This is a genomic window from Capnocytophaga sputigena (assembly GCF_002302495.1).
Lineage (GTDB): Bacteria > Bacteroidota > Bacteroidia > Flavobacteriales > Flavobacteriaceae > Capnocytophaga > Capnocytophaga sputigena.
Genome location: NZ_CP022379.1, coordinates 692,057 through 749,379, shown reverse-complemented (window position 1 = coordinate 749,379; position 57,323 = coordinate 692,057). Strand labels below are relative to the sequence as shown.

Below are 57,323 nucleotides of genomic sequence, written 5' to 3'. Positions count from 1 at the left end.
TATCCACAGCCAAAACAGTTTCTGAACTAAAGGTTTGTTGTTGTTCTTCCGACATAATGTCGATTACAAAGTCGATATAATCTTTGCCTTGTTTAGCCAAATAGTTTTTGAAAAAACGACTGCTGAGTTCTACCCCACCTATTCTCTCCATTTTTAAGAGTGAATCATAGAAAGGAGCTACATAATTGGTAATAGCTGATTTTGGCACAGATTTACGTCTACCAATATAGTGTGTAATCTTACCTGTTTCGTCGCGACGCATTTCAAAATCAGTTACTACCCAGTAGTATTCACCTGTTTTTGCTAAGTTCTTGATAACCCCTACAAAGTTGTTACCTGCTTTCAAGTTATCCCAAAGGAGTTTAAAAATCAATTTAGGCATATCGGGGTGACGAATAAGGTTATGAGGTTGCCCAATGAGTTCGCTGGCAGAATAGTGTGCTACCGAGCAGAACACATCGTTTACATTGGTAATAGTTCCTGCAGCATCAGTTTCACTGATGAGCACTTTACTTTTATCCCATTCTACTTCACGATCTACAGGGGTAGGACGCTCGATAGTAGGTACTAGATTTTGAAAATCTGACATATTATTTATTGTTAATTTAATAAGTTCTTCAGTAATAATTTTCTCCTAACTAAATAGGTGACTGAAGAAACTTTTACGTTTTTCGTTCTGAGCTTCGTTCATTGTTACAATATCATCAGATACTACAGTGCTAGTATCTACTGATGATACAGGAATTTCCTCAAAGGCTACGTTTTCACGGTTTTCATTCATTACATCAATGATAAAATCAATATAGTCTTTACCTTGTTTAGCCAAATAGTTTTTGAAGAAACGAGTGCTGAGTTCCATACCACCTACTTTTTCAAGTTTCAATAAGGTTTCGTAAAGAGGTGCTACATAGTTTTCAATCACAGCTTTAGGTACTGACTTACGGCGAGCGATATAGTGAGTGATATTACCCATTGCGTCGCAGCGCATTTCAAAATCGGTAATTACCCAATAGTATTCACCGCTCTTAGCCAAGTTTTTGATAACCCCAATAAAGTTATTACCAGCTTTAAGGTTATCTCAAAGCAATTTGAAAATTAGTTTAGGCATATCAGGGTGGCGAATAATGCTGTGAGGTTGTCCTATCATCTCATCTGGTGAATAGCCACAAACATTGCAAAACACATCATTCACATTAGTAATACGACCATAAACATCAGTTTCACTAATCACCACTTGTGATTTGTTCCAACCTACTTCTCTGTCTATTGGAGTAGGGCGTTCCACAGTAAGTTCAATTTTTCTATAATCATTAATCATTCCAAAATTTTATTTTTGGTTATTATCGCGCAAAGGTACAAAGTTTCTTAAAGATGAAATGTTTTTTTCTCTTAAACTTTTCATAAAATTTCGGAACGTCTAAAACTTACTTTTTTACGTTTTTGAATATCAAATTGTTGCGTTATTGTCCGTAGTGTTATCGTTTTCAGATTTATCTGTTTCTTCAATCTTGTTAGTGTATTTGTTATAAAAAAATGATGCTACAAGCACTAAGAAACCGAGAATTACAAATACAATAGTTTTCCGCAAGGCGTCTAAGTGGGTAGTGTCGTACAAGAATAATTTTAGGATACTGAAACCGATGAGTACAATACCCGAAATACGCAGATGTTTCTTACGTTTGAAAATACCTAAAACTACCAAAAGAAGTGCGTAAGAGCCCCATAAGATGGTAAGTCCTAATTTGTAGTTAGAAGCCGAACGGTAAAGCTCTGTCCAGTGCAAGAGCTCGCTGCTGGCAACCCATAAAATAACGAGGTGTAGAAGGAATTCTAAGTTCTTTTTAACTTCTTCTTTTAAATTGAGAAAACGACTCAATAAGTAGGATGTATAACAGAATATAGCAAAAACTACAATCCCTACATATCTCACATTCAAGAACCAAAGTGATAACTGAGGATTATCGAGGTAACTTTCTCTCAATTCACTGAAAGTGTATAGCCCTAAGGTCATAAAAATAAATGCGAGCAAAATGCTGATGCCAAACTGTATTTCACCCAATAATTTAGATTTGAACAATTTTATATTCAATAAGGTGTAAACAACAACAAAAAGCAAACTATAAACTATTTTCCATACGTTTTTAAAATTATCTAACGCTTCCCAAGCACCATAATTATCTGTAAGATTAGGTGTTTGCTGGAGAGCTCTTACATCGCACAAAATATCTATTTCTCTAAAGAATATAAAATAGAGAGACCCTACACACAAAATATTTAGTATGATGGTAAGGAGCTTGTAGATTTCTTTGTTAGCGAGTTGAGTTAAATGGTGTGTATATGCCATAAAACCAAAGGCAGCACTATATAACAATGCATTGATGAACATCGCATTGCCAAACGGAACGATATTATTAAACTCATTCAAATTTGTATAGTATAAACTGTAGTCTGCTTTTGTCCAATCGATTAATAAACTGATGCTCGCCAATACCATTACAGCGTATGAAATTCGCTCGTATACCAGCAAGTTTTTGCGGCGACCAAACCAGAAGAGCAAAGCAGCTTCAGCACTCCAAAATACTGTAATCCAAGAGCCTTTGAATTGGATAGGTATCACTAAAGTAGCATAGGATAGCGCCAATACTAATATCAAGTATTTTAGAGCTTGTGAAGGGAATTTTTTAACATGGAAATAATAGGCTACCCCAAAGTGCAATAGGGCATTTCCTAAAGTGAATGCCGCTATAGCAGTGCGATTACCTATAGAATAGTCGTGAATATACCACACTCCCATACTAAAGAAAAGCAAACTATTAAATAGGAATAGTACTACATCTAAACCTTTTAACTCTTTTTCTTGATGTATTTTCTGGAAGATAAAAGCTATATAAAAAGTGAGAAAAGTAACTAAATTGAAAGTGAAATAAGGTGCAAAATCATCGTACTCGTAATTGTTAGCCCACAATGAAAGCAACATTAACCAAGTGAAAACAAAAGCTGATAAATAAAGAGAACGCCATTGTTTGTAGAACGAAATGATGAGTACCCCAATGTTGATAATAGCTGTATAAGCAAACAAAATAGATACGCGTCCTGAGTTATCGCTCAGTAAGAATGGAACGGCATAACTACCTACTAAGCCTATGAGAGCAATCACTACCTTGTTGTAGTTTAGCGATGCGGCTACCGTAAAGGCAGTGAAGAGGAACATCAGTATAAAGGTAAGCGACTGCGGGAAAAACTCAAATACCGAATAGCCTATAAAAGTAACAAAGTAGAAAATCGTCATCGCTCCACTCACAAGCACTGCGCTGAAGCTCTCGTATTTCTTTTTGAGCATTGCTCCTGCCACAAAAAGTCCTGCTCCCACTAAGTAGCCCAATACCAATCGCATTGCAGGGCTGATTAAGTTGTGTTCTATAGAGTATTTTACTCCTATAAACACCCCAATAATGATAATGCCTATCCCTATTTTGCTGAATAAGTTTTCACCAATAAAACGTTCCCAGTTAATAGATTTTTTAGGTTTAAACCAATTGTCTACTTGTTTTTCAAAATCAGGTTTTCTGCTATGGTAAGGTTGGTTTGCTTCTATGGGTTGAGGTGCAATAGTAGTTTCTTCGGCTGTTACTTCTTCTACTATTTGAGGATTAATAATAGGGTCTTCAGCAACTCTTTCTACAGTTTCTTCAGCAGTTTTTTCTATAACTTCTTCCATTGCAGCAGGAGCAAGTTTTTCTTCCACTACTGTAGGATCAAGTTTTTCTTCTTCTACCACTGTGGGTACAATAGGCTGTTCTGCAATTGTCTCTATAACTGGAGGCGCAATAGTTGCTCTCTCAGTACTTTCCTGCATTGTAGCTTTCAGCTCCCAAAGGTAGTTTTTAATACCTTTCATCTCTTTGATGAAATCATATTGTTTATCTACAGCCCCATCAACTTTGTTCATTAGGGCTTCTAATTCTTTATTAGTGATCATATTCTTTTGAAAAACTTCGTTTGAAAGCACAAAGATATAAAACTGTTAATAATTAACAAACAAAAGATAAATAAAAAAATAGTCTTACCTCTTGTTACTTACTGTTTTCACAAATAAAATTTTTGCTAATTTGCTAATTGTTTCCTACTTTTGCGGTCTTAAAACTCTTATAGTAAATTAAATGGAACGAATAAGTGTATTCGATATGCTTAAAATAGGGGTAGGACCTTCCAGCTCTCACACTTTAGGTCCTTGGCGTGCTGCCGAGGCTTTCCTCAAAGAATTGAGAGAGAAGCGCCTATTGTCCAAAACAACGAAAGTACACGTAGATTTGTATGGTTCTCTTTCCCTCACTGGCAAAGGACACGCTACTGATTTAGCAGTAATGCTTGGTCTCAGTGGTGCCGACCCTGAGTATGTGCCTATTGAGAGCTTAGACGTAATCATTACAGCTATTACTAACAATCAAAAACTCTGTTTGGGTAACGAACAGATTATCAACTTCAACCCTAAAGAAAATATCGTTTTTAACAGGAATTTCTTGCCTTTTCACGCTAATGGGCTTACTTTTACTGCTGAAGGTGAAGACTTTAGCTATGCTTCTACTTTCTACTCAGTAGGGGGTGGTTTTATAGTAAAAGAAGGGGAACAAACAATAACTAAAGATGATAACCGACGCAATTTTCCTTTTCCTATCGATAAAGCTGAAGAACTGATAAACTATTGTCGGCAAGAGGGTAAGAAAATATCCGAAATAGTTTATGAAAACGAAAAATCCTTGCGCACAGAGGAGCAAATTCACAGCGAGTTGATGCGTATATGGCATACAATGCTGGAATGCACTTATATAGGTTGCCATACCGAGGGGGTACTCCCTGGCGGCTTGCACGTGCGCCGTCGCGCTTATGATATCCATAAGAACCTCATCGGGGTAGTTACTTATGATAGTCCTGAAAATTGGCTGAACTCTATCAAGAAAACGAATATCAAGTTCCGCGAAATCCTCAAATGGGTGAGTTGTTTTTCACTGGCAGTCAATGAAGTGAATGCTTCGTTAGGGCGTGTGGTTACCGCACCTACTAACGGAAGTGCAGGAGTAATTCCAGCAGTGTTGCTCTACTATGTAACTATTGAAAACCAACAGGCTACTGAGGAGCATATTCAGCAATTTCTCTTGGTGGCAGGCGAGATAGGCAGTCTCTTCAAAAAAGGGGCAACCATCTCGGCGGCTATGGGTGGTTGTCAAGCCGAAATAGGGGTGTCGTCAGCAATGGCGGCAGGCGCGCTCTGTGAACTCTTAGGCGGTTCTCCTGAGCAGGTGCTTATCGCTGCCGAAATAGCAATGGAACACCACTTGGGGCTTACTTGCGACCCTATCGGCGGATTGGTGCAAATCCCTTGTATAGAGCGCAATGCAATGGGGGCAATCAAAGCAATTAACGCTGCCGAATTGGCTATCGAAACCGACCCTAAGAATGTCAAAGTTCCTTTGGATAAGGTGATAAATACAATGTGGCAAACTGCCAAAGATATGAATTCTAAATATAAAGAAACCTCCGAAGGTGGTTTAGCCGTCGCCGTAAATATGGCAGACTGCTAACCCCCCTGAACCCTGAAACCTAACACCTGACACCTGACACCTAATATTTATGACCATCAATTGTAAAGGAGAATTGCTCTCTATGGATACCCCAAAAGTGATGGGAATCCTCAATCATACCCCCGACTCTTTTTACGAAGGGAGTCGTGTAACCGAAAAAACACTCTTGCAACGCGCTGAAACAATGCTTGCTCAAGGTGCTGATTTTATTGATGTAGGGGGCTATAGTACTCGCCCGAATGCACCTGAAGTCTCACAAAATGAAGAACTTAATAGGGTTCTGCCCGTAGTGCGCTCTTTGGTGCAACATTTCCCCGAGATACGTATCTCAGTAGATACTTTCCGCAGTGAGGTAGCGCGCCAATCACTCTTAGAAGGAGCTTGTATAATCAACGATATTTCTGCGGGACTCTTAGATGAGCAGATGTTGCCCGTAGTGGCACAATTTCAGGTGCCTTATATTGCGATGCATCTTGTAGGTACCCCCCAAACAATGCAACAACATACTGATTATAATGATATTATCAGCGATATGCGCTACTATTTTTCGGAGCGCAAAGCTAAAGCCTTAGAAGCAGGAATTAATGATTTTATAGTAGATGTAGGCTTTGGATTCTCTAAAACTTTAGACCAAAATTACGAAGTCTTGAAGCGCTTAGAACTATTTCAGTGTTTTGGTTGTCCGCTATTGGTAGGTTTTTCCCGCAAGTCGATGTTGTACAAACTGTTAGAAACCGACCCCGCCAATGCACTGAATGCTACGACAGTAGTCAATACTATTGCCTTGATGAAAGGGGCACACATCTTGCGGGTACACGATGTAAAAGAAGCTAAAGAATGTGTAACACTCTTTGAAAAAATACAATGAAACTATTCGATATTTTAGACTTTACCGTTGTCGATGCGATTGATATACTGCTATTTGCATCTCTTTTGTACTACCTCTACCGATTGATTCGGGGTACGGTAGCTATCAATATTTTTATGGGGATTGTGATTATCTACCTGATATGGAAAATTACAGAAGCCCTGCAAATGCAGTTGCTCAGCAGTATGTTAGGTCAGTTTATTGGGGTAGGAGTCTTTGCATTAATAGTTGTGTTCCAGCAGGAAATACGTCGCTTTTTGCTCACATTGGGTTCTACTAATATCACAGCGCGCAACAAATTACAACGCGTATTTCATTTTTTCAAAGAAAAAGAAATTCTACTCAATATCGAAAGTTTGGTAAATGTATGTTTGAAATTAGGAACTACCAATACAGGAGCGCTTATTGTTTTGGAACACAATATGCCCCTTGATTTTGTAACTGAAACGGGTGACAAGGTGAATATAGAATTTTCTGAGCCTATTATTGAAAGTATCTTTTATAAAAACAGCCCGCTACACGATGGAGCTATTGTGATAAAGGGCGATCATATTGTAGCTACAAGGGTGATATTGCCTGTGGCAAGTGAAATCAATTTGCCTAAACGCTACGGTTTGCGCCACCGCGCCGCTATTTCCATTACCGAGAAAACCGATGCTACAGCTTTAGTAGTTTCTGAAGAAACAGGGCATATCTCTTACTTCAAGAATGGAGCTTTTGTAAAATTCAAAGACCCCGATGAACTCATCAAAACTATACAAGCTGATTTTTAAAATTGCTTTTATATCACACACATTGTCAAAGTCCTTAATTGCCCGTGCGACTCGCACCTTTGATAAAGTCTAAAACTTCTAATGATAATATGATATGAAGTTCCTATTTTTAATACTTTTTTCAGCTTACACAACCACTGTTTTAGCTAACTTTCCACTGCAATACAATGAGAAAAACTTTATAGGGGCTCTATAGACAGTGCGGTGGTAGTGAGTAGCAGAGGCTATACTAAAGACACCTCTCCTTATCTAATTTTCAAGCTAAAACTCTTCTCTTCTCCTAAAAATCCCTCTAATAAATCACCTGCTACTGCCTTCCTTGCACCTTGGGGCGCTCCTGTAAAGATAAGGTCGCCTTTGCGAAGGGTAAAGTACTGTGATACTTCAGCAATGATAGTATCAAATCCTCTGAGCATTTGTGTTGTCTTTCCCTCTTGTATAGTAGAGCCGTTTTTATCTAAGTGAAACTCAATAGGGGAGGAGTTGCTAAACATTTCTTTAGATACAAATTTTCCTACGATAGCCGAGCTGTCAAAAGCCTTTGCTTGCTCCCAAGACAGCCCTTTTTGGCTCAATTCAGCTTGTAGATCGCAAGCTGTAAAATCAATGCCCACAGCAATCTCGTCGTAATATTTATGTGCAAACTTCTCCGAAATACATTTCCCATTTTGGTTGATTTTCAGCACTAATTCTATTTCGTAATACAAATCCTGTGTAAAATCAGGAATGTAATAAGGAATTTCAAGGTTATGGATAGCTGTGTCTGGTTTCATAAACACTACTATAGGTTGAAGTGGTGTTTGATTGTTTTCTTCGATAGTCTCGCGGTAATTTCTACCTATACAAATGATTTTCATAGTCTTTCCTTTTTAGCGTATAAAAATGATATTGCAAAAGTAGTATTTTTTCATAATTCGTAACTCGTAATTCGTAATTATTTTATACCTTTGCCCCGAGAAAGAGATTTTAAAAACTTTTTACGAAGATGAATACCATAACAAAAACAAACTTTAAATTCCCTAAACAAAAGTCTGTTTATAAAGGGAAAGTACGTGATGTGTATCAATTGAAAGATGATACCCTCATTATGATTGCCACTGATCGTATTTCAGCTTTCGATGCTATTCTTCCTAAAGGCATCCCTTATAAAGGTCAGATTCTAAACCAAATAGCTGTAAGTTTTTTGCAACAAACTGAAGATATTGTGCCTAATTGGCTTATTGCTTCCCCCGATCCTAATGTTTCTATTGGGCAAGTGTGCGAACCTCTAAAAGTAGAAATGGTAATTCGTGGTTACCTTGCAGGGCACGCTGCACGCCTCTACAAAAACGGAGTGCGCAAGCTCTCAGGAGTGCCTTTACCAGAAGGATTGCGTGAGTTTGATATGTTCCCTCAACACCCCATCATCACCCCTGCTACTAAGGCAGAACAAGGTTTGCACGATGAAGATATCTCTCGTGAAGAAATCATTCGTCGCGGAATTGTAAATGAAGACGACTATCGTTTGATGGAAAAATATACCTATGCTCTCTTCGCACGAGGTACCGAAATTGCTTCTAAACACGGTTTGATTTTGGTAGATACCAAATATGAGTTCGGTAAAACCCGCGATGGTGAAATCGTACTCATCGACGAAATTCACACCCCCGATTCTTCCCGTTATTTCTACAAAGAAGGCTATGAAGAACGCCAAGAAAATGGTGAACCTCAAATCCAACTCTCCAAAGAATTTGTACGTCAGTGGCTCATCTCACAAGGCTTCCAAGGCGAAAAAGGACAAAAAATGCCTGCAATGAGCGATGAATATGTACAATCTGTTTCCGATCGTTATATCGAGCTCTACGAAAATATTATGGGTGAAAAATTTCTTCCTGCCGATACCTCCGACATTGAAAACCGTATCCACGACAACGTATTACGATTTTTACAAAATCAATAATCAAAAAATCTATAAAAATAGCATTCTTGCTTCTACTTTGCCAAAGTTTCTAATTGCCCATTGTGGGTTGCACCTTTGGCAAAGTTCGTCTCAAATTGTATCAAAAACACTGGGACTTTTGTTAATTATTAATTGTCAATTGTCAATTGAACCACGACGTCTACATATCATTAGGAAGTAATTTAGGGAACCGTAAAGCGTACTTACAACAAGCCATAGAAGGCATTGCTACGCGGGTAGGTACCATTGTGGATATAGCCCCTATCTACGAAACACCCTCTTGGGGATTTTCAGGCGAGGCTTTCCTCAACACTTGTCTGCTCTGTCGCACCTTCCTCTCTGCTGAGCAGGTGCTAATGCAACTCTTGCAAATAGAGCAAGAACTGGGGCGCGAACGTATGCCTCATTCTAAAGGCTACCAGTCCCGTACGATAGACCTCGATATACTTTTCTATGACGATGAAGTGATTCATACCGATGTACTTACTGTGCCCCATCCGCTTTTACACCAACGTAAATTTGTGCTCAAGCCTTTAGCTAATATCGATGACCTCAAAATACACCCCGTACTTAAAAAAACAGTTGCCGAACTGCTCCGCACTACCAATGACACTTCACCTGTACAACGCTTGTCCGACCAACTGTCATTTCCCGCACAAAAGTCGCCGTTTTTAAATTATAAGTACATCGCTATTGAAGGAAATATAGGTTCTGGTAAAACTACTTTGGCTACTAAAATCGCCGAAGATTTCAATGCTAAACTGATTTTAGAACAGTTTTCAGATAATCCTTTCTTGCCTAAATTCTACGAAAATCCTAAACAATACGGCTTTACACTCGAAATGTCGTTCCTTACCGAACGATACCAACAAATGCGCGAACAATTAGCTCAAACCGACTTGTTTAAAGAGTTCGTCGTTTCCGATTACGATATCTTCAAATCCCTCATTTTCTCTAAGGTAACCCTTACTGATGATGAATTTGTGTTGTACCGCAAACTTTTCTATATTCTCTATAGCCAAATCATCAAACCCGATTTGTACGTATTTCTCTATCAAAATACCGATCGCCTCATAGAGAACATCAAAAAACGCGGCAGGGAATACGAACAGAACATCTCCCCTGATTATCTAAAAAAAATACATTATGGCTATTTAGATTTTATACAGAAAAATGCCGCTATCAATTCTCTTATCATCGATGTAACCGATCTCGATTTCGTGCAACACTACACTCACTACGAGTATATTATAGAAAAAATTCGTGAGAATTAAGCTATGAAATGTACCCTTTTGCTTTTAGTATTTTCTACGATTGCCCTCAACCATTGTAATACTCAATCACCTACCTCTACCGCTGTTAAAGAGCCTGAAGTAATAACCATTCCTTTCAGCGATGATATTTCTCTACAATGGGATGTCGCTTCTCAACAACTACTTCAAAACACCAATTATCAACGCTATCAAGAAGATAGTGAGGCTATCACTCTATTGCTTAATAGTATTACTGATACTACAAATCTTAAAGTAATGGTCTGTTCCAAAGAAAAACCATTGCGCAAAGGTGATGTAGCTTTTCTTTATTTGCAAGAAACACTAAATATTCCTTTGTTTCAATGTTTTTATATCCAATTTGATGTATTTGAGAAAAAATGTACTTATCCTTCAGACTTACTGAATTATGTAGAAGAATATCGGACAGAAGTACAACAAAAGCTACGTACATACCTTGGAAAATCCTTGTCTAATCCAAAAATTGGCGTACAAGCAACACTAAACTACACTGATGTAAACCGAGAATATGCTGAGGCAGTTATTGTAAATTACTCAGGTAAACCCATTGAAATCAATACTTATTATGTGTTTCATTTTGGTTTACAATATGAAGATGAGAATGGGAAAGCTAAAGATATACAAGGTTGTCCACCTCCTTCTGTGCCTCCAGCAAATTTAAATGATTGCAAAAAAACTTTGCAGAAAGGTGAGAAATACAATCTTGTCTATCACATAATTGATAAAATGATCAATTGTCAAGACATAATAGACTTTGATAAACCGGTTGTAAAAATCCGTGCTTCTATACGTTATAAGTATCCAAATGATAAGAAATATAATGTAGCTTATACTAATTGGATAACTTATGAAAAACACTCTTAATATTTTCTTCTTAACAAATTATTTTCGCTATTCGTAACTCGTATTTCGTAATTATTTGTATCTTTGCCAAAAATTGATTTTTAAGATACAAATGAATATATTACGATTTATCACTGCAGGTAGTGTAGACGACGGTAAAAGTACCCTCATAGGTCGTTTGTTATACGATAGCAAAAGCATTTTAGCCGACCAGCTTGAGGCGCTTGAACAACAATCTAAAAATAAGAACGATGATGGTATAGACCTCGCTATCCTCACCGATGGTCTTCGTGCAGAACGTGAACAGGGTATTACTATTGACGTGGCTTATCGCTATTTCGCAACCCCTAAACGCAAATTTATCATCGCTGATGCCCCTGGTCATACGCAGTACACCCGCAATATGATTACTGGTGCCTCTAATTCTGAGCTTATTATCATTCTGGTAGATGCTCGTAATGGTGTAACCGAACAAACTCGCCGCCATTCTATCATAGCCTCTCTGCTCAATATTCCAGAGGTAGTTGTAGCTGTAAACAAAATGGATTTGGTAGGCTATAGTGAAGAGGTATTCAAAAATATCCAGCAAGAGTATGAAGGTATCGCCAAACGTTTAGGATTGAAAAGTGTGCACTATTTCCCAATTTCGGCTTTTGTAGGTGATAACATTGTGAATACCACTGAAGCAATGCCTTGGTACAAAGGAAATTCATTATTAGACTTCTTAGAAACTATAGAAATTAATAAAGATAATTACGACCAACCTCGTTTTCAGGTGCAGTATGTAATACGCCCTCAAACAGAAGCCTTACACGACTATCGCGGCTATGCAGGGCAAATTATTTCGGGTACTTACCACAAAGGCGATGCTATAGTGGTACTTCCTGAAGGTATCAACACTAAAATCAGTAAGATAGAACACAATGGCGAAGAAGTGGCAGAAGCCAAAGCAGGCGACCCTGTAGTGTTACATATCGAAGATGATATCGATATTTCTCGTGGTGACTATTTTGCCAAACAAGGAGCTGAACCTCAGCAAGGTCAGGATATAGAAGCCCTTGTGTGCTGGATGGACAAACGCGAATTGCGTGAGGGTAATAAGTACTTGTTACAACAGCGCAGTAGGCTCGTAAAAGCCATTGCAAAGGAAATTGAATACAAAATAGATGTCAATACCCTTGACCAAACTGAAGGAGTAGAAAGTGTAAAACTCAATGAAATAGCAAAAATCCGACTTAAAACAGCTGCTCCATTAGTATATGATGCTTTCCAAAGCAATCCCCCTATGGGTAGCGCCATCCTCATTGATGAGACGAGCAATGCTACAGTAGGAGCTGTGATGATATCTTAGCTTTTAGCCAATCCCTAAACTTTGCCAAAGTTTTAATTACTCGTCGTGCTACGACCTTTGGCAAAGTTTTAAAAGTAAAAAAGAAACATCACTTGCTGGAAATAAGTATTTTATAGAAGTGAAGGACTTTATATCAATAAGAATAAAGTACAATTAGAAAACAACAAGTTTCTCATTCAGAAATTATAAATATCAATAGTTTTACCAACTATAGTTAATAATTGAATATAATGATTTTTGAAGATTTGCTTTCGAAAAGTAACTAACACCATTTAGGTGTTTTTTTTTATTGGGTAATTTTTACAACTAATAGCTAACTGCCAACAACTAAAAATAAAACAATCCTATTTTTTTATTAACTTTACAATAAGCGAAATACACTAAGAAATTACAGTGAAGTGTATATCTATCATTCACTAATTCAATAACATACGTAATAAAGATGTTTTTTTAGTTTTATAAAACAATCCATAGAGAAGCATTCAAGATATTATATTTATGTTTTATCTTTATTATTTAAGGATAATATTTTATCCAAAGAGGTATTTTTACCCAAAAAATAGTAAAAAAATTTAATAGAAGAGTAATTTCTAAAAGGTTGATTTTGAGAAATATAGTTTTTAATTCTTAATATAATGCAAATAAAAACTAAAAAAAGTGTTAAAAAATTTGGAGGTTATAAAAATAATGTGTAGTTTTGCGTCATAAAAAACTAAACATTATATTATTATTATGACTGGAACAAAACTACAAGAATTACTCGACGCTCATTGCTTAGAAATGAAAGCCAATATGCCTGGTTTTCTATTTTATGGAATTTTAAGCTGTAAAGATGGAACTATTTTATCTAAAGCTTCAGCTAATGAAGAATCTTCAAAAATAGTAGAACAAAGTTCAGCTTTTCATTTGACGATTGTAGATCAAGTGAAAAAAGTGATGAATAGCAATAAATCTATGGGAGAAACAGCTTTAGACTATATTCTAATTGAAGCTGATAAAATAACCTATATGCTAATGATTTCAGCTTTAGGAAAATTCTTTTCAATCACTGCATTGGATAGACCAAAATCTAATATTGGTATTTCAAGAGCTCTACTATACAAATGTAAAGCAGAATTTGGAACAATGTTAGACGACTTCTTTTAGGAAACGAATAGTAACGCAAAAAATTTATAGCACAAATTTGGATATTCCAAGTTTGTGCTTTTTTGTTTTTACGAAAATTAGTTGTATATTTGTCGTCTAAAAATAAAACGAAAAATATATGACGTCACAAAAATTAACCTCAGAACAAGCAATGGCACTGGAAAATCAGTACGGTGCTCATAACTATCACCCACTACCAGTCGTTCTCAGCAAAGGGCAAGGGGTATATGTGTGGGATGTGGAAGGCAAACGCTACTACGATTTTCTTTCCTCTTACTCTGCTGTAAACCAAGGGCATTGTCATCCTCGCATCATCAAAGCACTTACTGAGCAAGCGCAAACTCTTACACTTACCTCTCGTGCTTTTTATAACGATAAACTCGGAGTGTATGAAAAATATGTAACCGAGTATTTTGGCTTTGAAAAAGTACTCCCTATGAATACAGGAGCTGAAGCTGTAGAAACAGCTATTAAAATATGTCGCAAATGGGCATACGAACAGAAAGGAGTGCCAGAAAGTGCTGCTATTATTATTGTATGCGACCAGAATTTCCACGGGCGTACTACTACAGTAGTTTCTTTCTCTTCTGATAAGAATGCGCGTAAGAACTTTGGTCCCTATACACCTGGTTTTGTATCTGTTCCTTACAACGATTTAGCAGCTTTGGAACAAGTGCTTGCCGATAATAAAGCAACAGTAGCAGGCTTTTTAGTAGAACCGATACAAGGAGAAGCGGGGGTATACGTCCCTTCTGAAGGTTATTTGAGTGGAGCTAAAGCCTTATGCGAAAAATATAATGCGCTCTTTATTGCAGATGAGGTGCAAACAGGGGTAGCGCGAACTGGGAAGCGTTTGGCAGTAGATCACGAAAATGTAAAACCCGATGTATTGGTATTAGGTAAAGCCCTTAGCGGGGGTGTATATCCTGTGAGTGCTGTTCTTGCCGATGACCGTATAATGCACGTAATCAAAGCAGGGCAACACGGCAGTACTTTTGGAGGCAATCCTTTGGCAGCAGCAGTAGCAATTGAAGCTTTACAAGTGGTAAAAGATGAACATTTGGCTGAAAATGCTGCCCGTTTAGGTGAGATTTTCCGTAAAGAAATTGGAGATTATATCAAAACCTCAAAAATTGCCTCATTAGTACGTGGTAAAGGATTATTAAATGCGGTAGTTATCAACGATACCGAAGAGAGTGACACTGCTTGGAATATCTGCCTAAAGATGCGTGACAATGGCTTGCTCGCCAAACCTACTCACGGCAATATCATTAGGTTTGCTCCGCCCTTGGTGATGAATGAAACAGAATTACGAGAATGTATTGCTATTATTATCAATGCTTTAAAAGCGTTTGAAAAATAATATATCATATTGTATACAAATAGAAAGCTGCCTAATGTTTTAGGTAGCTTTTTATTTATACAGAAATATTTTGTACATTTGCCCCACAGAAACAAATTTCACCTTATAAAAAGAAAGAATTATGTACAATTTATTAAAAGGAAAAAGAGGCATCATCTTTGGTGCTTTAGATGAAAATTCTATTGCTTGGAAAACAGCAGAACGCGTACACGAAGAAGGCGGTAAGTTTGTACTTACCAATGCTCCCGTGGCAATGCGTATGGGACAAATAAAAAACTTAGCCGAAAAAACTGGTTCTGAAATTATTCCTGCCGATGCTACCAATATGGACGACCTCCAAAACTTGGTAACTAAAGCAATGGAAATTTTAGGGGGCAAGTTGGATTTTGTGTTGCACTCTATTGGTATGTCGGTGAATGTGCGTAAAAATATCCCTTATACCGAGTCTAACTATATGAATACCGAGAAAGGTTGGGATGTTTCAGCACTTTCTTTCCACAAAGTATGCCAAGTGCTTTACAAGAACGATGCAATGAACGAGTGGGGTAGCATCGTTGCCCTTACTTATATGGCAGCTCAACGCACTTTCCCTGATTATAACGATATGGCTGATAACAAAGCCTACTTAGAGTCTATTGCGCGTAGCTTTGGCTATTTCTTTGGTAAAGATAAAAAAGTGCGCGTGAACACCATTTCACAATCACCTACTGCTACCACCGCAGGACAAGGTGTAAAAGGATTTGATGGTTTTATTGCCTACGCCGATGCGATGTCACCACTGGGCAATGCTACCGCTCAAGATTGTGCTGATTATACAGTATCTCTCTTCTCTGATCTTACTCGCAAAGTAACAATGCAAAATCTCTTCCACGACGGAGGTTTCTCTAATACAGGTGTAAGCCAAGAGGTAATTGAAAGATTTGGTAAATAATGAAATACCTTTTCATTTATTTGGTACGCTTTTATCAGGTAGCTATTTCACCACTGAAACCGCCTACTTGTAGGTATACCCCCACCTGCTCTCAATACACTTTGGAAGCCCTACAAAAATATGGTTTTTTCAAAGGAGGTTGGTTGGCTATCAAGCGTATATGTAGTTGCCACCCTTGGGGAGGTAGCGGCTACGACCCTGTACCTTAACAAAAAAGCAAAGTGAAATTGAATCTTCGCTTTGCTTTTTTTGTAACTGATTATTTTATACTTTTGTACTTGTAATTAGCATCATTAAATATCTAAACTTTATGAGAACTATTATTTTTATTGTATTATCTTTACTGTTGTTTTCGTGTAAAACAGTACAACGCCCTAAAATGACAGCTCTTATGGATGAAGCTGCTATTAAGACTCTTAATGAGGGAACGTACTATGTGTATTCAGAACCTATAGAAAAGCAAACACCTTTGTTCTTTCCGTTACTACCTAAAGAATATCAAGAAAAAGCACAATCTTCAAGTAAATTCAAATTGCAAGTAAAAGCCGATTCGCTTTATGTGAGTTACCAAAAAGTAAAGGATAGTACAACCACCGTTACGATGAGGGCTGGATTCAAAGGTAAACAGAAAAAGAACTTTTGGCAGCGTTATAATAGGTTTAGAATCTATCCGTTTATACCTATTTATTTAGGAGTGGATATCGATAGAATACGCATAGCTCCTGATAAAGACGGTAATTTATTAGTAGAAGTGTATAGAGACCTACAAGGCGCTGTGTTTTTAATACAATTTTTCAACACCTATTACGATACTTTCGTATTTAAAAGAGAAGAACAAAATCAAATACCTATATCTAATGAATTATCTAAAGAAACTACAACAGAGTGATGAATTTGAATACTGTGAAGGTGCTACTGCCGAAGAAATTCAAATTGTAGAAACATCTTTAGGAGTATTACTTCCTAAAGCGTATGTAAAGTTCTTGAACGAATGTGGCTCTTGTAACTTTGGAGATACTTATATCAATGGAGTTTACAAAGAAGATGGAACATTATCATATCCTGTGGTAGAACTCACCAAACAGTTGAGAGAAGAACTCAACGTCCCCGACGATTTTCTCGTACTCAATTACGAAATTAATGAATACTTGATTCTATATAAAGTCTCAAAAAACAGATACTCTCAACGATTCAAAAGTATATGATGCTGAAATACATTGTAATAAAGACGGTAATTTTGTAATGAGCAAACCTACACTTCTATTCAATTCTTTTGATGAATATTTTGAGGATTTCTTAGAATTAGCAGATGATTATTAGTATTGTTAGTAGATTTTAGAAATTTACAAACAAAAAAGCAATGTACATCTTCTGCACATTGCTTTTTTTATTTATTACTTCTTATTTCTTATTTGTAAAGATTGCGAAGTTCTTTGGCGGTATCAACCATTGCGTGAAGAGCTGCTTTGGTTTCTGGCCAGTGGCGTGTTTTAAGTCCGCAGTCGGGGTTTACCCACAATTGCTCTTTTGGCACTACCGAAATCGCTTTCTTCATCAAGTTGGTCATTTCCTCTTGTGAAGGTACGCGTGGTGAGTGAATATCGTATACCCCAGGTCCTATTTCGTTAGGATATTTGAAGTCACCAAATACATCGAGGAGTTCCATTTGTGAACGTGAACACTCTATGGTAATCACATCGGCGTCCATATCGGCGATAGCTTCAATCATATCGTTGAACTCGGAATAGCACATATGGGTGTGGATTTGGGTTTCGTCTTTCACACCTGAAGCTGAAATGCGGAACGCTTTGATTGCCCAATCAAAGTAGGCTTTCCATTCGCTTTTGCGCAATGGCAATCCTTCGCGGATAGCTGGTTCGTCAATCTGAATAACTTTGATGCCCGCTTTTTCGAGGTCTACTACTTCATCGCGGATAGCCAAGGCTATTTGTAAACAAGTTTGAGAACGAGGTTGATCATCACGTACAAACGACCATTGCAAGATAGTTACAGGTCCTGTAAGCATACCTTTTACTGGCAATTTGGTAAGCGATTGTGCGTATTTGCTCCAGCGTACAGTCATTGGTTCAGGGCGTGAAATATCACCAAAGATAATCGGTGGTTTTACGCAACGTGAACCATAACTTTGTACCCAACCGAATTTAGTGAAGGTATATCCTTTTAGCAATTCGCCAAAGTATTCCACCATATCGTTACGCTCAAATTCGCCGTGTACGAGTACATCGATATTGGTATCTTCTTGAAAACGGATAGACTCTTCAATTTCTTTTTCCAATAGCTTATCGTATTCGGCTTGAGTGAGTTCTCCTTTTTTGAAGCGAGCACGCCAGCTGCGTACCTCGTCGGTTTGAGGGAATGACCCAATAGTAGTTGTAGGGAAGAGAGGTAAGTTCAACGCTTTGTGTTGTGCTACTTTACGCTCGTTGAACGGACTGTGGCGCACATCGTCTTTGGCAGTGATGTTGTTCACGCGTTCTTTCACTTTGTTGTCGTGGATAAGCGGTGAAGTTTTACGCGTTTCAGCTGCTTTTTTGTTTTCTTCAAAAACAGCTTTCACCTCAGGAGTTATTTGTCCGTTAGCAATTGCTTGCAAAGTAGTTACTTCTTTTACTTTTTGTTTAGCAAAAGCCAACCATTGTTTGATTTCAGGGGTAAGTACTTTCTCGTTGTTTTCGAGTTCGAGGTTGCAAGGAGAGTGCAATAATGAGCAAGAAGTAGCTATCAATAGGCGGTCAGCACCGATAGCTTCTTTGGCTTTCTCAATCAATGCTAATGAGTGTTCGAAGTTGTTTTTCCAAATATTACGTCCGTCTACTACTCCAAGTGATAGTTTTTTATCGGCAGGAAGAGCTTTGAGCACTTTGTCAAGTTGAGCTGCTGCACGCACTAAATCAATGTGCAATACGTTGAAAGGCAATGAAACAGCTAATTCGGTATTGTTATCGAGTGCGCCGAAGTAAGTAGTGAGGATAAATTCGGTAGTAGGGAATTTGCTTCTTAGTTCGGTATATATTTTTTTGTATACATCGGCAGCACCTTCAGGAAGGTCGAGAGCTAAGTAAGGCTCGTCTATTTGAATAGTTTTAGCACCTGCATCTACTAAACTTTGTACAATTTGTACATACACAGGCAATAGACGATCAGCCAAGTCTAAGCGGTGGAAACCTTGTTCTTTTTCTTTACCGAGAAGCAAGTAAGTTACCAATCCGATAAGCACAGGTTTAGTGTCAAAACCGTGTTTTTTAGCCAAGTTGTATTCTTGCAAAGGTTTGTTTACCAATATACGGAAAGATTGGTCTTTAGTAAACTCGGGTACTATATAGTGGTAGTTGGTATCAAACCATTTGGTCATTTCCATAGCGGTAATGTCGATACCATTTTTTTGATAGCCACGTGCTAAAGCGTAATAACGCTCCAAATTGCTCAACTGATGGATGGGAGCAAAACGCTCAGGAATAGCGTTTACTGTAAACGAAAAGTCAAGCATTTGGTCATAGAAAGAAAAGTCGTTAGAAGGGATCAAGTCTACCCCTGCTTCTCTTTGTAGTGTCCAGTTATGAACACGAATATTTTCAGCCACAGCAAGGAGTTCTTCTTCTGATATTTTACCAGCCCAGAAAGACTCATTGGCTTTTTTTAGTTCTCGTTTTTCACCAATACGAGGATAACCTAATACGTTTGATTTCATATAAAATTCTTATTTAAAGTGCAAAACTACAATATTTTATCAATCTACCAAAATAATGTATTAAAAAAATCATTTTAGTAGTTAAAATGGGATATTTTTCTGTTTTTTAATATTGTAAAAGAAATAATTACTATTTTCTTTAATTCTGTTTTTTAATTTTAATACCCTACAGCTGTATCATCACCACGAGGGTCGGCACCACCTTCTAAACTGCCATCGGGTTGTACTAAAATAGCGTCTACTTTACCAATGATAACAAAGTTTTCTTCACGAGGTTTATAACCTTTAGCCTTGAGTTTGGCAATGACCTCGGGAGCAAAACCGTTGGGCTCATACATCACATCATCGGGTAGCCATTGGTGGTGAAAACGCGGTTTACTCACCGATTCTTGCATCGTCATACCATATTCGGCTACGTTGAGAAAACATTGTAATACTGAGGTGATAATTGTTGAACCACCAGGGGTGCCAATTACCATAAAGAGTTTTCCTCCTTTTTCTATAATGGTAGGGCTCATAGAGCTGAGCATACGTTTATTAGGGGCAATGGCATTTTTTTCAGAACCTACTAAACCATAAGTGTTGGGTTCACCAGGTTTGATGCTAAAATCATCCATTTGGTTATTGAGGAAGAAACCTCCACCTTTCACATATACCTTGCTGCCATAATTGGTGTTGAGGGTAGTAGTAACCGCTACGGCATTACCAAAACGGTCTACAATAGAGTAATGAGTGGTTTCATTGCTTTCGTAACCTGCTATTTTGCCGTGTGCTATCTCACTTGATTTGCTCGCTTTCTCCCACGAAAAACTACTCATACGTTCTTTGAGATAATCGGGAGAGAGGAGCGTTTCAGTAGGGACTTTCACAAAGTCGGGGTCACCCATATAGTAAGCCCTATCAGCATAAGCACGGCGTTCGGCTTCTACTAATAACTGAATGTATTGCTCGCCGTTATGAGGATACTGACCTATATTATAAGGTTCTACACTTTTGAGAATCTGTGCCAAACAGATGCCTCCGCTTGAGGGGAGAGGCATAGAATTGACCGTGTAATCTTTATAGGTGAAAGTAACAGGCGTGCGCCATTGAGGTTTGTAGTTTTTAAGGTCGTCTAATGAGAGGATACCTCCAAGTTCTTGCACATAGCTAACAATGCGTTTGGCTGTTTCACCCTCGTAAAATTCTGCCTTCCCATTATCGCGTATGCGTTCTAAGGTTTGCGCAAATTCCTCGTATTTGAAGCGTTCACCCGCTTTCCAACCATTTTCGAAAGGAGTAACATAGTTATTTGCCTGCTTGATGAGGTCAACATTCTTATTCATATAAAAATTGGCTTGCAGTTCGGTGATAAGCACCCCTTTGCGCGCCAAATCAATAGCAGGCTGTATAAGTTCGCCAATAGGTAGCGACCCGAACTTTTGATGTACTGCAAAGAGGCCAGCGATAGTACCTGGTACACCTACTGATAAAGCGCCTAATGTACTTTTATCGGGGATGACATTGCCATCTTTGTCTAAATACATATCGCGATGCGCTTTAGCAGGAGCTTTTTCGCGATAGTCTAAAGCACCTTTTTCGCCATTAGCTAAACGGTACACCATAAAGCCGCCGCCGCCTATATTGCCAGCATTGGGGTAAGCTACAGCTAAGGCAAGTTCGGTAGCCACCATTGCATCGAAAGCATTTCCGCCTTTTTTGAGGATAGCAAGACCTATTTGTGAGGCTTCTTCTTTGGCACTCACCACCATAGCGTGTGTGGCTACTACTCCTTTTTCGGGAGAGGTGTGTTTTTCAGTAGGTGTATTGCGGCAACTTATGAGTAAGGTTATAGCAGTGAGGATAGAGAAAATTCTTTTTATCATAAGTTTTCTGTTTTTAGAAATGAACTTTGCCAAAGTTCAAAACTTTGGCAAAGTTGAATGTACAATTTTTAAGTGATTATTAGCTAAGCACTTCCTTCACTTTATCAGCAGCTTCTTGGAAGAGGATTGCTGAGTGAACGGCTAAGCCTGAATTGTCTAAAATTTCTTTAGCAAGTTCGGCATTAGTACCTTGTAAACGCACGATGATAGGCACTTTGATAGCATCGCCCATATTTTGGTAGGCATCTACAACTCCTTGAGCTACGCGGTCGCAACGCACAATACCACCAAAGATATTGATGAGGATAGCCTTTACATTAGGGTCTTTGAGAATAATGCGAAAAGCAGCTTCTACGCGTTTGGCATCGGCGGTACCCCCTACATCAAGGAAGTTAGCAGGTGAACCACCCGCTTGTTTGATTAAGTCCATCGTAGCCATTGCGAGTCCAGCACCATTTACCATACAGCCCACGTTACCATCGAGAGCGACATAGTTGAGACCTACGGCTTTAGCTTCTACTTCTACAGGGTTTTCCTCACGAGTGTCGCGATAAGCTGCATATTCAGGGTGACGGAAGAGCGCATTGTCATCAAGAGTTACTTTGGCATCTACTGCCATTATTTTATTATCAGAAGTTTTTAGAACAGGGTTGATTTCAAACAAGCTCGCATCAGAAGATACATAAGCATTGTAGAGAGCTGTTACGAATTTTACCATTTCTTTTTGAGCGTCACCAGTAACTCCTAAGTTGAAAGCAATCTGGCGAGCTTGGAAAGGTAAGAGCCCTACGGCAGGGTCAATTTCTTCGGTGAAGATAAGATGAGGTGTTTTTTCGGCTACTGCCTCAATATCCATTCCCCCTTCGGTAGAATACATAATCATATTCTTACCTTTGGCACGGTTTAATAGTACCGACATATAGAACTCTTTAGGTTCGCTTTCTCCAGGGTAATATACATCTTCGGCGATGAGCACTTGATGTACTTTTTTTCCTGAAGGTGGCGTTTGAGGCGTAACGAGTTGCATACCTATAATTTGAGAAGCGATAGGCTCTACTTGGTCTAAACCTTTGGCTAACTTAATGCCGCCGCCTTTACCGCGCCCTCCGGCGTGCACTTGTGCTTTTACCACATACCACTGAGTATTAGTGGCTTCGGTGAGTTGTTTGGCAGCCTCTACTGCTTCGGTGGGGGTTTGAGCAACGATGCCACGCTGTACGCGCACCCCAAAACTTGAAAGGATTTCCTTTCCTTGGTATTCGTGTAAGTTCATACGAGAATAATTTGGTAACTATTCGGCAAAGATACGAAACAATTTATTAATTAGCAAAAAATAATTAATAATACTTCTAAAAATTGCTAATTTGCTAATTGACAAATAATCCTTACTTTTGCATTTTAAACAGAAAAGAATGAAAAATACCTATATATTAGCTATAGAATCTTCTTGCGATGACACTTCTGCCTCAGTGCTTTGTAATGATAAAGTACTTTCTAATGAGGTGGCAAACCAAGAGGTTCATAAACAATACGGTGGGGTAGTGCCAGAATTGGCTTCACGCGCTCACTTGCAAAACATAGTACCCGTAGTGGCTCAAGCGCTCAAAAAAGCAGGAATAACCAAAGAAGAACTCTCGGCTATTGCCTTTACCAGAGGACCTGGTTTGATGGGGTCGTTGCTCGTGGGGACTTCATTTGCTAAATCGCTGGCAATGGGACTAAATATCCCACTCATTGAAGTGAACCACATGCAGGCACATATTTTGGCACATTTTATAGAGGAGGGTCAGCCGAAACCCGAGTTCCCTTTTCTCGCAATGACTATCAGCGGGGGGCATACCCAAATTGTGAAGGTAAACAGTTTTTTTGATATGGAGGTGCTAGGCGAAACTCTTGATGATGCAGTAGGGGAGGCGTTCGACAAAACTGCTAAAATATTAGGACTTCCTTACCCTGGGGGACCTCTCATTGATAAATACGCCCAAGAGGGTAACCCTAAAGCCTTTAGCTTTTCTAAACCTAAAATATCAGGTCTTAACTTCAGTTTTTCGGGACTTAAAACAGGCATTCTCTACTTCATACAGAAAAACACAGAAGAAAATCCTAATTTCATAACTGAACATTTAGCTGATATTTGTGCTTCAGTACAACACACGATTGTGGAAATACTGATGAGCAAACTCAAAAAAGCTGTAAAAGAAACTGGTATCAAGCAAGTGGCTATTGGAGGGGGAGTATCGGCTAATTCGGGTATTCGCAATGCTCTCACAGCTTTAGGACAGCAATACGGTTGGCAAACCTTTGTGCCTAAATTTCAGTATTGTACTGATAATGCAGCGATGATAGGTATCGTAGGTTATCACAAGTTTTTAGAAGGAAATTTTGTAGCACAAGAAGTAACTGCCCAAGCGCGACTTTCTTTTAATTAGCAGATTTGTTAATTTATTTTGAAACATTCAAAATAAATTCGTACTTTTGTCTCCTAAATTATAAAAACCATTGAAACGATGAAGACAGAAACATCATTAAATGAAAAACAAGGGCACTGGATTCTCGCCAAACTCGGCAAGAAAGTGTTGCGCCCAGGAGGAAGAGTACTCAGCGAATGGTTAGTAAAAAACTTAGAGATTACCTCCAAAGATGATATTGTAGAGTTTGCCCCAGGCTTAGGATTTACGGCTAATATAGCCTGTTCTTACAAGCCTTTCAGCTATACGGGAGTAGATATGAATGAGGCAGCTGCTGCTTTGGCTAAAAAGAATATTCACTATGAAAATGCACGTGTGATTGTAGCTGATGCCGCTGCTTCTACACTTCCTGATGCTTTTGCTAATAAAGTGTATGGAGAGGCAATGCTCACTATGCAACCTCTTGAACACAAAAAAGCTATTATTGCAGAGGCTTTTAGGATACTCAAACCAGGAGGTTATTACGCTATTCACGAATTAGGCTTACAGCCAGACAATGTGAGCGACGAGGTGAAAAACGATGTTTTTAAAGAACTAAGTGCCAATATACGTGTGCACGCACGCCCAATGACCCCTAGTGAGTGGAAAGCTCTTTTTGAAGAGCAAGGTTTTAAGGTGGTGAAAGAACAGCACAACGCAATGCTCCTACTTGAAAACAAGCGTGTATGGCAAGATGAAGGGATATTCCGCACGCTTAAATTCTTCTTCAATCTCTTTACCCACCCCGATTTGCGCAAACGCGTGATGAATATGAAGAAAACGTTTAGAAAACACCAAAAGAACTTAGATGCTATAGCTCTTGTTGTTCAAAAACCCCTTTAAACGATTTTACAAAAAAGCTCATATCTTTATAGGAAATTTCCTATAAAAATATGAGCTAAAAAAAGTAACAAATAAAAATAATTCTTCTCTTTTATTGGTCTTTTACAATTACGAGTTGCGCTTTTGATCCTGTTGCTAAATCCCAACGGTTGCGTATAATGGTATTGCCTTTGTCATCCAACACCATAAACTCGGCTGTATTAGGACCCGATTCGCCTTGGTTGAGCGCTAAAAACTCTACTTTGTTGAAGCCAGGTTTTAATTCTACTTTAAAACCTCTGAACTCTCCAAGGAGAAAAATGTCGCGAACTTCTTCTACTCCATTCACATATAAACTCACTCGATCGCCATCAATAGCAGCGAAGTCGCGACAATATACATTTACAAACTTTCCATTATTAGTGAAGTCACCAAAAAACTGGTCGCCTTTAGGTGCTTCGTAATCTTCTCGCTTATGGTCGTTCAGTACCTCATAATTAGGTTTGAACTCTACTTTACGCTGTACTAAATTGCTTTTTCCTGTAAAATCAATGCTTTTTTCGGGCACCTTCATCCAAGGGTTGTTTTCTTTTTTAGGAGCTACCCGCAGATTGATAGGGCTACCCTTGTACTCCAGCTCAGGTGATTTTTCTAAAGGAATGACAACCTTCTCATCTTTTTTCCGTGTTTCAAACGGTTGAGCCTGAGCAGCTAAGCATCCTAATAAAAGTAATATGTACAAGCATAAATATTTCATAATGTTTGAGCATTTACTTTTTTATAGCTATAATTATGCCAAATTTGCTATTTTGGTAATTGTTTCATACCTTTGCGCTTCATTATTAAGTATTCTTTTATGAAAAACATTACATTATTTGTAGCGCTATCTTCCTTTTTTATAGGAACTGCACAGGACGACCTTATCAAATCGGTAGCTGGTAACCACTCAGAAAACGCTGGTTTTAAGTTTACTACCGTTATCAACCTCGAACGCACCGACGTGAAAGACCAAGGTAGCAGCGGCACTTGCTGGAGCTATGCAGGGGCTTCGTTTATTGAAAGTGAAATGAAGCGTATGGGCAAAAAGCCTATTGACCTTGCTGAAATCTTCACTGCTCGCAATTGCTATATCGAAAAAGCTAAACAATACGTGCGTATGCACGGAAATTTAGATTATGGACAAGGAGGAGAGCTCCACGATGTAATTAATATGTACGCCAAATATGGTGCTGTACCTCAAAATGTTTATACAGGTTTGCACTATGGTACTACCCGCAATGATTTTGGTGAACTACACGCTATCTTGAAAGGATTTCTTGAAGGAATGCTAAAGAACGGAGAGAAAAAGAATAAACTCACTCCTAATTGGTTACCTGCTTTCACCGCGACCATCGATGCTTATTTAGGTGCAGTGCCCGAAAGTTTTATGTATGAAGGCAAAAAATATACTCCTCAGAGTTTTGCTAAAGAGCGCGTAGGTATCAATCCTGCCGACTATATAGAAATGGTATCGTATGCCGACCAACCTAAATACCAAAATGTATTTATGGCAGTACCCGATAACTGGAGCTTTGATTACGCTTACAATATCGCAATGACCGACCTTACAAAAACCATTGACAACGCTCTTAAAAAAGGTTATACTGTAGCGTGGGCAGCCGATGTGAGTGAGCGTTATTTCAGTTGGAAAAACGGAGTGGCTTTTGTGCCTGAAAAAGAAGTGAGTGAGATGAGTAACGAGGAAGCCTTGTATCTTTTTTCTAATCCTCCTACTGCCGAGAGAACCATCACCCCCGAGATGCGTCAGCGTGATTTTGACAACTATCAAACTACCGATGACCACGCAATGCACATTGTAGGGCTTGCTAAAGACCAAAACGGACGTGAGTACTACATCGTGAAAAACTCTTGGGGCTTGCGCAACGATTATGAAGGCTACTTGTATGTAACTAAAGCCTTTGTAGAGTTCAAAACAACTGCCATTATGCTTCACAAAGGCGGAGTGCCTAACGATATCCTCAAAGGGTGGAAAAAATAGTATTAGTAATACGAAATTGCTAATTTTCTTTCATAGGAAATAAATACAAAACAAATCCCCGCAAGATTTACTATAAGTCTTGCGGGGATTTTTTTCTCTACACGGTATTACTACAATACAGCAATACAAGAAATTTCTACTTCTACGGCTTTAGGCAATTGAGCTACTTGCACAGTTTCGCGTGCGGGTGCTGTTGCCTCGTTGAAATAGCGTGCATATACGCTATTTACTTGCGCAAATTGCCCCATATCGGCTAAGAAAATAGTGGTTTTTACTACATTCTCAAAAGTAGCTCCTGCTTCGGTGAGAATGGCTTTGAGGTTTTCCATCACTTGCTCGGTAGCAGCTTCTATGCCTTTTACTACTTCACCTGTTGTAGGATTTACAGGAATTTGTCCTGATACGTAGAGCGTGTTGCCAGCTTTTACCGCTTGTGTGTAAGGGCCTATTGGTGCTGGCGCTTTTTCTGTAAAAATGATATGTTTCATATAGCTATTAGTTATTAGTCGTTATTTTGGTAAAGTTTGCTTTTAGAGTTCCTATGTTACCTACTTTGTCTTTCGCATTTACGATGAGCTCGTATTTATCAGTTTTAGTAGTATCAATATCACTAAAATGGAAAGTAAGGCATTTGTTTTTGGGTTCGTATTCAAAAAGTATCCACTCACCATTAAGGGTTGCTGAACAAGAAGAAAAACCACTTAAATTATCGCTTACTAAAATTTTGAGAGTATCGGCTTTTACGATACCACCATTTTTGAAATTCACGGCTTTGAGAGTAGGAGCAGTTACATCTTTGCGCAAGGTAAAAGTACCAAAGTTGCGCGCACGTGCTGTAAATACACCATCTTTATAAACTGTAGGTTCATAGCTGCCGCCACGTGATAGGAACATCTTGCTAGCTTCTTCGGGCGTATAACTATCGTCTTTTATTGTTATAGTAAAGTATTTCTGAGCAGGAATACGGTGATCACCTACGGTAATAGAATCCTTTTTGCTGGTGATGAGCATTTGTAAATCTTCATAAAGAGTATTTTCAGGTAGATAGACACTGCCGTGTTCTAACTCATAGTAGTTGTCGCGAATTGCTACCACTTGTTTGTTACCTTTAGGCTCAGGGCGCGGCGTTTTTAATATTTCTCGTTTACCTTCTATAGGAATATTTATTGTAGTGGAATTTCCTTTGAAATCTTCAGCTATAATAGTAGCAGTATATTGTTTACCTTCTTCTATAGTAAGATAGCCAAAATTGCTTTTGGTAGGAGGGGTAGGGTAGACGTCCAAACGGTTGTTAGGCAGTTTGTAAAGGCGTTGTACCATACCTCTTTTTTGAGTGTACATTTCATAATCTATCAAGGCGTTGAGGTAGCGAGTGTCGTTGAAATTTACCTTGTCTAAAACAGTTTGGAACTGCACCTCTCCATTGAGCAGAAGGGTTACTTTGTAGATGCCATTCCGGTGCATTGTCTCATTTTGGCGGTCAAAACCTTGAATGCCAAATCCAATAGTACCAATAGCACTGATATTATCGGTGAGGTAGGTGCGGTCGGCTTGTAAAGTTTTGTTAATTTGTCGGGGGAGTTGAGTGCTTTCTATTTGAGCATCTTTGCCGAGTGAATAACCATAGAGGTTTATAATTTCGGGAGGAGTAGTATCTTCAATGAGGTCTTTAAAACCAAAAAGCAGTGGATTCCAGCCATTGTCGCTGGTATCGCGCACCTCAAAGTGTAAGTGAGGTCCTTGGCTACCCCCCGTGTTACCGCTGAGGGCTACCCATTGGCCTTGTGCTACGGGAAATTGTTTTTCATTGAGGATAATATCGATGTCGTAAGTTTGTTGTGCGTATTGTTTTTGTTTTACAAAAGCCTCTATTTCGGGAGCGTATTTTTGCAAGTGTCCATAAGTAGTTACATAGCCACTAGGGTGAGTGATATACAGCATTTTACCATAACCATACGGACTTACTTTGATACGAGAAATGTAGCCTTTATCGGCAGCTAATACTTGCAATCCTTCGCGACTTTCAGTTTTTAGGTCGATACCGCCATGGAAGTGATTAGGGCGCAATTCGGCAAAAGTACCTGCGAGTAAAGGTTTGGTATTCAGAGGAATGATGGGTTTAAATTCTTGACCTTTTAAGGTAAGAGGTAAGGAGTAAGAAATAAGAGATAAGAGGATAGTTAAGTGATAAGTGATAAGTTTTTTCATTCTTTGCTAATAAAAGTTTTGCATATAAAACGGCGCAAAAGTAAGAATAATTTGTCAATTTGTAAAATCTACAAAAAAACTTTGTTGAAATCTCTAAATTTCAACAAAGTTTAATAGTTATTATTTAACAACTAATACCTATAAGGTACTAACTTTTAAATCTTTTAAATCTAAGGAAGCTCCTATTTCTAAGAGGTGAAGGCGACGATGGTCGTCTTTGAATTTGCGTTTAGCAGCATCTTTATCAATTTTGATTACAGGAAAGGTATCGTAATGTACGCCCAGCACGTTGTTTACCTCTACAAAACGAGCAGCTGTAAGGGCATCGCGCACTCCCATAGTATAGTTGTTGCCGATAGGGAAAATAGCTAAATTCACTTTGTATTGGTGAGGGATAATTTTCATATCGTAATGCAAGGCGGTATCTCCTGAAATGTAGATAGTATCATCATTACAATCAATCAAGAAACCTGCAGGATTACCCCCATAAGAACCATCGGGGAAAGATGAAGAATGTTCGGCTTTAATCATCTTGATTTTCACTTTGCCATCTACAAATCGGTGAGAGCCACCGAGGTTCATAGCGTGACCAGTAAGCCCTAATTTTTCGTAGTGAGTGAGAATTTCGGGATTGGTAATCAGTTGAGCACCTGTGCGTTTAGCAATAGCTTCTACATCGGCAATATGGTCACCGTGGGCGTGAGTGATGAGGATGTAATCTGCTTTGATAGAGTTTATATCAATGTGTGAAGCCAAAGGGTTAGGGCTAATAAAAGGGTCTACAAGAAAATGAGTCCCATCAATGTCTATATTCACGCAAGCATGACCTAAATAAGTTACTTTCATAATGATTTTTTTATAAGTTATCAACAAGGCAAAGGTAGTGAATTATTTTTTAAAGTGCAAAATAATTTAATAATTGGCGAATTAGCTAATTATTCTTATCTTTGCCCCCGCAAAATAAAAAAATATCACAATGGTTTTACCTATTATAGGATACGGCGACCCTGTGCTCAGGAAAGTAGGAGAGGATATTACCCCTGATTATCCTGAGCTTAAAGTGCTTATCGCCAATATGTACGACACTATGCGTCACGCTTATGGTGTAGGCTTGGCTGCCCCACAAGTAGGGCTTGCTATACGTTTGTTTGTAGTAGATGCCTCTCCGTTTGCTGAGGACGATGACTTAACGCCTGAAGAACAAGCGTTTTTGAAAACCTTTCAAAAAACTTTTATCAATGCCAAAATCACTGAAGAAACAGGTGATAAATGGAATTTCAATGAGGGGTGCCTCAGTATTCCAGGGGTGCGTGAAGATGTGAGCCGCCACAAGCAAATCACTATTGAATACCTTGATGAGGATTTTAAACCTCAAACACTCACTCTTGATGGTTTGGCAGCTCGCATTGTTCAACACGAGTATGACCATATAGAGGGCATACTATTTACTGACAAACTTTCAGCCTTTAAAAAACAGCTTATCAAAACTAAATTGAACAATATTATGAAGGGGAAAGTGAAGGTAGATTACAGAATGAAATTTTCAAATGCTAAGTAATAATAAGTAATCAATATTAAAAATATAAAAATGAATTTAACGAAAATACTTGCCATATCGGGAAAACCAGGTTTGTATCATTTAGAAACGCAAACGCGTACAGGATTTTTAGCTACTTCTTTAGCCGATGATAAACGTATTTCGGTAGGAATTCGCAACAATGTGAGTTTATTATCAGAAATTGCTATCTACACTATGGAAAAAGAAGTGCCCCTTAGTGAAGTGTTTGAAAGTATGAAAACTTTAGAAGAAGGTAAAGAAGCAAGTGTATCAGCAAAATCTGATGGAGCTACTTTAGAGTCTTATTTTTCTAAAGTACTTCCTAACTACGATCGTGACCGCGTATATGCTAGTGATATTAAAAAAGTAATACAATGGTATAATCTCCTACTCAGCAAAGGATTTTTAGAAGAAACTCCAACTGAGGAAGAAGCATAAAAAAGAGGCTGTGAGAATTAATTCTTACAGCCTCTTTTTCATTTAAACTTCATTTTTGTATGAAAGCTACTGATTACTCAGCGTTTTCAGTATTGTCAATAAGTACTTGTCCACGATAGTAAAGTTTACCTTCATGCCAGTGTGCACGGTGGTACAAGTGGTTTTCGCCCGTTGTAGGGTCTTTTGCAATTTGTGGAAGTACTGCTACATCGTGAGTTCTTCTCTTATCTCTTCTTGTTTTTGATTGTCTTCGCTTAGGATGTGCCATTGCTTAATATTTATTTATCAGTTATTAATTTTTTTAAACTTTCCCATCTTGGGTCTATAGCTTGTGGAGCTATATGGTTTTCTTTTGGGGCTAATGCTTCAAGTTTGTCTAACACCTCGGAGTGCATCGAACCATTGATTACATCAGGATGTACGCGTTTTGCTGGGATTGATAGTACAATGAGTTCATAAAGATATTGAGCTATCTCTAATTGATGTTCGCCGTGAGGGAGTATTAGTAACTCTTCGTCGTCATCGTTGTATTCTTCACCGAATTTTACTACCAAGAACAATTCACCAGTTATAGGTAAATCAAAAGGTTCATTAGAAACATCACAATTCACATTCACTGTTCCTTTGTTGTGAAAGTGCAATTCCATAAGGTTGCTCTTTTTTTCTAAATCTACAGTGATAGTTTGTTGAGTATCGTTTATTTCATCAAAATTAAAAAGCTCTAAAAACTTCTTATCAATGTTGTAAATAAACTGATGTTTTCCTTGTTTTAAGCCTGCAAAAGAAATAGTATAATCTTTTAACTTTCTCATTTTCTATAAGTTCAGTAGTTGATTGCCTATCTTTTGAGGCGCAAAGGTAAGAATTTTCAGTGAACTACCAAAAAAAAAGTAAAAAAGTTCCTAAATAAAGCCGTCAGCATCTTTGTTGGCAACCAATCTAAAACCTTCACCGTGGATGTTTAGAATTTCTACTTTCTCATCTTTTTTGAGTAATTTTCTCAGTTTAGCGATATATACGTCCATACTGCGAGAGGTAAAATAGTTGTCGTCTTTCCATATTTTAGAAAGGGCGAGTTCTCGTGACATAAAGTCATCAGTATGTAGAGCGAGGAGTCGCAAGAGTTCATTCTCTTTAGGGGAGAGTTTCATAGGCTCTTCGTCTTTGTATTTAAGGATACGCAATTTAGTATTGAGGAAGAAATTACCTATTTCAAACTCAAACTTATTGTTGTCGACCATTGTCTCAATGTTTTTGCGTTGTAACATTGAGCGTATTTTCATTAAGAGAATTTCGGAATCGAAGGGTTTGTTGAGGTAGTCGTCGCCACCAGATTTATATCCTTTGATTACATCTTCGCGCATAGTGCGAGCTGTAAGGAAAATGATAGGGATTTTTTCGTTTTTCTCACGGATTTCTCTTGCAAGGGTAAAGCCATCTTTGTAAGGCATCATTACATCGAGAATGCACATATCGAAGAGTTCTTTTTTGAAAAGCTCAAAGCCTTCCATACCATTTTTAGCTAAGGTTACATCAAAGCCACTCATTACTAAGTAGTCTTTGAGTACAGTGCCAAAGTTAGGATCATCTTCCACTAAGAGGATGCGTTTATCCTCAGAGGAAGGTTTGGCAGGGTAATAGTTTCCGTTCATATTCATTTTTTTATTTGTTTTTAGTTATTTTTTGAGTTTATTTTATAGCACTCATATTATGGGTAGCTTGATAAAAAAAGTAGATCCTTTACCTTTTTCACTCTCTACATAAATACTTCCTTGATGGTATTCTACAATGCTTTTTACATAAGCAAGCCCTAAGCCGTGTCCTTTTACGTTGTGCAGATCACCTGTATGTTCTCTATAGAATTTATCGAAAATATATTTGGCAGCTTGTTTGCTCATTCCTTGACCTTTATCCTTGATGCGGATGAGGATTCTATTTTTAATATTTTCAGTATAAATGTCTATGATAGGAGCTTCAGGTGAATACTTGATGGCGTTTTCAATTATATTTATAAATACATTAGTAAGATGCGATTCATTAGCTGATATATCACTGTTGTCTGCCAAAAAGTGAGTGTGTATCACTCCACCTCGTTCGTTGAGCATCACTTGTACGTGGGTGATAGCATTTGTGATGAGGTCGTGTACATCTAAAGGTTCACGTTCTAATTGCAAATTACCTTTTTCAAGGCGTGATATTTGCAAGATATTTTCAACTTGGGTGAGCATTCGTTTGTTCTCTTGTTTAAGGATTTTCACGTAATGCATTACCTTGTCGGGGTTGTTTAGTGCAATAGGGCTCTTGAGAGTATCGAGTACTAAGTTCATTGTAGCGATAGGAGTTTTGAACTCGTGAGTCATATTGTTGATAAAATCTGTTTTTATTTCAGAAATACGGCGCTGGGTAACTAATTGGTTTAAAGTAATAATAAATACCGCAATAATGATAAGCATAAAAACAGTAGAAAGACTTGCTATCTCTATAATTGATGACAATACAAAACGCTCTCGTTGAGGGAATATTACAGCTAATTCATAAAAAGAATCGTCGTTACTATTAGCTCCGAAAAGTGGGGCTCTGTATTCTTTGGTTTCATTGGGTTCAAAGTACTTAGAATGTACTTTTGAAAGTACGTTTTTATTGTATATAGCAAACTCAAAATGTAATTTGAGATCACTTTTATCTAATTTTTTTTCAATAAGTTTTTGAATCTGAGGGAGCGATACTCGCTCGCTTATAGATTGTTGGCGAATAATACTCTTAAACGATTCTTCAATCATCAAGCGCTCTATTTCAGGCAATTCACTTAGTTTTTCATAAGCTTTTACTAAATATGAATTGGCGTCTAATTCTTCGGTGTTTAAAATACCTCCTAAATCATTATTAGATGAATAAGTAGATGTTATGGGTAGTTCATAATCTTCATCTAAAACCCCGTGATTGTAAGCAAAAGTTTCTCTATTATCTTTGTTGTTTTGTATAAAAATAAAGTCGTGCAAAAGAGGATCTCTAAGTTTGAGAGTGCTGTCATTTTCTCTTAAAAAAATGATTTGAGCTACATATTTATCTACTTCATCTTGCTCAATTTTCTTTACTACATTGTTGAGAACCTGCTGAATAGAGTAAGTGAAAGCCTCTTCTTTATCATCAATAGCCATCTTAATCCAATATCCTTGAATGAAGATGATTCCTACAAGTGATAAACTTGTGAGGACTAAAGCTACTATGTATAAACGTCTATTCATCGCGCAAAGTTAATACAAAATATTAAAAAAACAATAATAAGTCTTAAAAAAACTTTTATCATTAAAATAAAAAGTTTCGAAATTCTAAGTAAATAAAAGGTGAAACCTTTAAAATCTATAAAAAAATCCTTAAAGTATAATGTTACTTTAAGGAATTTTTTGTTAACTGCATATTGTTTGTTTAGTCGAAAAGTGTTCCCTGTTTTGCAGGATGTACTTTTCCTAAGTGTTTGTAAGCCAACTCAGTTACTTCACGTCCGCGAGGGGTGCGTACAATGAAACCTTCTTGAATGAGGAAGGGTTCATATACCTCTTCAATAGTTTCAGCACTTTCGGATACAGCGGTTGCCAAAGTGGTGATTCCCACGGGACCTCCTTTAAATTTATCGATGAGGGTGGAGAGGATTTTGTTGTCCATCTCGTCTAATCCGTGTGCATCTACATTTAAGGCTTTGAGTCCAAATCGGGTAATAGCAATGTCTATTTGACCATTACCTTTTATCTGAGCAAAGTCGCGAATGCGACGCAAAAGGGCATTGGCAATACGTGGAGTACCTCTACTTCTACTTGCTAATTCTATAGCAGCTTCCATAGAAATCGGGACTTTGAGGATGGAAGCACTACGCTGAACGATATCAGCTAAAAGTTCAGTAGAATAATATTGCAATCGACTTTGAATACCAAAACGCGCACGCATAGGAGCTGTAAGTAGCCCTGAACGGGTAGTTGCTCCTATAAGTGTAAAGGGATTGAGGTTGATTTGTACAGTACGGGCATTGGGTCCTGACTCTATCATTATATCAATCTTGTAGTCCTCCATAGCTGAGTAGAGATACTCTTCGACTACGGGACTCAAGCGGTGTATCTCGTCGATAAAAAGTACATCACGCTCTTGCAAATTAGTGAGTAATCCAGCTAAATCACCAGGTTTATCGAGTACAGGACCTGAAGTGATTTTGATACCTACGCCCAATTCGTTAGCTAAAATATGAGCGAGGGTAGTTTTTCCGAGCCCTGGAGGTCCGTGAAAAAGAGTATGATCAAGCGCTTCGTGGCGCATATTAGCAGCTTTTACGAATACTTTTAGATTTTCTAAAACTGCTTCTTGCCCCGCAAAATCATCAAACGACAAAGGGCGCAAGGCTCTTTCTATATCAAGTTCTTGCGCCGAATAATTTTCTTTATTTGGATCTAAGTTTTTATTCAAGCCTTTAAGATTTAGAAGATAGCATCACTTCATATTGCGAAGATTGATTACTTCTTGCTGAGTGAGACGACGCCAATGACCACGAGGTAAATCTTTTTTAGTGAGCCCAGCAAAAACTACACGATCGAGTTTTTCTACTTGATAGCCTAAGTGTTCAAAAATACGGCGTACAATACGATTGCGACCGCTATGGATTTTAATACCTATTTCATTTTTAGGTTTATCGTTTACATAGCTGATTTCATCTACTTCAATAAGGCCATCTTCTAACTCTAATCCGTCTTGTACTTTCATAAAGTCCTTGTAGTCGAGTTTGCGGTCGAGGATTACGTGGTATATTTTGCGCACACCGTGAGTGGGGTGGGTGAGTTTTTTGGTAAGTTCACCATCATTGGTGAGCAATAACAAACCTGTAGTAGCTCTGTCTAAACGACCTACAGGCAAGATACGTGCATTGGTAGCATTTGCCACCAAATCCATCACAGTTTTGCGTCCTTTCTCATCATTGGTGGTGGTGATAAAACCTTTAGGTTTGTTGAGCAAGATGTATTCTTTCTTTTCAGAAGAAAGGAGTTTGCCATCAAAACGAACTTCATCGGTAGGTTTTACGCGGTAGCCAAGGGTTGTCATCACTTCACCATTCACAGTTACATTACCTGATGAAATATACATATCGGCATTACGGCGAGAGCATATACCAGCATCAGCAATATATTTGTTCAAACGTACTTCAGCTGGAGTAACAGTAGGATAGTCTATAGGAGCGTTGTTTTGAGGCTTGTAGGTATTGTTATAAGGTTTCTTGTTGAAAGGTTTTTTATAATTATCGTTTTGCTTATAACCTTCATTGCGGTTATAACTTTCGTTACGATTGTAGCCTTCGTTACGGTTATAGTTGTTAGGTTTACTATATCCCTCATTCTTTTTGAAATTAGGATTATATGATTTTCTGTTTTCTGAGTTATAACCATTGTTACTATTGTTGTAACGATTGCCACCGTTATTTTCATAACGATTGCCACCATTATTTTCATAACGATTACCGCTATTGTTATCATAGCGGTTGCTGTTGTCATAGCGGTTTCCGCTGTTGTTGTAACTGCGTCCTTCGTTCTGTCCGTAAGTTTTCTTTTTGAATGAACTATTGCTGTTGTTGCGATTGTTACCGCTGTTGTAAGAAGAATTGTAAGGCTTTTTCTCTGAATTCCCATTAGAGGAATAGCTATTCTTCTTGTAGTTGTTGTTAAATTTTTTGTTTTCCATATAAAATTAAATCTCTCTATTAAGGGCGAATTGTTATTCGCCTCTACAAATTTTAGGCTAAGGCTTCAGAACCTCCTACAATTTCGATAATTTCACCAGTAATAGTAGCCTGACGGGCTTTGTTGTAGGTGAGAATAAGCTCGTTTTTAAGGTCTTGAGCATTGTCGGTAGCCTTGTGCATAGCTGTCATACGAGCACCGTGCTCAGCAGCTACTGAGTCGCGTAATGCTTTAAAAATTTCTGTTTTTAGCGAACGTGGGATGAGTTCTTCTACAATTTCTTGCTTAGAAGGCTCATAAATATAATCTGTGTTTAGTTCTTTAGCTTTTGATTTAGTAGCTATAGGTTGAATAGGCAAGAAAGTTTCTTCTGTAAGGATTTGAGTAGCTGCATTCTTAAAGCTGTTGTACACCAATACAATCTGGTCGTATTTACCTGAAGTGTATAATTCCATCAGTTCTTCAGCCAAAGTAGCAGCTGTAGCGAAGGTGAGTTTATCGAAAATATCGCTGTTATGAGCTATAATATTGTCATATTTTCTTAGCACATCATTACCCTTTTTCCCTATGGTATAGAGTTGTACGAGCTTACCTTTATAGGTAGTTTGTTGTAATTCTAAAGTCTTTTTTATCACACTGGCATTGAATGCCCCACAGAGTCCTCTGTTGGAAGTGATGGGTACTAAAAGTACTTTTTTTACCTCTCCTTTGCGTGGGTTATAAACGTTCTCATCACCCAAAGCAGCGCTAAGGTGTTCTAACAACTGCTTGAGTTTATAAGCATAAGGTTTCATCGCCACAATGGCATCTTGAGCCTTTTTTAATTTGGCTGCTGACACCATTTTCATCGCTGCTGTGATTTGCATCGTTGAACTTACTGATGAAATTCTGCTACGTATTTCTTTTAAATTTGCCATTTTATTAGGTAAGAGATAAGAGGTAAGAGGTGAACTCTATATACCATATTTACCACTAATCATTAACTATTTGTTATTTAATTGTGCTTGAAATTCAAGTGTGAGTGCATAGCTCTCTTCTATAGGAACTAACTTTCGGCTGCTGTTTTCAAGGTCTTTACCTTCTTTTGTCCAAAGTGGAGGAAAGAACGAAAAGACTTTGTCGGCATTGGCTTGCGCTACTTCTTCTTTACAACCATTCCAATAAGAACCTTCATAGAACATTTGTAGGTCGCCTGCAAAAGCCCAATTAAGGAAATCGGAATAGGTGCAATCCATATCTTCCCACTGCAATGTATCGGGGGCTAAATAGAATATTTTGCCTATACTTTCTTCACTGAGCCCACCTCCATTGATAGCGAAATACCCTCCGAGCACATCGTCGGCAATGAGGAGGAAACGAGGTTGTTCACCATAATTATCAAACGATTTACCTTTGTTCCATTCCATTATACCTCTTTGCAATCTTTCACAGCCAGAACCCAAAATACGTATCCAACCACCATCAATGAGAATACCACCTGTTTCGTAGATGATTGCGCCCATAGGAGAACGGGTAGTTATCTGCGCTCTTACCAATTCTTCCTCAGCACGTTTGATATTGCGAGGGAGTATTTCATAAGGATTGGTAGCCTGTTGCAACCATTCTTGCACTAAGTCCCAGCCAGGCTCTTCGGTATTAATGAGCTCTTTTAAGGTTTTCATTTAATTATTTTGCGTATTTTTCGCTCAAATCTTTAGCTACTTTTTCGAGAGTAGCTGTAATCTCATCAGTAAGTTTTCCTGCTTTGAGCTGGTCTAAAATATCACGATGAGATACATTCAGGAACTCTAAATATTCTTTTTCGAACTCTTTTACTTTATTTACAGGAACTTGACGCAACAAGTTCTTAGATCCTGCATAGATAATTGCAATTTGACTTTCTACAGGGTAAGGGTCGTTTTGTGGTTGTTTTAAGATTTCCACATTGCGTTTTCCTTTTTCGATAACCCCCATAGTAGCTGCATCGAGGTCAGATCCAAATTTGGCAAAAGCTTCAAGTTCACGGTATTGCGCTTGGTCTAATTTGAGCGTACCTGCTACCTTTTTCATTGATTTAATCTGAGCTGAACCGCCCACACGAGATACTGAAATACCTACGTTGATAGCAGGGCGTACCCCAGAGTTGAATAAGTCAGATTCCAAGAATATCTGTCCGTCGGTAATAGAAATTACGTTAGTAGGGATATAAGCTGATACGTCACCCGCTTGTGTTTCAATAATAGGTAAGGCAGTGAGTGATCCCCCACCTTTTACGAGTGGAGCAATACTTTCGGGTAAGTCATTCATCTGGCGTGCAATAGTATCATCACCTATTACTTTGGCAGCGCGTTCTAGCAAACGAGAGTGCAAATAGAATACGTCACCAGGGTAAGCCTCACGTCCAGGTGGGCGGCGCAATAAGAGTGATACCTCACGGTAGGCTACCGCTTGTTTAGAGAGGTCATCATAGATGATAAGAGCTGGGCGACCTGTATCGCGGAAGTATTCGCCAATAGCTGCACCTGCAAAAGGAGCATATACCTGCATAGGGGCAGGATCGGAGGCATTAGCCGCTACAATAGTAGTATAAGCTAAAGCACCAGCATCTTCTAAGGTTTTAGTAATACCTGCTACAGTTGAGGCTTTTTGACCAATGGCTACATAGATACAATACACAGGATTGCCTGCATCGTAGAACTCTTTCTGGTTGAGGATGGTATCGATACACACGGTAGTTTTCCCTGTTTGACGGTCGCCGATAACCAACTCACGTTGCCCACGACCGATAGGAATCATTGCATCAATTGCTTTGATACCTGTTTGTAGAGGTTCGTTTACTGGCTGACGGAAAATAACCCCAGGGGCTTTGCGTTCCAAGGGCATTTCGTATAGTTTGCCAGTAATGGGACCTTTACCATCAATAGGTTGCCCTAAGGTGTTTACTACACGACCTACGATGCCTTCGCCTACATTGATAGAGGCGATGAGCCCCGTACGTTTTACAGTATCCCCTTCTTTAATATCGGTTGACGGTCCTAAGAGGGTAATCCCTACGTTGTCTTCTTCGAGGTTGAGGACAATCCCTTGTAGTCCGTTGTCAAATTTCACTAATTCACCATATTGCGCATTTGATAGTCCGAAGATACGCGCAATACCGTCTCCCACTTGTAATACCGTTCCTACCTCTTCTAAAGAAGCATTGGCATCGAAGTGCGCTAATTGTTCTTTTAAAATTGCTGAAATTTCAGCGGCTTTTATTTCTGCCATTTTTTCAGGTTTTATTTCTTAGTCGTTAGTTTTTTATTGTTGTAAATATCAAACTTGAAAATGTCTTCTTTTATCTACAAAAATAATTTTTCTTGGAACTCTTGTTGTAATCGGTTGAGTTTGTGAGCTACACTAGCGTTGTATTGGACATCACCTACACGGAGGATAAAGCCCCCTATAATGTTTTTATCTACCTTGTTTTCAAGAGTAACATTTTCATTCTTAGTAAGTAATTTTACCTTTTGGAGCATTTCTCGCTGGGTAGAGTCATTCAGTGGGGTAGCTGTAGTAACTACTGCTACTTTATGATTTTTATAGATGTTGTATTGTACTACAAATTTTTCAGCTACTATCCCGAGAATAGACAAGCGTCCGTTTTTAATTAGTAATTCAAATAAACGCAAGGTTTCGGGGGTTATTGTAGTAAAGATTTTGGAGAGTACATTCTTTTTTACCGTTGTTTTTACGATAGGAGAGATGAGCATACGTTCCAAATCTTTATGAGATTTTATAGTTTTGTCTATCAAGGTCATATCAGCGAAAACCGCCTCTAAGACATTTTGCTGTAGGGCGTATTCCAAGAGTGCCTTGGCATATCTGTTTGCTACTCTGAATCCGTACATAACCTATTTAGTTTAGGGTAACACTTTTTAAATAATCGTTGATGAGGGCGTGTTGTTTTTTCTCGTCGGAAAGTTCGCTCATCATCACTTTTTGTGCCATTTCAATAGAAAGAGCTGCTACTTGGTCTTTAAGTTGAGCTAAAGCTACTTTTTTCTCACTTTCAATAGCTTGTTGTGCTTGCTGAATGATTTTAGCACCTTCGCGTCCTGCTTCTTCTTTGGCTTCACTTACGATTTTATCTTTAATATCTCTTGCTTCTTTTAAGATAACATCTCTTTCAGCACGTGCTTCGGCTAAAAGGCGCTCGTTATCAGCTTTGAGGTTTGCCATTTGTTTTTGCGCTTCTTCGGCAGCTTCTAAAGCCTGATTGATAGAGTTTTCACGCTGTTTTACAGCTGCCATTATAGGTTTCCAAGCAAATTTTGCTAAGAGAAAAAGCAAGATGAGAAAGATAATGGTATTCCAGAATAATAAACTTTCAGGATGTGATAAATTCATTGTATTTAATTATTAGGTGTTAGGTGTCAGGTGTTAATAAAGAACCGTTGTGCAACCAACCGTTACACAACGGTTTTTTTCAGTACTATTTGAGGAAAGCTACAACAATACCGAAGAGGGCTGCCCCTTCGATAAGAGCTGCTGCAATCAACATCATAGTTTGGATTTTAGAAGCGACTTCGGGTTGGCGTGCTACACCTTCTACGGCAGAAGCACCGATTTTACCAATACCGATTCCAGCTCCGATGGCTGCTAATCCAGCCCCAATTCCTGCTAAAGACATAGGAGTCATATTTATAAAAATTAATTAGTTACTTTTGTTAGGTTTTAGAGATTAGTGAGTTTCTTCTACAGCTTGCCCTATGAATAGTGCGGAAAGCAATGTAAATACATAGGCTTGCAATACAGCTACTAATAACTCTAACATTTGCATAAACACTGTAAAGGCAACCGATACAGGGGCTATTGCTACTGATTTGAATATGAATATCAGTGATATCAAACTTAGGGCGATGATGTGACCTGCCGTCATATTGGCGAACAAACGTATCATCAAGGCGAAAGGTTTGGTAAATACACTCAATATTTCGATAGGTATCATAATAGGCAATATCCACGAGGGTACCCCAGGTGGAGCAAAAATATGTTGCCAATAGTGTTTGTTGCTACTAAATAAGGTAAGGATAAGTGTAAAAAGAGCTAACATACCCGTAAAGAGAATGTTGTTGGTTACAGTGCCTGCAAAAGGGAAGAAAGGTATAAGTCCGAAGAGATTTCCTACCCAAATGAGGAAAAATACTGTAAGCAAATAAGGCATATATCTATTGTAGTACTTTTTACCTATATTAGGAATAGCTATTTCGTCGCGCACAAAGATTACAATAGGTTCTAAGAGACCTGCCAAACCTTTTGGTGCTTTAGGATTCTTTTTATATGAACGCGCTACTGCAATGAAAGTGAACAATAATAGTATTGATATTAACATCAATGAAACGACATTCTTAGTAATAGAAAAGTTCAGAGGGCGAGCATTGGTTACATCACCTTGAGCATTAAGTGTAAGAGGTGTATCAGCATTAGCGTAGTAGATATCTTCTTTGTAACGCACAAAGCGCTGTCCGTTTTTTTCAACTACAACAGTTCCTTTGTTATCGTGATGAAAGTCACTTGATAAGAAAGTTACCAATCCATTATCAGTCCATAGGATTATAGGTAAGGGCAACGAATAAGCGTGCCCATTGTAATCAAACAAGTGGAAATCGTGAGAATCACCAATATGTTCATCGATTAATTCATTGATATTAAACTCCTCACTCCCTTCATTTTCGGTAGCAAAACCTTGTAGAGGTATCAGTGAGATTACAAATAAAGTGATATATAGAATGTAATTCTTTACTTTCATTACTTGTTTTGTTTTTATTTGCGCAAATGTAGGATTTTTTATTTAAGTAGCGAAATTTTTTGGTATATTTTTTAATTAGAAATATTTAAATAGTTGATATTTAATAGTTAATATTTCTAATAAGTAATTTTTAGCTCTCTGATTTCTACAAAATACTATACACTTTGTAATTTTTTAGTTTATCACGCCCCTTGAGGAAATGCAGTTCCATCAAAAAATCGAGTTGGACAATATCTCCCCCGAGACGTTCTACGAGTTTTACTACGGCTTCGGCAGTACCTCCAGTAGCGAGGATATCGTCGTGAATAAGTACTTTTTCACCTTTAGAGATGGCATCTTCGTGGATTTCGAGAACATCTTGACCATATTCTAAATCGTAAGTTTGAGAGAGTGTTTTATAGGGTAATTTACCTTTTTTGCGGACAGGTATAAAACCTGCTCCTAAACGTTGTGCCAGAAGCATACCGAAGAAGAATCCACGGCTTTCCATTCCGACCACTTTGTCGATTTTCTGACCGTGCAGGTTTTCTACCAATAGGTCGATTACATATTCTACCCCTTTTACATCCATTAGTAGAGGAGTAATGTCTTTAAAGATAATACCTTCCTTAGGAAAGTCCTTAATGTCGCGTATTTTACTTTGAATATATTCTTTTTTGTCCATTGTTATAATTACTTGTTACTCGGATTAAACACTTCAGCCATCATACATCTTGCACTACCTCCACCACAAGTTTCAATAGTTTCTAAATTGCTGTGAAGTATTTGGGTGTGTTTTTCTATTGTTTGTATCTGTTGAGGGGTAAGGGCATTATAGGCAGCATCACTCATTACTAAGTAAGTGCTGTTTTTTCCTTGTACTTGTAGCATATTGCCCGCGTACTGGCACATCTGTTCTGGAGTGATGTTGATAACCTCTTTTTTATCTTCTTTGAGGTGATGCAAGAGATTTTTGCGTTCGCTTTTATCGGTAATAGTATCTAAGCATACTACTGCGAAATCTACGCCTAATGCCATCATTACATTGGTATGGTAAATAGGTAATTGCTCATTATTTACCTGCTGATAGGCTTTGAAAATCACTGGAGTATATTCAAAATCTTCGCAGAACTCAATAAAGAGTTCTTCATCAGCACGAGGAGAGAGGGCACAATAGGCTTTGCGATTTACCCTATCAAGCACCATAGCACCTGTACCTTCCAAGAAGATATTTTCTTTCTCGGCATCGGTATAGTCGTATACATTTTCAATATCAAAACCTTCAGCTTCTACTTTGTCTAAAATATCCTCACGACGCTCACGGCGACGGTTTTCGGCAAACATAGGGTAGATAGCTACATCACCGTTCTGGTGGAAGGTAATCCAATTGTTTGGAAAAACCGAATCTGGAGTATTTTGTTCATAAATATCGTCTACAACAATCACTTTTACTCCTACAGTACGCAATTTTTCTACAAGAACATCAAACTCTTGTTGGGCTTGGCGGTTGATTTCGTCGTTCTTCAAATCCATTTCCTCTTGGAAATAGTTGTTTACAACGGTTTGTTCATTCATACGGAAGCGCACAGGGCGCACCATTAACACAGTATTGGTAATTTGTTTTTTCATCAGTAAACAGAGGTTAGCAATCAAAGGTACAAAAGTAAGTATAATTTATTGATTAGCCAATGAGTTAATTAGAAAATGTTTGTATTTTTAAATCTTCGGGAGTATTGAGGTTTGTAAAATATCTTTTTGTATTAGGATGTACTGGATAGGCGATTTTTTGAGCATTGAGAGCAGTTAGCACTTTCTGCAATTGCAGTATATCATTCTCTATAAACTTCTTAAGAGCTGAGGCTACATTATATGGGTAAATTCCTAAAGTAGGAAATATTTGTCCGTTGAACTCAAGTACATTGATGCGTGAAGCATCGGCATTAAGCAGTAGAAAATGAAGTACATAAGTATTTATAAAAGGCATATCACAAGGGCATACCAATATATCATCCTTACAATACTCCAAAGCACTGTAGATACCACCTAAGGGTCCTTTCTCGGGATAAACATCAGCGATTTGAGGATAAGGGAAACTGTTGTAAGCCTCTTTTTTGCCTGATATATACACTTTGCTATTCACTTCTTGCAAGATGTTAGCAATGTGTAATAAGAGAGGTTTTTCATTAAAGAGAATTAGGGCTTTGTCTTGCCCCATTCGGCTACTTTTCCCCCCCGCTAATACGACTGCTTTCATCTTCAGAAAATTCTTTAAAGCACTTATTAATTTTTTTGAATAAGGCGACGATTCTTTTCCCTTCTTCTGTAAGTATACTTCTACCTCCGTCTTTACCTCCTACTTCTTTGATTACCAAACTCTCTTTAGCATTAGTGTTCATATCCTTAATCATTCCCCACGCGCGGCGATAAGGGATTTCGAGTTTACGTGCCGCTTCGGAAATAGAACCTGAATTTTCTATTTCTTCTAATAATTTAGCTCTGCCTTCGCCTATACGTAAGCCAGAAGCAGTTTGAAACCAAATATGTCCATTGATAGTTATATTCTCCATATTTTTACTTTTTCGTCTTGAGTGAATGAAGCTTTTCCCGCTGGGAACTCTATGATACAATTCGTTAGAGGAAGAGTGTCTAATTTATGTGATTCTTGAGAGTGTAACACCATTACTTTAGCTTTATCTACATAGGCTTTAAGATACTGAGTGAGCTCAGCCTTTGCACGCGGATAATCGTGGGTGATGGTTGCATAATCCATTTCTTTACGGAAGTTATTTCTACCGTAACAGCCTAATAAAAAAGGTTTTACATATAAATGATAACACGTGAATACCGAAGCTGGATTACCAGGAAGTGCAAATACACTTTTAGTGCCATATTTGCCAAAATAAAGCGGTTTACCAGGTTTTTGTTGTACTTTATAGAAAAGTTCATCTACCCCAATATTTTGTAATGAAGATAAAACAAAGTCGTAATCACCTACTGATATCCCTCCTGTGAGTAACAAGATGTCTACTTGTTCTAAGGCTTCGGCAATTGCTTTTTGAGTATCAGATTGATTATCAGGAATATGTTTGATAAATTGGAACTGTAAGCCTATTTCAGCCAAAGCAGCTTGCAAAAAATAAGTATTAGAATTATATATTTTACCCTCGCTAAGAGGTTCGCCAATCTCTACTAATTCATCTCCCGTGTAGAGAAGTCCAATAGTAGGTTTAGCAAATATTTTCACGCGGTCAATCCCCATACTGCTCAAAAAACCTATTGTAGCGGCATTCAAGTATGTATGTTCGTGTAATACAAGGTCTCCTGTTTTGGTTTGTTCTCCTTCTAAACGGACATTTTGACCTTTTTTAAGGTGGTTTTTATCAAAGCGAATATGGTCTCCTTCGCGAGTTACAACCTCTTGCATTACCACAGTATCTACCCCTGCAGGAATTTTTGCCCCTGTAAAGATACGTACCGCCTCTCCAAAGCCTATATTTACAGACGAATTTTTGCCTGCAGCTACTTCTCCTACAATCTTGAAAGTATCAGTAGAGAGTATGTCAATATACCTAAAAGCATAACCATCCATTGCTGAATTAGAAAAAGAAGGTATATTTATAGGTGAAAACACGTGTTCAGCTAAGTATCCCCCTAAGGCGTCCATAAGAGGAACTTCTATAATATTTGTAGTTTCTATATGAGCTTCAATGAGGTCTTTGGCTTGATTTGTTGTAACCATCTTATTTATAATTGTATAATAGTTGGCGGCAAAGGTAGTGTATAATTAGCAAATTAGCAAATTTAAAAAACTACTTTATTTGGTTAATTGAAAAACTATTACTACTTTTGCCCCCGAAAAAACAACTATATTTTTTTACTATCCGTTATGTTTTATAACACATAACGTTTTGTGTCTAATAGCAAACTAACTATAAAGAAATGAAAAACAAACATTGGGCTTTTGCCTTAACTTTGCTTTCAGCAGCTGCTATTCAAGCTCAGGAAAAAGATTCTTTAGCAGCAAAACATTACGACCTCCAAGAGGTTACCATTTTAGGAAAACCTACTGAAAAAGTATCTGTAGTTCCTATACAAGAACTAAAATCTACCGACCTTCAAAACAACAACAAAACCAATGTAGTAGAAGCGCTTAACTTGCTTACAGGCGTGAGTATTACTCAATTTGGCGGTCGTAATGAAGGTTCTATCTTAGTGCGTGGGTTCGACAATCGTCGTACCCCTGTGTATTACGATGGGATTCCTATCTATGCTCCTTATGACGGTAATTTCGACCTCAGTCGCTTCCTTACTTACGACTTGGGAAGTATTTCAATAGAAAAAGGATTAGTGTCCGTAAAATATGGGGCTAACGCTATGGGAGGTGCTGTGAATATCGTATCACGTACCCCTCAAAAAGAATTGGATATCAATGGTACTTCTGGCGTTGGTTTCGCCGATGGTGCTGGTGTAAACTCTTATTTCACAGGCTTGAATGTAGGTACACGCCAAGATAAATTCTACGCTATGGTATCGGGTTCCTTCAACAAACGCGAAAACTTTGTGCTCTCCAAAAACTTCGAGCCTACACAATACCAAGAAGCAGGCAAACGCCGTAGCTCCGAAGCTTTCGATAAGAAGATAAACGCCAAAATAGGCTATACGCCAAATGAAACCGATGAATATGCTTTAGGTTTTGTAAACCAACAAGCTAATAAAAACATTTCTCCTAATGTATATACTGCAGGTAATAGCAGTTGGCGCGATTACCCTATCTACAACAAAACAAGTCTATACGCTAAAACAAAAACCAAAATAGCACGCGAGACTTTTATGAACTTCACTGGGTATTACGACAAATATTACAACGAAATGCGTCAGTATGATGATGACACCTATACTATTATGAACCGTAATTCTTCTTTCCGTAGTATTTACGACGATTATTCATTGGGTGGAATCCTCACTTTTAGTTCTAAAGCGCTTAATCGCAACGCTATCACGCTTACTATCAACGAAAAATACGATCACCACAAAGAACACAATGCTGAAGTAGCTGCCAATGCACTCACTGGGCAAACATTCAAAGCAGGAGAACCTGAACAATCTTATAAAGATAATACCCTCTACGTAGGATTAGAAGATGTTGTTACCCTCACCGATTGGCTTAATGTAGTAGTAGGCGCATCTTACAACCAACGCGAAAATATCTTAGCACAAGAGTACGGTACACACTACCTCACTGGCGCACGCAATACTTTATACGATTTTCCAACAGGTAGTGACAACGCTTTCGATTTCAAAGGCGGACTCGTATTCAAACCTCTCGAAAACCACCAAATCACCCTTTCAGCCTCTAAACGCTCTCGCTTTGCTTCTCAAAAAGAACGTTATTCAAGCAGATTTGGCGGTCAAGTACCTAACCCCGATTTAAAATCTGAATACACTATTGCTTACGACCTCAACTACATAGGTAAAGCCTTAGATAACAAATTGCAATACGAAGTTTCTGGCTTTATCAACGATGTAAGCAACGCTATCTACGAACTCACTGTAGGGGTAGACAATAGTGGCAGAAATATAATTTATAACACCAATCTGGGTAAAGCTCTCTATCAAGGTTTTGAAGCAGGTGTAGGATATGCACCTATAAAATACCTCACTTTAGGGGCTAACTATAGCTTTATTGAAATGAAAGACAAAACCAAAAACAGCGATTTGAAATTCACCAATGTTCCTAAATACAAATTGGTAGGTTTTGCGACTATTTCAGTGCCTGAAATTAAAACCCAACTACACGTAAATACTGAAACTTACGGCAAACGCTATCTCAACAGCCAAGGTGATGAAGCCCCAGATTTTACATTGGTAAATGCTAAACTCAATGTAAAACTTTACAAAGGATTAGACTTCAACTTTGGGGTGAATAACCTTTTAGACAGAGATTACTACTGGGCTTATGGCTGGCCACAAGCAGGTCGTAATTTTATCACAGGAGTATCCTATAACTTCTAAATTTTGTTTTTACTCTTAATAGAAATGCTTTGGTAGGGCATCTATCAAAGCATTTTTTCTAAGCAAACTCTTAAACACTATTATATATCAAATGAAAAGATTTTTTAAATACCTATCATTAGTGACTGTTAGTATAGCTCTAACTACAGCTTGCGAAAAAACCGATGAAAATGCCTTGCCTAATCTTCCTCTCAAATTGAGTACTGATGAGGCAAATACCAAAAATGTAACGCTTACACTCGAAAAAGGAAAAACCTTCCCCGAGGCTACTAAAAAAGAAGATAATAAAGGTGGTGGCAAAGGTCAAGGTGGCAATAAACAAGGAGGTAAAGGACAAGGTGGTAACAAAGGAGGAGGTAAAGGCAATAAAGATGTAGCCCCTACAAGTATCACTATTGTTTCAGGTAGTAGTGATTATAGTATCAAATCTCTTAATGAATCGGTAGCTACTGCTTCACTCAAAAAAATGAGTGTAGAGATCAAAGCCATCGAAACAGGTACTACAACTATAGTAATAACCGATAATTACACCCAGCAAACTAAAGAAATAGGTGTAAAAGTAATCACAGCCAACAACAAAGGTAATAATGGTAACAACGGTGGCAACAAAGGCGGTGGTAAAAAGAAAAATTAATTAAATTCGGTTTGTAAATTTTACATCGCTACACTTTGCTAAAGTTGATTGCTCTTAAAAGTAAGCCTATTAGCAATCTATTTTTGTTTGACTATTAATAGGCTTTGTCTATATATGAATCAAGAGTTGAAAAATAATAATCACTGATTAACAGAATGTTATCGCTTTTGCATCGCATCTCCCCCTTTCGAGGCTTGTCGGCAATTGCTGAGTAAGTGAATTAGGGGGGGAGGTTTATAATCAACAAATTAATTTAACCCTTGATTGGTATTATATACGATTAAAGCATTTTTTTTCTATATTTGCACCTTTCAAACAAATGATCATTCATTAAATGAAGTATTTATTCCCTATACTCATCGCTTTCCTCCTTTCAGCTTGCGACAATACTCCTAAAAAGCAAGCTAATACAGCTGAAAAAGTAACTATCACCGATATGGCAGGGCGCAAAGTCTCTGTGCCTAAGCAGATAAACCACGCTTTTATCGACCGTTCATCGGTGCATCTCATCTATGCACTCGATACCTTGTTACCCGTCAATAGAGTCTTTAACTACAACGAATCAGAAAAGAAGTACCTCAAAAAAGGCTTCTATGAAGGCAAACCTTATGTAACGGGGGCGCCTATCGAAGAAATTATAAAGCTACACCCCGATGTAATTCTCTTTACTGTTTCCTTGCAAAACGATACCGAGCGCGCCAAAGAGACTGAAAAAGCCAATGCGCTCCAGCAGAAAACTAAAATTCCCGTAGTGCTCTTCAGTGGTGAATTCCAGCAATATACTGAGGCTATTAGCCTTTTAGGAACGCTCTTGCATAAAGAAGAAAAAGCTAAAGAGCTGAATGCTTTTATAGAAAAATATTGTTATTCTATTCCTAAAATAGTAGCTACCATCCCCGCGAATGAACGCAAAACTATCTACTATGCCGAGGGTATGAACGGACTGCAAACTGAGCCCCCTACCTCATTGCACAGCTACCTTATTAATTATACAGGTGGGAAGAATATCGCCGAGGTAGAACTCCTCCCTGGCAAAGGGAAAACTAATGTTTCTATCGAGCAGATATACAATTGGAATCCCGATATGATATTAGTATGGTCTGGTAATTTTGATGATTTGTACAGTTATAAAGCCATTCGCCAAGAGAAGATATGGCAACAATTGCGTGCCGTAAAAGAAAATCAAGTGTACCAAGTGCCTTGGCGTCCTTTTGGCTGGATCGACCGTCCCCCTGGGCTCGGTCGTGTGATGGGTAGTATATGGCTTGCAAGCCTTACCTATCCTAATTATTTCAAAGCCGATTTAGTGCCTATCACCCAAGAGTTCTTCAAGAAATTCTATCATTATGATATGGATTACATAGAAACCCGAGACATCATAAGCGCACAACCCTATATTACAAACAAATAACAATGATAACAATTCAAGTATTCGGTAAACTAACCGAAATCTTAGGTACCAATACCTACACCACCGACTTCACTAAAAAAACAGTAGCCGAGCTAAAAGCCCAGCTACATACAGCCTTTCCTGCCCTCAGTACAATGACGTACTTTATGGTGGTCAATAACCAAAAAGCCCCCGATGAGGCAACAATCCCCCCCGATGCTCAATTGGCACTATTACCACCCTATTCAGGAGGTTAATGTTTAATATCACTTCACCATTAATCATTAACTATTCGTGTCTCCCCCCCTTCAATACTTTAAAAATATGTAATACTGCAGGGAAAAGAGCATCCATCGACTCACTTGCACCTTTGGTAGATCCTGGAAGAGCTATCACCAAAGTATTGCCTATAGTCCCCGCCACACTGCGTGAAAGCATAGCATAAGGCGTACGGTCTTGTCCGTAATTTCGCAAAGTTTCTGCAATACCGTCGATTTCGCGGTCTAATAGAGGGCGTACAGCTTCTGGAGTAACATCGCGAGGTGAGAGCCCTGTACCTCCTGTGATAAGTACCAAAGAAGTACCCGCGTCTACCGCTTTTTTTATGTTACTTTGTATATCAGCTATTTCATCAGCGATAATAGTATAAGTAGCAGGAATGGCATAACGCTCTAAATGCGTTATAATCGCTTTGCCTGCTTTGTCTTCTTTCTTGCTCGTAAAAATACTGTCGGAGCATACAATCACTGCTGCGGTAAGTCCTTCAGCAGCTTCCTTGTAGTCTGTTTTGCCTCCTTTCTTCTCAACCAAACGAATATTGTGTATCTCAATTCCCTTGTCAATAGGTTTTAGCATATCGTAGAGCGTAAGAGCCACTACCGAGGCGGCGTGCATCGCTTCCACTTCCACACCTGTTTTGTAGATAGTGTGTACTTCTACAAAAATATGAATTTCCAAATCTTTTACCTCAAAACTGATATGTGTATATTCAATGGGCAGTGGGTGGCAGTCAGGAATCATATCGCTAGTGCGTTTAGCAGCGAAAAGTCCCGCTGTTTTGCTCATTTCAAACACATTGCCTTTAGGCACTTGGTTATTTTTTATAGCAGCAATCGTCGCTTCCGAACTTACTGCCACCACTGCAGTCGCAATCGCTTGCCGCAGGGTATTACTTTTATGAGTAATGTTTACCACTTTATTAATTGTTACTTGTTAATTATTAATTGTTACTTGTTACTTGTTTTCCTTCCATTGATGCCCACCTTCTTCAAAGAGTTCTTTCCCAAAGATAGGCACTTCTTTCTTGATGCGGTCTACCATCTCATCACAAGCCTGTATAGCTGCCTTGCGATGGGGCGCTGAGGTAAAGACAAAAAAACACAATTCACCTGATTTTATTTCTCCTAGTGAATGGTAGATATGTGCACACGACAAACCGTATTTTACTATTATTTCCTCGCGTATCTCAGCAGCTTTCTCATTAGCCATTGCTTCATAAGCCGTAAACTCAATAGCCGACACAGTTTTGCCGTCTATCATATCAGCACGCACCTGACCTAAAAAGATGCTATGCCCACCAATCTGCGTTTTTACTTGATGTTTAGCAATGCTCTCAGCCACAAGAGTAGGGGAGAGCGCCCCTTGTTTAAAGATATTTTTCATAATAATAATTTTTTTATTTTACTAAAGAAGAAAAACCAAGTTTAAAACTCTTCAAATCTTTCTCACCCAATACTTCTTTGGCAAAACGGAGCGCCTTCATACTGCGCACGCCCGCTACACACACAAAACAAATATGGTCGTATGTTTTCAGTTGCTCCCATTGCGTAGGAAGTTCAGAAAGAGGCAATTCCAATGCCTTAAACAAGTTGATTTTAGGCATTTCATCAGCTTCGCGCACATCTACTAGCACACTGTTTTCTTGTGCCAAAAACGCTTGCAAATCCTCTACGCTGTGAAGTTCCTCGCCTTCTGTTTGATGACAAAAAGCAGGATAGTTATACCCCTCTACTTCTTTAGGGGTTTGTGGGGATGAAGTATTCATTTTACAATATTTGATTTTAGTAAGTTGATAAGTTTGTGTATTGAATAACAGAAGAGTATGCACAAGGCAATCATCTACCTTGCCTAAGAGTAGTTTCAGCACCTCATTGGCTTGCAAATGCCCTATCATCGATGAAACGGTCGGTAAGATGCCCGCCTCATTGCACGTCGGTACTTCCTCAGGTTGCGGTGGGGTAGGGAAGAGGTCGCGGTAAGTAGTCGTATAACCATCTTTCATAACGTTGAACACACTCACCTGCCCCTCGTAGTGATACAGCGCTCCATATACTAAGGGTTTACCCATAATAGCACAAGCGTCCGATAGCAGATAACGCACTGCAAAATTGTCAGTGCAATCCACCACTATATCATAGCCGTCGATAATAGCAAATACATTCTGAGCGCTAAGGCTATAAGGGTATGTTCTGAAAATAGTGTCACTGTTGCGCGCTTGCAGTCGCTCTACAGCAACTGCTGTTTTCAGTTGTTGCACATCTTTTTCGGCAAACAGAAACTGGCGGTGCAAGTTGTGAAGCTCCACCTTGTCAAAATCTACCAAACCCAGCGTGCCTATCCCCGCCGAGCAAAGCAGTTCCAGCACAGGGCAACCCAAGCCTCCTACCCCTACGACCAACACTCTGGCGCGGTGTAATTTAGCTTGGTTCTCACTTCCAATGAGTTGTATTTGTCGAGTATAACGTGTCATTCTATCCGTGTATTTTCTTTAAAAGGTTGCGGTTGGCAATCCTGATGTGTTTGCCTTTGAGTTCTACAATGCCATCTTTGGCAAAATCAGAAAGGGTACGAATAAGCGACTCGGTAGCGGTGCCCACCAAGTTAGCAATTTCTTCACGCACCAAAGGAGAAGCAATATAACCTTGCGCATCCGTGCCAAAAGTGTTTTCTAACAAACATAAGGTTTCCGCTAAACGCTGTTTCACACGCTTATGCACCATATCCACTATTTGATTATCCGATTTTCTCAACTCATCACTCACTATTTTAGCGAGTTCCATTACAAAAGAGGGGTTTTCGCTAAATGCAGAGAGAATGTATTCTTTGGGGATTATATAGTATTGTACATCGGTGAGAGCAGTAGCCATCAGGTTAGTAGTATTTTGGCTCATTACGCTGCGCAACCCGAGAAGTTCTCCTTTTTTCGTCAATCGGATGATGTGATTTTTGCCTGTTGGGCTCAATTTACTCGTTTTACAAACGCCTTCTATTAAGTAAAAGACACCTTTGATATGCTCATTTTCTTTAAAAATCACACTGCCTTTAGGAGCTTGTAGAGGAGTATCATCAATTATTTTATCTAATAGTAATCGTTTTACATATTTGGTAATACTTCCTTGAAGCACTACATCATTCATAGTTATTGCTTTATTCACGGCACAAATGTACGAAAAAAAAACGAACTCTATATTATATTTTGGTAAATCGTTATGTTTTTTTTGACAAAACTATTATCTTTGCACTTTATTTTTTGCTTATGGACATTACAATCACTCCTATAGGGTATCTTGAAACACCTTTTGAAGCAGTTGCCAATATGCCTATACAGCCTTCAGTAGTAGCTCATACGCAAGGGAAAGCTATTATTTATGAGGAATTTGCGAAAGGATTAAAAGATTTAGAAGGCTTCTCACATATCATTCTTCTCTTTTTGCTTCACAAGGTAGAGGGCTATGCACTGGAGGTAGTGCCCTTTATGGATACTGTATCTCACGGAGTTTTTGCAACGCGTTCGCCTAAACGCCCTAACCGCATTGGTATGTCAATTGTTAATTTAGAACGTATTGAAGGGAATACGATTTATTTTTGCGGAGTAGATATGCTCAATGGAAGTCCGTTATTGGATATCAAACCCTATTATTCTTATTTTGATGATCGTACAGAAGTGCGCAATGGCTGGTTAGAGGGCAAAAAGTTCACTTCTGAAATTCTAAAATCAGACAATAGATTTGAATAATGATTTTAAAAACATTACATAAACGCAACGCTCTGTTGGTCGTTCAGTTGCTATGCTTGATAGGGCTTTGCTTGATAGCGCTGAGTGTAGGACGATATCCTCTGCCCATTGGCGACATTATAAAATTTATCTTCTCTAAAGCAGCCGTTGATGAACACACCGCTTTGCTACTTTTAGAAGTGCGCTTACCGCGTGTGCTGGGGGCTGTATTGGTAGGTGGCGCCTTGGCAGTATCAGGGGTAGCCTATCAAGGAATGTTCAAAAACCCACTGATTAGTCCCGATATATTAGGGGTGAGTTCAGGAGCAGGATTTGGAGCCTCAGTAGCCATACTCTTTTCGCTGAGTATGTTGGGCATACAGCTTTCGGCTTTTGCATTTGGTTTAACCGCTGTATTCATAACTTTAGGCTTGAGCCGAAGTATCAGCAAGTTGCACAACCAAACACTGGTACTCTTGCTTTCGGGTATTATCACAGGCTCTATGTTTGGGGCTTTTATCTCGCTAACCAAATACCTCGCCGATGCCGAATACAAACTCCCCGACATCACTTTTTGGCTGATGGGAAGTCTTACCAATATCACCAATGAACAAATAATGATAGTCGCCCCTATCGTGCTACTGGCTATCATTCCGCTTTACCTCTCGTCGTGGAAACTGAATGTGCTGTCGTTTGGTGAAGAAGAAGCCAGCAGTATGGGGGTACAAGTATCGCGATTGCGGTTTATCGTTATTTTATCGGCGACATTGCTCACCGCTACCGTAGTTTCAATCACCGGACTCATAGGCTGGATAGGGCTGGTAGTGCCTCATATTGCGCGTTTTCTCATAGGCTCGGACAACCGCTGGTTGCTACCGTCGGCATTTATTTTAGGAGGGATGTTCTTACTGCTCATCGACCTGTTCTCGCGCACCATTTCAGCCTTAGAAATCCCCTTGGGCATCATTGCCTCTATCATAGGAGCTCCTATCTTTTTCTTTGTGTTAAAATCGGTAAAAAGCAAACGCAACTTATGGGAATAATCACTAATAATCTAACGATAGGTTACCAAAAGCCAGTGCTCAGCGATGTAAATCTATCGGTGAACAAAGGAGAAATACTGTGTGTGTTGGGCAAGAATGGTTCAGGAAAAACGACCCTTTTCAAAACCTTATTAGGGCTTTTGCCGAAGTTATCTGGAGAGATATTATTGGACGACCAACCTTTTGACTTCAGCAAAAAACAAGAAAATGCTAAGAAAATAGCCTATATCCCCCAAGCGCGGAAGATTGACTTTAGTTTTACTGCCTTTGAAGTGGTGCTCTTTGGACGTACGCCACACTTGTCGTATTTTGGATTCCCCTCTAAAAAAGATAAAGAAATTGCTACTGAAACAATGGCTCAAATAGGTATTCTATCGCTGAAAGACAAGGTGTTTTCGCAGATGAGTGGCGGGGAACAACAGCTCACCATTATCGCACGCGCCCTCACACAAGAACCTGAGTATATCGTGATGGATGAGCCTACTTCGGCACTTGATTTTGGTAACCAAATAAAAGTAATTCAGCAGATTAAATCATTGCAGAACAAACATATAGGCATTGTGCTCTCTACTCATAACCCCGACCACGTTTTTTTGTGCAATTCTAAGGTTGCGGTAGTGAAAGACGGAAAACTTGCTGTAACGGGCACTCCTGAGGAGGTGATGAGTGAAGCACTTTTGAAAAGTCTTTATGATATAGATATGAAAATCATTGATATAGAGGGGCGCAAAGTGTGTTTCCCCTATACTTTAAACCATTAAAATATTGAAAAAATGAAATACCCTATTACAATTATCGGTATGGGACCGGGCAACCCACAGCTACTTACTTTGGCAGCTAAAAAAGCCCTTGATGAGGCTGATGTCATCTTGTTTGACTGTATGCCCGACGACAGTTTGCTAAAAGAATTTAACTTCAAAGCTGAAATTAAAGCTATTGATAAGAAAATAGACCCTACAGCAATGCTCAATGAAATGAAAAAGTATTATGATATGGGGAAGAAAGTATGTCGTTTAAAACCTGGTGATGCCCTAATGTTCAACGGAGGAGGAAAAGAAGCACGCACCTTAAAAGCCAATGGAATTGACTTTGTTATGATACCAGGGATTACAGCATCGTGTGCTGCTACTAATATTTTTGCGATACCTACTACCGAAATGGAAGAAAGCGATGTATCGGTAAATTTTGTGTATCACAACAATGAGAAGAATCATCAACTGCTGAAAGAATTGGCAAATACCTTGAAATATGGTAGTACCATTCACATCTACTTTGCCAACACCGATTGTATAGCCGAAATAGTAACAATCATCACATCGGCAGGAGTTTCAGCAGATATGCCTGTAGCTGTAACCTCACGTATTTCGGCAAAAGATCAAACCTCGGTAATGACTACTTTGGCAAAAGTAGAACAAACACTTCGCGCTATAGATATGAAGCGCCCTATGCTTTTCACAGTAGGACAATACGTAGAAATCCTCTCAAAAAAACAGATTATCCCTTTGGATATTCCTCTTAAAGTTTAGGAAGATGTTTATAATGTTATAATAGTATCGGCTTCTGCCTGAAAATCTTTAGGCTGATGACTGATAATAAACACAGTACTTTGAGTCTCTT

Annotated in this window: 59 protein-coding genes and 1 pseudogene (2 of these 60 running past the window's edge); 26 read left to right on the top strand and 34 right to left on the bottom strand. The window is 38.6% G+C overall.

The annotated features are described in order from the left end of the window. The 3 genes and pseudogenes from CGC57_RS03420 to CGC57_RS03410 all read right to left on the bottom strand — a co-directional run. Positions 1-589 carry the 5' portion of a PAS domain-containing protein gene (locus CGC57_RS03420; protein ID WP_095897964.1) on the bottom strand. The gene continues 98 nt to the left of window position 1, outside the view, so 589 of the gene's 687 nt are visible here — the first part of the coding sequence; it begins with the start codon at positions 587-589; the stop codon falls past the left edge of the window. Between the two features lie 45 nt (positions 590-634). Then, positions 635-1,318: pseudogene (locus tag CGC57_RS03415) on the bottom strand (PAS domain-containing protein). Between the two features lie 129 nt (positions 1,319-1,447). Then, complete coding sequence (locus tag CGC57_RS03410) at positions 1,448-3,979, bottom strand: DUF2339 domain-containing protein (RefSeq protein ID WP_095897963.1); 2,532 nt, start codon at positions 3,977-3,979, stop codon at positions 1,448-1,450. 181 nt (positions 3,980-4,160) lie between these two features. Here CGC57_RS03410 and CGC57_RS03405 point away from each other — a divergent pair, with 181 nt between their 5' ends. Genes CGC57_RS03405 through CGC57_RS03395 form a run of 3 tightly spaced genes read left to right on the top strand, consistent with a single transcriptional unit; the run spans position 4,161 to position 7,220 of the window. After that, positions 4,161-5,579 (top strand): L-serine ammonia-lyase, encoded by a 1,419-nt coding sequence (locus CGC57_RS03405; protein ID WP_095897962.1) that lies wholly within the window; start codon positions 4,161-4,163, stop codon positions 5,577-5,579. A 49-nt stretch (positions 5,580-5,628) separates the two neighbouring features. After that, the gene (folP, locus tag CGC57_RS03400) at positions 5,629-6,447 is read left to right on the top strand and encodes a dihydropteroate synthase (protein ID WP_095897961.1); all 819 of its coding nucleotides are present in this window, start codon (positions 5,629-5,631) and stop codon (positions 6,445-6,447) included. Then, positions 6,444-7,220 (top strand): diadenylate cyclase, encoded by a 777-nt coding sequence (locus CGC57_RS03395; RefSeq protein WP_095897960.1) that lies wholly within the window; start codon positions 6,444-6,446, stop codon positions 7,218-7,220. The genes folP and CGC57_RS03395 overlap by 4 nt, the downstream gene beginning before the upstream one ends. A 245-nt stretch (positions 7,221-7,465) precedes the next feature. Here CGC57_RS03395 and CGC57_RS03390 read toward each other — a convergent pair whose 3' ends face one another. Continuing rightward, positions 7,466-8,077: a fumarylacetoacetate hydrolase family protein gene (locus tag CGC57_RS03390; protein WP_095897959.1), complete on the bottom strand. Its 612-nt coding sequence runs from the start codon at positions 8,075-8,077 to the stop codon at positions 7,466-7,468. 128 nt (positions 8,078-8,205) lie between these two features. On the opposite strand from CGC57_RS03390, the gene CGC57_RS03385 reads away from it, so the two are divergent. The 10 genes from CGC57_RS03385 (at position 8,206) to CGC57_RS03340 (ending at position 17,290) form a co-directional block, all read left to right on the top strand. Then, positions 8,206-9,159, top strand: a complete 954-nt coding sequence (locus CGC57_RS03385) for a phosphoribosylaminoimidazolesuccinocarboxamide synthase (protein ID WP_095897958.1) — start codon at positions 8,206-8,208, stop codon at positions 9,157-9,159. A gap of 146 nt (positions 9,160-9,305) precedes the next feature. Then, positions 9,306-10,433: a 2-amino-4-hydroxy-6-hydroxymethyldihydropteridine diphosphokinase gene (folK, locus tag CGC57_RS03380; RefSeq protein WP_095897957.1), complete on the top strand. Its 1,128-nt coding sequence runs from the start codon at positions 9,306-9,308 to the stop codon at positions 10,431-10,433. 3 nt (positions 10,434-10,436) lie between these two features. After that, positions 10,437-11,315, top strand: a complete 879-nt coding sequence (locus tag CGC57_RS03375; RefSeq protein ID WP_095897956.1) for a hypothetical protein — start codon at positions 10,437-10,439, stop codon at positions 11,313-11,315. A 91-nt stretch (positions 11,316-11,406) separates the two neighbouring features. Next, a complete protein-coding gene (locus tag CGC57_RS03370) occupies positions 11,407-12,645 on the top strand; it encodes a sulfate adenylyltransferase subunit 1 (protein WP_095897955.1) in 1,239 nt (412 codons plus the stop codon). A 732-nt stretch (positions 12,646-13,377) separates the two neighbouring features. Beyond that, positions 13,378-13,791: a hypothetical protein gene (locus CGC57_RS03365; protein WP_095897954.1), complete on the top strand. Its 414-nt coding sequence runs from the start codon at positions 13,378-13,380 to the stop codon at positions 13,789-13,791. Positions 13,792-13,909: 118 nt separating this feature from the next. Beyond that, a complete protein-coding gene (gene rocD, locus CGC57_RS03360) occupies positions 13,910-15,154 on the top strand; it encodes an ornithine--oxo-acid transaminase (RefSeq protein WP_095897953.1) in 1,245 nt (414 codons plus the stop codon). Between the two features lie 121 nt (positions 15,155-15,275). Next, positions 15,276-16,085, top strand: coding sequence for an enoyl-ACP reductase FabI (locus CGC57_RS03355; RefSeq protein ID WP_095897952.1), 810 nt, complete (start codon positions 15,276-15,278; stop codon positions 16,083-16,085). Then, positions 16,085-16,294, top strand: a complete 210-nt coding sequence (yidD, locus tag CGC57_RS03350; RefSeq protein WP_002680684.1) for a membrane protein insertion efficiency factor YidD — start codon at positions 16,085-16,087, stop codon at positions 16,292-16,294. Before CGC57_RS03355 ends, yidD begins: the two co-directional genes overlap by 1 nt. A 101-nt stretch (positions 16,295-16,395) precedes the next feature. Beyond that, on the top strand, positions 16,396-16,974 hold the full coding sequence (locus CGC57_RS03345) for a hypothetical protein (RefSeq protein ID WP_095897951.1): 579 nt from the start codon (positions 16,396-16,398) through the stop codon (positions 16,972-16,974). After that, complete coding sequence (locus CGC57_RS03340) at positions 16,943-17,290, top strand: SMI1/KNR4 family protein (RefSeq protein WP_232034021.1); 348 nt, start codon at positions 16,943-16,945, stop codon at positions 17,288-17,290. Before CGC57_RS03345 ends, CGC57_RS03340 begins: the two co-directional genes overlap by 32 nt. A 203-nt stretch (positions 17,291-17,493) precedes the next feature. Here the strand turns inward: CGC57_RS03340 and metE are convergent, their stop codons facing one another. The 3 genes from metE to sucC form a co-directional block, all read right to left on the bottom strand. Next, on the bottom strand, positions 17,494-19,794 hold the full coding sequence (gene metE, locus CGC57_RS03335; RefSeq protein WP_095897950.1) for a 5-methyltetrahydropteroyltriglutamate--homocysteine S-methyltransferase: 2,301 nt from the start codon (positions 19,792-19,794) through the stop codon (positions 17,494-17,496). A gap of 158 nt (positions 19,795-19,952) precedes the next feature. Next, positions 19,953-21,659: a gamma-glutamyltransferase gene (ggt, locus tag CGC57_RS03330; RefSeq protein ID WP_095897949.1), complete on the bottom strand. Its 1,707-nt coding sequence runs from the start codon at positions 21,657-21,659 to the stop codon at positions 19,953-19,955. 79 nt (positions 21,660-21,738) lie between these two features. Beyond that, on the bottom strand, positions 21,739-22,932 hold the full coding sequence (gene sucC / locus CGC57_RS03325) for an ADP-forming succinate--CoA ligase subunit beta (RefSeq protein WP_002681011.1): 1,194 nt from the start codon (positions 22,930-22,932) through the stop codon (positions 21,739-21,741). Positions 22,933-23,071: 139 nt separating this feature from the next. On the opposite strand from sucC, the gene tsaD reads away from it, so the two are divergent. Beyond that, the gene (tsaD, locus tag CGC57_RS03320; RefSeq protein ID WP_095897948.1) at positions 23,072-24,088 is read left to right on the top strand and encodes a tRNA (adenosine(37)-N6)-threonylcarbamoyltransferase complex transferase subunit TsaD; all 1,017 of its coding nucleotides are present in this window, start codon (positions 23,072-23,074) and stop codon (positions 24,086-24,088) included. A gap of 78 nt (positions 24,089-24,166) precedes the next feature. Further along, the gene (locus CGC57_RS03315; protein WP_088594793.1) at positions 24,167-24,949 is read left to right on the top strand and encodes a class I SAM-dependent methyltransferase; all 783 of its coding nucleotides are present in this window, start codon (positions 24,167-24,169) and stop codon (positions 24,947-24,949) included. Positions 24,950-25,040: 91 nt separating this feature from the next. Here the strand turns inward: CGC57_RS03315 and CGC57_RS03310 are convergent, their stop codons facing one another. Next, a complete protein-coding gene (locus CGC57_RS03310) occupies positions 25,041-25,685 on the bottom strand; it encodes a hypothetical protein (RefSeq protein WP_002681031.1) in 645 nt (214 codons plus the stop codon). Between the two features lie 99 nt (positions 25,686-25,784). Between CGC57_RS03310 and CGC57_RS03305 the strand changes: the two genes are divergently transcribed. Further along, positions 25,785-26,966 (top strand): C1 family peptidase, encoded by a 1,182-nt coding sequence (locus CGC57_RS03305; RefSeq protein ID WP_002681020.1) that lies wholly within the window; start codon positions 25,785-25,787, stop codon positions 26,964-26,966. A gap of 110 nt (positions 26,967-27,076) precedes the next feature. On the opposite strand, the gene CGC57_RS03300 is transcribed toward CGC57_RS03305, so the two are convergent. From CGC57_RS03300 to CGC57_RS03290, 3 genes are all read right to left on the bottom strand, one after another. Then, positions 27,077-27,454, bottom strand: coding sequence for a RidA family protein (locus CGC57_RS03300; protein ID WP_002681047.1), 378 nt, complete (start codon positions 27,452-27,454; stop codon positions 27,077-27,079). Positions 27,455-27,461: 7 nt separating this feature from the next. Further along, entirely contained in the window at positions 27,462-29,174 is a 1,713-nt protein-coding gene (locus CGC57_RS03295; protein WP_095897947.1) for a M23 family metallopeptidase, read from the bottom strand. A 138-nt stretch (positions 29,175-29,312) separates the two neighbouring features. Beyond that, on the bottom strand, positions 29,313-30,020 hold the full coding sequence (locus CGC57_RS03290; protein WP_095897946.1) for a metal-dependent hydrolase: 708 nt from the start codon (positions 30,018-30,020) through the stop codon (positions 29,313-29,315). Positions 30,021-30,150: 130 nt separating this feature from the next. Here CGC57_RS03290 and def point away from each other — a divergent pair, with 130 nt between their 5' ends. Together def and CGC57_RS03280 are read left to right on the top strand one after the other, a co-directional pair. Continuing rightward, positions 30,151-30,732 carry a peptide deformylase gene (gene def / locus CGC57_RS03285; RefSeq protein ID WP_095897945.1) on the top strand — a complete coding sequence of 194 codons (582 nt, stop codon included), beginning with the start codon at positions 30,151-30,153 and terminating at the stop codon, positions 30,730-30,732. A gap of 30 nt (positions 30,733-30,762) precedes the next feature. Then, the gene (locus tag CGC57_RS03280; RefSeq protein ID WP_002681042.1) at positions 30,763-31,170 is read left to right on the top strand and encodes a DUF5606 family protein; all 408 of its coding nucleotides are present in this window, start codon (positions 30,763-30,765) and stop codon (positions 31,168-31,170) included. Positions 31,171-31,243: 73 nt separating this feature from the next. Here CGC57_RS03280 and rpmF read toward each other — a convergent pair whose 3' ends face one another. From rpmF to CGC57_RS03190, 18 genes are all read right to left on the bottom strand, one after another. Beyond that, positions 31,244-31,438 (bottom strand): 50S ribosomal protein L32, encoded by a 195-nt coding sequence (rpmF, locus tag CGC57_RS03275; RefSeq protein WP_002681079.1) that lies wholly within the window; start codon positions 31,436-31,438, stop codon positions 31,244-31,246. Between the two features lie 10 nt (positions 31,439-31,448). Further along, positions 31,449-31,982 (bottom strand): YceD family protein, encoded by a 534-nt coding sequence (locus tag CGC57_RS03270; protein ID WP_095897944.1) that lies wholly within the window; start codon positions 31,980-31,982, stop codon positions 31,449-31,451. Positions 31,983-32,072: 90 nt separating this feature from the next. Further along, entirely contained in the window at positions 32,073-32,828 is a 756-nt protein-coding gene (locus tag CGC57_RS03265) for a response regulator transcription factor (protein WP_095897943.1), read from the bottom strand. 45 nt (positions 32,829-32,873) lie between these two features. After that, entirely contained in the window at positions 32,874-34,415 is a 1,542-nt protein-coding gene (locus CGC57_RS03260) for a sensor histidine kinase (RefSeq protein ID WP_095897942.1), read from the bottom strand. A 181-nt stretch (positions 34,416-34,596) separates the two neighbouring features. Next, complete coding sequence (ruvB, locus tag CGC57_RS03255; RefSeq protein ID WP_095897941.1) at positions 34,597-35,622, bottom strand: Holliday junction branch migration DNA helicase RuvB; 1,026 nt, start codon at positions 35,620-35,622, stop codon at positions 34,597-34,599. A gap of 24 nt (positions 35,623-35,646) precedes the next feature. Further along, a complete protein-coding gene (locus tag CGC57_RS03250) occupies positions 35,647-36,885 on the bottom strand; it encodes a pseudouridine synthase (RefSeq protein WP_095897940.1) in 1,239 nt (412 codons plus the stop codon). Between the two features lie 52 nt (positions 36,886-36,937). After that, positions 36,938-37,801: an ATP synthase F1 subunit gamma gene (gene atpG / locus CGC57_RS03245; RefSeq protein WP_095897939.1), complete on the bottom strand. Its 864-nt coding sequence runs from the start codon at positions 37,799-37,801 to the stop codon at positions 36,938-36,940. A gap of 66 nt (positions 37,802-37,867) precedes the next feature. Beyond that, positions 37,868-38,545, bottom strand: coding sequence for a DUF2625 domain-containing protein (locus tag CGC57_RS03240; protein WP_095897938.1), 678 nt, complete (start codon positions 38,543-38,545; stop codon positions 37,868-37,870). Between the two features lie 4 nt (positions 38,546-38,549). Beyond that, positions 38,550-40,130 carry a F0F1 ATP synthase subunit alpha gene (atpA, locus tag CGC57_RS03235; RefSeq protein ID WP_095897937.1) on the bottom strand — a complete coding sequence of 527 codons (1,581 nt, stop codon included), beginning with the start codon at positions 40,128-40,130 and terminating at the stop codon, positions 38,550-38,552. A gap of 74 nt (positions 40,131-40,204) precedes the next feature. Next, positions 40,205-40,753, bottom strand: a complete 549-nt coding sequence (gene atpH, locus CGC57_RS03230) for an ATP synthase F1 subunit delta (RefSeq protein ID WP_009413288.1) — start codon at positions 40,751-40,753, stop codon at positions 40,205-40,207. Positions 40,754-40,760: 7 nt separating this feature from the next. Beyond that, a complete protein-coding gene (locus CGC57_RS03225; RefSeq protein WP_095897936.1) occupies positions 40,761-41,252 on the bottom strand; it encodes a F0F1 ATP synthase subunit B in 492 nt (163 codons plus the stop codon). Between the two features lie 85 nt (positions 41,253-41,337). Further along, the gene (atpE, locus tag CGC57_RS03220) at positions 41,338-41,535 is read right to left on the bottom strand and encodes an ATP synthase F0 subunit C (RefSeq protein WP_002681043.1); all 198 of its coding nucleotides are present in this window, start codon (positions 41,533-41,535) and stop codon (positions 41,338-41,340) included. Positions 41,536-41,586: 51 nt separating this feature from the next. Further along, the gene (gene atpB, locus CGC57_RS03215; RefSeq protein WP_095897935.1) at positions 41,587-42,654 is read right to left on the bottom strand and encodes a F0F1 ATP synthase subunit A; all 1,068 of its coding nucleotides are present in this window, start codon (positions 42,652-42,654) and stop codon (positions 41,587-41,589) included. A 145-nt stretch (positions 42,655-42,799) separates the two neighbouring features. Next, positions 42,800-43,318, bottom strand: a complete 519-nt coding sequence (locus CGC57_RS03210) for an adenine phosphoribosyltransferase (RefSeq protein WP_095897934.1) — start codon at positions 43,316-43,318, stop codon at positions 42,800-42,802. A gap of 8 nt (positions 43,319-43,326) precedes the next feature. Beyond that, the gene (gene ctlX, locus CGC57_RS03205) at positions 43,327-44,262 is read right to left on the bottom strand and encodes a citrulline utilization hydrolase CtlX (RefSeq protein WP_095897933.1); all 936 of its coding nucleotides are present in this window, start codon (positions 44,260-44,262) and stop codon (positions 43,327-43,329) included. Between the two features lie 64 nt (positions 44,263-44,326). Then, positions 44,327-44,887 (bottom strand): molybdenum cofactor guanylyltransferase, encoded by a 561-nt coding sequence (mobA, locus tag CGC57_RS03200; RefSeq protein ID WP_095897932.1) that lies wholly within the window; start codon positions 44,885-44,887, stop codon positions 44,327-44,329. Then, on the bottom strand, positions 44,853-45,200 hold the full coding sequence (locus CGC57_RS03195) for a winged helix-turn-helix domain-containing protein (protein ID WP_002680990.1): 348 nt from the start codon (positions 45,198-45,200) through the stop codon (positions 44,853-44,855). The genes mobA and CGC57_RS03195 overlap by 35 nt, the downstream gene beginning before the upstream one ends. Further along, positions 45,188-46,372, bottom strand: coding sequence for a molybdopterin molybdotransferase MoeA (locus tag CGC57_RS03190; RefSeq protein WP_095897931.1), 1,185 nt, complete (start codon positions 46,370-46,372; stop codon positions 45,188-45,190). The genes CGC57_RS03195 and CGC57_RS03190 overlap by 13 nt, the downstream gene beginning before the upstream one ends. Before the next feature lie 200 nt (positions 46,373-46,572). On the opposite strand from CGC57_RS03190, the gene CGC57_RS03185 reads away from it, so the two are divergent. The 4 genes from CGC57_RS03185 to CGC57_RS03170 all read left to right on the top strand — a co-directional run bounded on the left by CGC57_RS03185 (position 46,573) and on the right by CGC57_RS03170 (position 50,926). Continuing rightward, entirely contained in the window at positions 46,573-48,645 is a 2,073-nt protein-coding gene (locus CGC57_RS03185; protein WP_095897930.1) for a TonB-dependent receptor plug domain-containing protein, read from the top strand. 91 nt (positions 48,646-48,736) lie between these two features. Continuing rightward, a complete protein-coding gene (locus tag CGC57_RS03180) occupies positions 48,737-49,279 on the top strand; it encodes a hypothetical protein (protein WP_095897929.1) in 543 nt (180 codons plus the stop codon). A gap of 334 nt (positions 49,280-49,613) precedes the next feature. Beyond that, positions 49,614-50,690, top strand: a complete 1,077-nt coding sequence (locus CGC57_RS03175; RefSeq protein WP_095897928.1) for an ABC transporter substrate-binding protein — start codon at positions 49,614-49,616, stop codon at positions 50,688-50,690. 2 nt (positions 50,691-50,692) lie between these two features. Further along, a complete protein-coding gene (locus CGC57_RS03170) occupies positions 50,693-50,926 on the top strand; it encodes a MoaD/ThiS family protein (protein ID WP_095897927.1) in 234 nt (77 codons plus the stop codon). A gap of 31 nt (positions 50,927-50,957) precedes the next feature. Here the strand turns inward: CGC57_RS03170 and moaCB are convergent, their stop codons facing one another. The 4 genes from moaCB to CGC57_RS03150 are packed head-to-tail and all read right to left on the bottom strand — an operon-like array spanning position 50,958 to position 54,085. Further along, positions 50,958-51,863 carry a bifunctional molybdenum cofactor biosynthesis protein MoaC/MoaB gene (moaCB, locus tag CGC57_RS03165; RefSeq protein WP_095897926.1) on the bottom strand — a complete coding sequence of 302 codons (906 nt, stop codon included), beginning with the start codon at positions 51,861-51,863 and terminating at the stop codon, positions 50,958-50,960. 39 nt (positions 51,864-51,902) lie between these two features. Next, complete coding sequence (locus tag CGC57_RS03160; RefSeq protein ID WP_095897925.1) at positions 51,903-52,331, bottom strand: molybdenum cofactor biosynthesis protein MoaE; 429 nt, start codon at positions 52,329-52,331, stop codon at positions 51,903-51,905. 13 nt (positions 52,332-52,344) lie between these two features. Continuing rightward, complete coding sequence (locus CGC57_RS03155; RefSeq protein WP_095897924.1) at positions 52,345-53,418, bottom strand: HesA/MoeB/ThiF family protein; 1,074 nt, start codon at positions 53,416-53,418, stop codon at positions 52,345-52,347. Between the two features lies 1 nt (position 53,419). Continuing rightward, positions 53,420-54,085 carry a Crp/Fnr family transcriptional regulator gene (locus CGC57_RS03150; protein WP_002681045.1) on the bottom strand — a complete coding sequence of 222 codons (666 nt, stop codon included), beginning with the start codon at positions 54,083-54,085 and terminating at the stop codon, positions 53,420-53,422. A gap of 119 nt (positions 54,086-54,204) precedes the next feature. Here CGC57_RS03150 and tsaA point away from each other — a divergent pair, with 119 nt between their 5' ends. The 4 genes from tsaA to CGC57_RS03130 are packed head-to-tail and all read left to right on the top strand — an operon-like array spanning position 54,205 to position 57,232. After that, positions 54,205-54,684 carry a tRNA (N6-threonylcarbamoyladenosine(37)-N6)-methyltransferase TrmO gene (gene tsaA, locus CGC57_RS03145; RefSeq protein ID WP_095897923.1) on the top strand — a complete coding sequence of 160 codons (480 nt, stop codon included), beginning with the start codon at positions 54,205-54,207 and terminating at the stop codon, positions 54,682-54,684. After that, a complete protein-coding gene (locus tag CGC57_RS03140; RefSeq protein WP_095897922.1) occupies positions 54,684-55,706 on the top strand; it encodes a FecCD family ABC transporter permease in 1,023 nt (340 codons plus the stop codon). The genes tsaA and CGC57_RS03140 overlap by 1 nt, the downstream gene beginning before the upstream one ends. Next, complete coding sequence (locus CGC57_RS03135) at positions 55,697-56,467, top strand: ABC transporter ATP-binding protein (RefSeq protein ID WP_095897921.1); 771 nt, start codon at positions 55,697-55,699, stop codon at positions 56,465-56,467. The genes CGC57_RS03140 and CGC57_RS03135 overlap by 10 nt, the downstream gene beginning before the upstream one ends. A 12-nt stretch (positions 56,468-56,479) precedes the next feature. Further along, entirely contained in the window at positions 56,480-57,232 is a 753-nt protein-coding gene (locus tag CGC57_RS03130; RefSeq protein ID WP_095897920.1) for an SAM-dependent methyltransferase, read from the top strand. An 8-nt stretch (positions 57,233-57,240) separates the two neighbouring features. Here CGC57_RS03130 and CGC57_RS03125 read toward each other — a convergent pair whose 3' ends face one another. Beyond that, positions 57,241-57,323 carry the 3' portion of an ATP-binding cassette domain-containing protein gene (locus tag CGC57_RS03125; protein WP_095897919.1) on the bottom strand. It continues 538 nt past the right edge of the window, so 83 of the gene's 621 nt are visible here — the last part of the coding sequence; its start codon lies off the right edge, out of view; it ends in the stop codon at positions 57,241-57,243.

What these genes read in the sequence shown, in the direction of transcription:
- CGC57_RS03410 (WP_095897963.1), bottom strand. Translation starts at nt 3,979, where the DNA reads ATGATCACTAATAAAGAATTAGAAGCCCTAATGAACAAAGTTGATGGG.
- CGC57_RS03405 (WP_095897962.1), top strand. Translation starts at nt 4,161, where the DNA reads ATGGAACGAATAAGTGTATTCGATATGCTTAAAATAGGGGTAGGACCT.
- folP (WP_095897961.1), top strand. Translation starts at nt 5,629, where the DNA reads ATGACCATCAATTGTAAAGGAGAATTGCTCTCTATGGATACCCCAAAA.
- CGC57_RS03395 (WP_095897960.1), top strand. Translation starts at nt 6,444, where the DNA reads ATGAAACTATTCGATATTTTAGACTTTACCGTTGTCGATGCGATTGAT.
- CGC57_RS03390 (WP_095897959.1), bottom strand. Translation starts at nt 8,077, where the DNA reads ATGAAAATCATTTGTATAGGTAGAAATTACCGCGAGACTATCGAAGAA.
- CGC57_RS03385 (WP_095897958.1), top strand. Translation starts at nt 8,206, where the DNA reads ATGAATACCATAACAAAAACAAACTTTAAATTCCCTAAACAAAAGTCT.
- CGC57_RS03375 (WP_095897956.1), top strand. Translation starts at nt 10,437, where the DNA reads ATGAAATGTACCCTTTTGCTTTTAGTATTTTCTACGATTGCCCTCAAC.
- CGC57_RS03370 (WP_095897955.1), top strand. Translation starts at nt 11,407, where the DNA reads ATGAATATATTACGATTTATCACTGCAGGTAGTGTAGACGACGGTAAA.
- CGC57_RS03365 (WP_095897954.1), top strand. Translation starts at nt 13,378, where the DNA reads ATGACTGGAACAAAACTACAAGAATTACTCGACGCTCATTGCTTAGAA.
- rocD (WP_095897953.1), top strand. Translation starts at nt 13,910, where the DNA reads ATGACGTCACAAAAATTAACCTCAGAACAAGCAATGGCACTGGAAAAT.
- CGC57_RS03355 (WP_095897952.1), top strand. Translation starts at nt 15,276, where the DNA reads ATGTACAATTTATTAAAAGGAAAAAGAGGCATCATCTTTGGTGCTTTA.
- yidD (WP_002680684.1), top strand. Translation starts at nt 16,085, where the DNA reads ATGAAATACCTTTTCATTTATTTGGTACGCTTTTATCAGGTAGCTATT.
- CGC57_RS03345 (WP_095897951.1), top strand. Translation starts at nt 16,396, where the DNA reads ATGAGAACTATTATTTTTATTGTATTATCTTTACTGTTGTTTTCGTGT.
- CGC57_RS03340 (WP_232034021.1), top strand. Translation starts at nt 16,943, where the DNA reads ATGAATTATCTAAAGAAACTACAACAGAGTGATGAATTTGAATACTGT.
- metE (WP_095897950.1), bottom strand. Translation starts at nt 19,794, where the DNA reads ATGAAATCAAACGTATTAGGTTATCCTCGTATTGGTGAAAAACGAGAA.
- ggt (WP_095897949.1), bottom strand. Translation starts at nt 21,659, where the DNA reads ATGATAAAAAGAATTTTCTCTATCCTCACTGCTATAACCTTACTCATA.
- sucC (WP_002681011.1), bottom strand. Translation starts at nt 22,932, where the DNA reads ATGAACTTACACGAATACCAAGGAAAGGAAATCCTTTCAAGTTTTGGG.
- tsaD (WP_095897948.1), top strand. Translation starts at nt 23,072, where the DNA reads ATGAAAAATACCTATATATTAGCTATAGAATCTTCTTGCGATGACACT.
- CGC57_RS03315 (WP_088594793.1), top strand. Translation starts at nt 24,167, where the DNA reads ATGAAGACAGAAACATCATTAAATGAAAAACAAGGGCACTGGATTCTC.
- CGC57_RS03310 (WP_002681031.1), bottom strand. Translation starts at nt 25,685, where the DNA reads ATGAAATATTTATGCTTGTACATATTACTTTTATTAGGATGCTTAGCT.
- CGC57_RS03305 (WP_002681020.1), top strand. Translation starts at nt 25,785, where the DNA reads ATGAAAAACATTACATTATTTGTAGCGCTATCTTCCTTTTTTATAGGA.
- CGC57_RS03300 (WP_002681047.1), bottom strand. Translation starts at nt 27,454, where the DNA reads ATGAAACATATCATTTTTACAGAAAAAGCGCCAGCACCAATAGGCCCT.
- CGC57_RS03295 (WP_095897947.1), bottom strand. Translation starts at nt 29,174, where the DNA reads ATGAAAAAACTTATCACTTATCACTTAACTATCCTCTTATCTCTTATT.
- CGC57_RS03290 (WP_095897946.1), bottom strand. Translation starts at nt 30,020, where the DNA reads ATGAAAGTAACTTATTTAGGTCATGCTTGCGTGAATATAGACATTGAT.
- def (WP_095897945.1), top strand. Translation starts at nt 30,151, where the DNA reads ATGGTTTTACCTATTATAGGATACGGCGACCCTGTGCTCAGGAAAGTA.
- CGC57_RS03280 (WP_002681042.1), top strand. Translation starts at nt 30,763, where the DNA reads ATGAATTTAACGAAAATACTTGCCATATCGGGAAAACCAGGTTTGTAT.
- rpmF (WP_002681079.1), bottom strand. Translation starts at nt 31,438, where the DNA reads ATGGCACATCCTAAGCGAAGACAATCAAAAACAAGAAGAGATAAGAGA.
- CGC57_RS03270 (WP_095897944.1), bottom strand. Translation starts at nt 31,982, where the DNA reads ATGAGAAAGTTAAAAGATTATACTATTTCTTTTGCAGGCTTAAAACAA.
- CGC57_RS03265 (WP_095897943.1), bottom strand. Translation starts at nt 32,828, where the DNA reads ATGAATATGAACGGAAACTATTACCCTGCCAAACCTTCCTCTGAGGAT.
- CGC57_RS03260 (WP_095897942.1), bottom strand. Translation starts at nt 34,415, where the DNA reads ATGAATAGACGTTTATACATAGTAGCTTTAGTCCTCACAAGTTTATCA.
- CGC57_RS03250 (WP_095897940.1), bottom strand. Translation starts at nt 36,885, where the DNA reads ATGGAAAACAAAAAATTTAACAACAACTACAAGAAGAATAGCTATTCC.
- atpG (WP_095897939.1), bottom strand. Translation starts at nt 37,801, where the DNA reads ATGGCAAATTTAAAAGAAATACGTAGCAGAATTTCATCAGTAAGTTCA.
- CGC57_RS03240 (WP_095897938.1), bottom strand. Translation starts at nt 38,545, where the DNA reads ATGAAAACCTTAAAAGAGCTCATTAATACCGAAGAGCCTGGCTGGGAC.
- atpA (WP_095897937.1), bottom strand. Translation starts at nt 40,130, where the DNA reads ATGGCAGAAATAAAAGCCGCTGAAATTTCAGCAATTTTAAAAGAACAA.
- atpH (WP_009413288.1), bottom strand. Translation starts at nt 40,753, where the DNA reads ATGTACGGATTCAGAGTAGCAAACAGATATGCCAAGGCACTCTTGGAA.
- CGC57_RS03225 (WP_095897936.1), bottom strand. Translation starts at nt 41,252, where the DNA reads ATGAATTTATCACATCCTGAAAGTTTATTATTCTGGAATACCATTATC.
- atpE (WP_002681043.1), bottom strand. Translation starts at nt 41,535, where the DNA reads ATGTCTTTAGCAGGAATTGGGGCTGGATTAGCAGCCATCGGAGCTGGA.
- atpB (WP_095897935.1), bottom strand. Translation starts at nt 42,654, where the DNA reads ATGAAAGTAAAGAATTACATTCTATATATCACTTTATTTGTAATCTCA.
- CGC57_RS03210 (WP_095897934.1), bottom strand. Translation starts at nt 43,318, where the DNA reads ATGGACAAAAAAGAATATATTCAAAGTAAAATACGCGACATTAAGGAC.
- ctlX (WP_095897933.1), bottom strand. Translation starts at nt 44,262, where the DNA reads ATGAAAAAACAAATTACCAATACTGTGTTAATGGTGCGCCCTGTGCGC.
- mobA (WP_095897932.1), bottom strand. Translation starts at nt 44,887, where the DNA reads ATGAAAGCAGTCGTATTAGCGGGGGGGAAAAGTAGCCGAATGGGGCAA.
- CGC57_RS03195 (WP_002680990.1), bottom strand. Translation starts at nt 45,200, where the DNA reads ATGGAGAATATAACTATCAATGGACATATTTGGTTTCAAACTGCTTCT.
- CGC57_RS03190 (WP_095897931.1), bottom strand. Translation starts at nt 46,372, where the DNA reads ATGGTTACAACAAATCAAGCCAAAGACCTCATTGAAGCTCATATAGAA.
- CGC57_RS03185 (WP_095897930.1), top strand. Translation starts at nt 46,573, where the DNA reads ATGAAAAACAAACATTGGGCTTTTGCCTTAACTTTGCTTTCAGCAGCT.
- CGC57_RS03180 (WP_095897929.1), top strand. Translation starts at nt 48,737, where the DNA reads ATGAAAAGATTTTTTAAATACCTATCATTAGTGACTGTTAGTATAGCT.
- CGC57_RS03175 (WP_095897928.1), top strand. Translation starts at nt 49,614, where the DNA reads ATGAAGTATTTATTCCCTATACTCATCGCTTTCCTCCTTTCAGCTTGC.
- CGC57_RS03170 (WP_095897927.1), top strand. Translation starts at nt 50,693, where the DNA reads ATGATAACAATTCAAGTATTCGGTAAACTAACCGAAATCTTAGGTACC.
- CGC57_RS03160 (WP_095897925.1), bottom strand. Translation starts at nt 52,331, where the DNA reads ATGAAAAATATCTTTAAACAAGGGGCGCTCTCCCCTACTCTTGTGGCT.
- CGC57_RS03155 (WP_095897924.1), bottom strand. Translation starts at nt 53,418, where the DNA reads ATGACACGTTATACTCGACAAATACAACTCATTGGAAGTGAGAACCAA.
- CGC57_RS03150 (WP_002681045.1), bottom strand. Translation starts at nt 54,085, where the DNA reads ATGAATGATGTAGTGCTTCAAGGAAGTATTACCAAATATGTAAAACGA.
- tsaA (WP_095897923.1), top strand. Translation starts at nt 54,205, where the DNA reads ATGGACATTACAATCACTCCTATAGGGTATCTTGAAACACCTTTTGAA.
- CGC57_RS03140 (WP_095897922.1), top strand. Translation starts at nt 54,684, where the DNA reads ATGATTTTAAAAACATTACATAAACGCAACGCTCTGTTGGTCGTTCAG.
- CGC57_RS03135 (WP_095897921.1), top strand. Translation starts at nt 55,697, where the DNA reads ATGGGAATAATCACTAATAATCTAACGATAGGTTACCAAAAGCCAGTG.
- CGC57_RS03130 (WP_095897920.1), top strand. Translation starts at nt 56,480, where the DNA reads ATGAAATACCCTATTACAATTATCGGTATGGGACCGGGCAACCCACAG.